This window comes from Achromobacter sp. HNDS-1 (assembly GCF_040084795.1).
GTDB classification, from domain to species: domain Bacteria; phylum Pseudomonadota; class Gammaproteobacteria; order Burkholderiales; family Burkholderiaceae_B; genus Achromobacter; species Achromobacter ruhlandii.
Map to the genome: position 1 here is coordinate 6,201,890 of NZ_CP157584.1, position 55,294 is coordinate 6,257,183.

Sequence of the window (55,294 nt, forward strand, 5' to 3'; positions counted from 1 at the left end):
CGACCAGGGCAATGCCTCGGCGCAGGATCGGCTGGGCGGGGCCTATCTCGCCGGACGAGGCGTGCCGGAAGACGCGGCCGAGGCCGCGCGATGGCTGCGCAAGGCCGCCGATCAGGGGTACCCGCCGGCGCAGGACTCATTGGGCCTGCTCTATTTCCAGGGGCGCGGCGTGGCGCGCGATCAGGCGCAGGCCCTGCATTGGTTCCGCCAGGCCGCCGAGCAAGGCCTGGCCTCCGCGCAGCTGCATCTCGGACAGCAATACGACGCCGGGCGCGGCGTGCCGCAGGATCTCGCGCTGGCCCGGCAGTGGTACGCCAAGGCGGCCGACCAGGGCCACGCATCGGCGCAGTTCAACCTGGCGGTGATGTATGCCAACGGCGACGGCACGGCCCGGGACGAAGCGCAGGCGATGCGCCTGATGCGCCAGGCCGCCGCGCAGGGGCATCGCGAGGCGCTGTTCAGCCTGGGGGTGATGTACGCCGAAGGACGTGGCACCGCCCGCAAACTGCCGGTCGCTTTCGCATTGGTCGACGCCGTTCCTTCGCCGGACGCGTCAACCGCTGAATACCGCGACACGCTCCTGGCGCACATGACGCCGGTCCAGCGCGACCAGGCGCGCCGGCTCGCGGGTGAGCTGCGCGCCAGCGGCGTCAATGAAGAGACGATCCTGCGCATCGCGGAACGTTGAGCGCGGGGGCGGAAAAATCGAAGGAACGGGCGCCCCGTCCATCAGGCAACGCATCAACGCCAGCCGTCGGCGTCGCGCGACCGCGACGCCGATCATCGGCGGCCGTCCTGGGGCGGCGGTCAGAAGCGCCAGGCGACACTCAGGCTGCCTGCGTTCTGGCGGTTGCCGCCGCCAAACTGGCCGTCATAGGCCACCCCGACGGTGGTCGAGGCCGTCACCCGCATGTCGATCCCCAGGCCGATGACGGCCGCGTCGCGCGCCAGGGGCGTGCCGGCCACCGTGAAAGGCGCGCTGCCGTTGAACGTCAAGGTAGTGGTGGGATCGAGATCGCCGAAAGCGTGGCGCCAGCCCGCCATGGCGTGCACGCGCCCAGGCCTGCCGGCGGATTCGAAGCGCGCCTCGCCACGCAGGCCCAGCGTGGTCATGGTGACGGCGTTGCGCTTGCTGTCGCCGTCCAGCGCCGCCGAACCGCCGGATTCCGAGAAACCGCGCGTGCGCAGGTCGCTGAAATCGACGCCGGCGAACGGCTGCAGCGCGACGCGGTCGTTCAGGGCGAGCCGGTAGCCCAGCTCGGTGAAAACCTGCGCGGTGCCGGCGTGATAGCTGGCCTTCAAGGTCTGGTTCAGTCCGGCCGCGCCGGTGTCGCGGCGCGTATCGATGGCGTGCCAGGTATAGGCCAGGCCCGCGGTCCATTCGATCTGGCCCGCGCCCGCCTGGAAGGCCTTGCCGCCGTAGATCGTGGCGCTGTAGCTGTCGATGTCGGCGGTCGAGGCGCGGTCGCGCAGCGAGGCATGGCTGCCGGTATAGCCGAGGGCGCCGCCAAGGCGCCAGCCGCCGCGCAACGCACTGTCGCCACCAACGAACAGGCCGCCGTCGGAATTGCGTACCCGGGCGGCGTTGCCGTCGTCACGCAGGCTGCGCCAATTGCCGAATGCCTGGGCCCAGAGCGGTTGGGCCGCCGAGCGCGGCAAGGCAGCGCCGTCCCTCGTGGCGCCGGCGCTGTCGCGCTGCGCGGTGGACGCGCCGGGTGTCTGGCCGGCATACAGATTGGCGCGCAGATGATCCACGGGAAGGCTGGCCACGGTGTCGGCGACGCCCCGCAGCACGGCGGTGGCGCTGGCATGCATTTCGCCCGACAAGGCGTCGAAGGCGGCCGGCGGCGCGCCCGAGGGCAGATTGAGCACGCGGGCGTAGACCGGGTTGTCTTGCGGCAAGGTTTGCACGGCGTTGGCCGCCGCGCGCTGGTTGCGGGTGAGCGCGGCGTCGGCGAAGCGGATCGGGCGCGTGCCGCCGCCGTTGTTTCCGTTACCACCATTGCCGCCGTTCTCGCCGTTGCCCGAGCCGGGGTCGCCAGGCACCTGCTTGAGCGGCATCCGCAGCGTGACGGCATTGGCGTCGTAGCTCAATTGCGGATCCAGGAAGGCGTAGTTGCTGGCGACACTGCCGAAGCGGCCGGTCACGCCGCCGGCCGCGGTCACGATGACATAGTCGCGCGCCGTGCTGAAATTTCCATCCGGCCCGATGTGGACGACCGATCCGCCCAGCGTGGCGGTGCCGCCGACGACGATGCGGTCGCTGGCCGTCGAGCCGGGATCGACCTCGACCTGATACACCGAACTGGGCGCAAGCGTGAGATTGCCCGACACGTTGAGGGTGCCGATGGAGTTGCCCGGCGCGATGACGCCGCCGGACGCGACGATGACGCCGCCAATCGTCCCCTGTCCGCCAAGGCTGGCGCCGTTGGCCACGGTGACGGCCGCCGGCAGGACCGCCGCCGCATGGGTCGCATCGCCCACCACCAGCTTGCCTGCCCGCAGATCAAGCGCGCCAGCGTAGGTACTGACGCCATTCAATGTCAGCGTGGCCGCGCCCGTCTTGACTAGCGCGCCGTTGCCGCCCAGCGCGCCCTGCAGCGTCAATGGTTGCAGCGTTTCCAGCGTCCCGCCGCCGGCGCGCACCTGCAGCGGGCGCGTGGCAACGATCGGCGCGGTGTTGCGCAATGTGCCGCCGTCCAGGGCCAGGGAACCGGCCGGGTCGCCAAGCGCGTCATCCGACGCGATGGCCAGCGTGCCGCCAAGCAGCGTCCATGACATGAGGCCGGTGGCGGCGCCTGTCAGCGTCCAGAGGCTGGCGCCGGACTTCTCCAGGCTGGCGAAGCCTTGATACTGCGCGCCGCTGCCCACCGCGCCGAGCTGGCCGACATTGAAGGTTGTGCTGGCATCGGTCGTATCGCCGCCCAGCGCCAACACGTCGCCGTTGGCGCCGGCGCCGCTGGTCGTGACGACGTTGCCGACGATGGCGGACCCGGCCGTCAGCGTCAGGCGGTTGCCGCCGCCACTGAGCTGCACGGCATTGGCCCGCGCGCTGAAGCTGCCTGAGCCGCCGACCAGCGTGCCGCTGTTGATGATCTGGACGCCGCCTTGCGCCACGACCGCCGCGCCGCCGCTCGCGGCTAGAAAGCTGGAGGACGATCCGGCGCTCCCGCCCTGGATCATGCCGGCGTTCACCAGCGACCCGCCGGTGTTGATGAAACGCACCCCCGCCCCGCCCTCGCCGCCCGCGGCCGAGGCGCCGAACGAGTTGCCGCCCGCGCCGCCCGAGATGAGCCCGCCCGCCGCGTTGTCGATGGCGGTGCCGTTGGCGACGATGCCATCGCCGCCCATGCCGCCATTGGCGCCTGCGCCGGCCGATGCGCCCCTTATGGTCGCGGAATTCATGATCGTTCCGCGATTGGCGAGCACGCCGGCGCCGCCGTTGCCGCCGCGGTTGCCCGCGCCGTTGTTGGCGGTGCCGCCGGCGCCGCCCTGCACGGTGCCGGCATTGTTGGACAGGGTTCCGTCGTCCACCAGGAATAGTCCCGCGCCGCCCGAGCCGCCGCTCGCGCCGACCCCGACGTTAGTATTGCCGCCCGCTCCGCCCAGAATGTCGCCGCCGTTGTTTTGGATGGTGCCGCCCGAAAGCAGCACGAGGCCGGCGCCACCGCCGCCGCCGCCGCCGCCCGCGAGGGTTCCGGCGGCGCCGTTGCCCCCGCGCACCTGATTGCCCGCGGTGTCCAGCGTCGCGCCAGGCGCGGTCAGGACGAGCCCGCCCTGCCCGCCACCGCCGCCGCCGCCGCCAGCGTTGAAGCCTTGCTCCTCGCCGGCCTCGCCTGCCTCGCCAGACACACTGCTGGACAATACCGTGCTGGCACTGCCATTCAGATTGCCGCCAAGGTTCGGCGTACGGCTGTTCCCTCCCCGACCACCCGGGCCGCCCACGGACGCGGCGCCGCCGCCGCCGCTCCCGCCCGAAGTCAGGTCGTTACCGTACAAGAAGCCCCCTATTCCGCCGGCGGCGGAGCCGGAGTTGCCGCCATTGGCGCCCGCGCCGGCAGCAGTCGACGGCGTCGCACCGGCGCCGCCACCGCCGCCATCGACGGGCGTGGTCGGCAGGACGCCGCCCTGGCCGCCGCCGCCACCGCCGCCGCCGCCCGCCAGTCCTCCCGCCCCGCCGCCGCCGCCATTGCCGTAGCTGGCGTTGGCGCCGGTGCCGCCCTGGCCGCCGGCGGTGGCGATGTCGCCGGGGGCGGCGAGCGCGGGCAATGGCGCCGTGGTGGAAAGGATGGCGATCGGCAATACCAGTCGATGGATGGCGTTGTTCTTCATATTGCGCGAGCGTTGGGGGCATGCGGCGGATCGATCCGCGGCCGCCACGTTGGAGGATGTGCGCCTGACAGCGCGCCGGGGCACCGGCGCCAAGGTCATCAAATCGATGCCGATTGTAAAAGCTGGGCGGCAACCCTGGCGAAATGTTGCAGTTGTGGATTTCCCCATGGCCGGCGGCGCGCGCCTGTCCAGGCGTCGCCGCCGCATTTGCGGTCCTTGCAGGGGAACAACGCCTGGCCCGAGGCGCGCGGGTTCACGCCGACGGTGCCATAATCCTGCGCTCCGGCGGCACACTCCACCGCATCCCGCATCAGGTCGCCCATGCCCTCTCCTTGTCCGCTTCATGCCCTGCTGGACGCCGTGCCGCGGCGCTATCGCGTGGCAGGCGACGCCGCCGCCGACGTGGCGGCTGGCCACGCGGCGTCGTTGGCGCAAGTCATCGGCCGCCTGCAAGCCACGCTGGCGGCCGGCCAGGAACCGGACCCGTCGCTGCGCGATGCCTTCGTCGTCTCGCTCGACGGGCTCATCCGCGAGGCCCTGAGCCCGCGGGACGCAGACCCGGCGTTCCAGGCCGCGGTGCTGGCCTATCGCCTGCCCGTGGTGCGCGAGTACCTGGCGCTCGATGGCGGGGCGGCGGCCGACCGGCGCAGAGTCCGGGCCGTGGTTGACGCATGGGCGCATCCCGGCAAACCCGCGCGCCTGGCGCCCGGCGATGCGAACACCCAGCTCGCGCAATTGCACGCGGCGGCCAGGGCGGCGGACTGGTGGCGGGTGGCCGAACTGGCGCGGAACCTGCCGCTGCTGGCAGAGGTGGCCATCATTGACGACCTGGCTTCGGCCTTGCGCGCCCTGGACGCCGATCCGGCCTTGGCCCGATTGTGCCGGATCGAAACCCTGGCGCGCGATCCGCAGGTATGCCGCTATCGATCGCTGCGCGCCCAACTCGGCCCGCGCGCCGGCAGCGACGAGGCCAGCGCCCAGGCCCGGCTCGCCCGGCAACGCGGCGTCATGGTGGAAACGTTGGCGGCGCGCGCGCTGGAGGCCGTCGCGGCTTACCTGGACCGAGTGGAGGCAGCCGCCACGGCGGGCGATGCCCCGCGCTATCGTGTCGTGACTTCGCTACGCGTGCCAGCCGGCCTGGCGGCCGAGGCGGATCGGGCCAAGTCCGAATGGGACGCGGTGCTGCTCAGGCGCGTCGACCCGGCGCAAGTGACGGCGGTCCGCGCGCAGGCAGGCGCCACGGCGACGCCCGCCGATCCGGCGGCGCTTTGGGATATCTGCCTGGTGATCGAAGCCAAGGCCTCGGTCGAGGCGGCCACCACCGACCTGCCGCGTTTGCTGCGCGGGCTGCGCCTGCTGGCGAGCGCGCGGCCGGATCAGGCATATGCGTTCTCCACCCAGCAAGGCAGGGTCCAGGTGCGGGGGGCATCGCTGGCGGCATTGCCGGTCACGGAAGCGGCGCTGGCCGAGCGGGTGCTGTATTGCAGCGACGCGCCAGCCGATGCCCCGCATGCGGGGCTGCACGCGGCCAGCCGGACGCAGTTGCTGTCCGCGCCCTCCTGCCTGGCCTATGCCGCCGCCTTGAGCGAAGGCCGGCCGGTGGACCCGGACGATCTGGCGCCGCTCTGGCAGGCGTTGCGGCACGATGCCCGTTGGCGGCCGGCGCTGAATCTGGCCGCCACGCGTCAGTTGGCGCGATCCTTGATGGTGCATCCGGACGACCTGGTGGCGACCGTGGCGAGCCTGTCCAGGCCGGCGGGCGCGTCAGCTTGAGCGCGGCCGGGGCGAGAACCCGGCATAGCGTTGCGCGGCGGCCGGCGCGCCGCGCCACGATGGCCTGCGATGCGCCGCAACCAGGGCGCGGCATGCAGGACGCTCATCAGCGCGTACATGACGGGCATGCCGTCGAGCCAGGCGGCGCCCTCCCCGCCACACAGCCCCGGGATGGCGCCGGCGCCGCGCAGGGTGCCCCACAGTGCCATCAGCGCGAAGATTGGCGTGGCGGCCAGGCAGAGGCCGTCCGCGACGGCGGCGATGCGTGCCCGGACGTTGGTCTGGGTGACATAGTGCGGTCGCGCGGCCTGGGGCGGGGAGTAACAATGCTGGCGCGATTGCGGACGACCCCGCCTCGGCGCGCCGTGGGCGGGATCGGGCACAATGCGGTTTTTGCCCGGCCTTCGCATGCGCCCTTCCGCCCCGCCCTCCTCTGCCGCGTTGCCCGCCGTGCCAGCGCGGCCGGTCGCGCCGCTGGACCCGTCGTCGCTGGACGCGGCGACCGAGGCCGCGGTGCGCGCCCTGTTGCGCGAAGGCAGTTCGGCCAATACCGAAGCCGCCTACCGCACCGCCATGCGCTACTGGGCGGCCTGGTATGCCCTGCGTTTCGGCCAGCCGCTGACGCTGCCGGTCGCGGCGCCCGCGGTGATGCAATTCGTGGTTGACCATCTGCGGGTCCAGGGCGCCGACGGCCTGCATCACGGCCTGCCGGAGCCGATCGACCAACAACTGGTGGCGCAGGGCGTCAAGGCGCGGCCCGGGCCGCTGTCCTTGAATACCGTGCTGCACCGGGTGGCGGTGCTGTCCAAGGCGCACGCCCTGCAGGAACTGATCAACCCCTGCCGCCACGAGCAGGTGGCGACGCTGCTGTCGCGCGCCCGGCGCGCCTATGCCCGGCGCGGCGAGCTGCCCGCGAAAAAGCCGGCGCTGACCCGCGCGCCGTTGCAGGCGCTGCTGGACACCTGCGATGACTCGCTCGAAGGCTTGCGCGACCGCGCCCTGCTGCTGTTTGCCTGGGCCAGCGGCGGGCGGCGACGCTCGGAGGTGGTGCGCGCCACCACGGCCAATACGCTGCGCACGCCGCAAGGCTATCTCTATGCGCTGGCGCATTCCAAGACCAACCAGGGCGGCGCGGCGCACGCCGACAATATCAAGCCCATCGTCGGCGCCGCCGCGGCCGCGCTCGACGCGTGGCTGGCGGCGGCCGGGATCAGCGAGGGCCCGCTGTTCCGCCGGGTGCGGCGCGGCGGCGTGGTGGGCGAACCGCTGGCCGCCGCCGCGGTGCGCGACATTGTGGTCAAGCGCAGCCGGCTGGCGGGGCTGGCCGAACCGTTTTCGGCCCACAGCCTGCGGTCGGGCTTCGTCACCGAGGCCGGGCGCCAGAACGTGCCACTGGCGGAAACCATGGCCATGACGGGACATGCCAGTGTCGCCACCGTGATGGGCTATCACCGCGCCGGCGCCGCCACGCAGTCGCGCGCGGCGCGATTGCTGGAGAACGGCGAAGTGACGCCGCCGGACGCCTGAACCGCCCTGGCGCGCCGGCCAATCCGCCGGGGACCGCCGGCGGGCACGCCCCCGTTTCGGCTCTGACGCGCACTTGAATACAATGGCGGCTGCCGGCGCCAGGGCGCGCCGCGCGTGCCCCGAGGTCCAAGCCTGCTGTGTCTTCCCTGCGAATCAATCTGCGCGGCCTGGTGCTCGCGCTCACGGTGTTCAGTGCCGTTGCCGCCACCGCCAATGCCCTGTATGCCAGCTACCGGCTGCAGCGCGAACAACTCATCGCCAACACCTTGGAAGCCAATCGCGTCTACGCGGCCAAGCTTGCCGAAAGCGCCGGCGATTTTCTCAAGGCGGCGCAGCGTCAGCTGGGCTACAGCGCGCGCCACATCGCCGGCAACATGGACGCGCCGGCCGTGCTGGCGGCCGAAGTGCTGAGGGTGCAGGAGCAGAGCGACAGCTTCAATTCCGTCGGCGTGGTGGGCGCCGACGGCCTCATCCTGGCCACCACGCAGAACTTCCGCACTTTCCTGGGCACCCGGGTCGATACCCCGGGCAGTCGCGTCGCGCTGCGGTCGCGTCATCCGGAAATCAGCAAGCCCTACGTATCGATCGCGGGCAACCTGATGATCAACCTGTCCTATCCGATCATCGCCGCCGATGGCCGGTTCCTGGGCTATGTGGCCGGCAGCCTGCATCTGCGCAAGGCTAGCCCGCTGGAGGACATGCTGGGGCGTCATCCCTATACCGACGGTTCCTATCTGTACGTGGTGGATGGAGACGGACGGCTGATCTATCACGCCGACCCGGACCGGATCGGCGAGGTGGTGACGGGCAACCCGGTGATCGACGCGGTGGTCGAGGGCCAGGCCGGCGCCCGGCGCCTGGTCAATTCGCGCGGCGTGGACATGCTGGCCGGCTATGCGCCGGTGCCCAGCAGCGGCTGGGGCGTGGTGGCCCAGCGCCCCACCGCCGTGACGCTCACCCCGCTTGACGGCCTGCTGTGGGCGCTGCTCGGCTATGCCGCGCCGCTGGCCGTGGTGTTCCTGCTGGCGATCTGGTGGTGCGCGCGGCAGATTTCGCTGCCGCTGTCGCAGCTGGCCACCAACGTCGAACACCACGACGTGGCGGTGGCGATGCAGCGCGTCAAATCCGTCAGGGCCTGGTATTTCGAGGCTGAACGCCTCAAGCGCGCGGTGATCTGGAGCTTTACCAGCCTGCAGGACAAGATCGGCAAGCTCAACCTGGCCAGCATCACGGATCCGCTCACCGGACTGCGCAACCGACGCGGCACCCAGGATGCGGTGGATCATCTGCAGACCAGCGGCACGGCGTTCTCGGTGGTGGCGCTGGACATCGATCACTTCAAGCGCGTCAATGACACCTATGGCCACACCGTGGGCGACCAGGTGATCCAGGGCGTGGCCCAGCTGATGCGCGACGGCTCGCGTCCCGGCGACATCCTGTGCCGCAACGGCGGAGAGGAATTCCTGATTCTGTTGCCCGAGGTGGGGGCGAACGAGGCGGTGATCGTGGCCGAGCGGCTGCGTCAGCGCATCGCCGATCGCGACATCGACCGGGTGGGCGGCGTCACCGTGTCGGCCGGCGTGGCGCAGTGGCCGACCTGTGGACCGGACGTGACGCAAGCATTCCACGCCGCCGACGCCGCGCTCTACAGCGCCAAGCAGCAGGGCCGCAACCGGGTGGTGCTGCACGCCGCTTCGTAGCGGCGCGCCGCTACGGCGAGGTCAGCAGCGCGCGGTAGTGGCTGGCCACGGCCGCCGCCAGCAGGCCGCCGATCACGGCCACGTGCTCCAGGGCAAAGAACAGCGCCAGCCTGCCCTGGGGGCCGGGCAGTCGCCAGAAGGCGTGCACGATCACAATGGTCAGCAGCAGGAACAGGCCCAGCGCGGCCGCCGCCAGCCACATGGCGCGGTCGGCGAGGATCAGCGCCGCGCCGGCCAGCATCAACACGGCCACCGCGCTATTGAACAGCCACGCCGGGTGCAGGCCGGCGGCGCGCATTTCGGCCATGCCGCCAGAAAAATCGATCAGCTTGGCGGCGCCGGATGACAGAAAAAGCGTCGCCAGGCATAGCCGGGCGATGAACCAGAGCCAGCTGCTCTCCAATAGCGATTCGATGAACTGCGGTGTCTGCATGCGTGTGTTCCTGATAGGCGGACGCGCCCGCCGGAGCCGTTCGGGATAGTGCTCCGGGTTGCCAAATGGGGCGCGACGGACTATAAGACCTCAACCTAACTTGAGGTCAACACCATGACGGCGGACAAGCCGATCGATATCACCCGCGTCATGACCGTGGGCGAAGTGGCGCGGCGCAGCGGCGTGCCGGTTTCCACGATCCACTTCTATGAGTCCAAGGGGCTGATCCACAGCTCGCGCAGTGACGGCAACCAGCGGCGCTTTCCCGGCATCGTGCTGCGCTACATCGCCATCATCAAGGTGGCGCAACGCACCGGCATTCCGCTGGAAGAGATCCGCGAGGCCATGGCCCGCTTTCCGCAGGACAGCCACAAGCTCACGCCGGCGCAATGGAAAGCGCTGTCATCGCAGTGGCGCGCCAACCTGGACGAACGCATCCGCAAGCTGACCCGGCTGCGCGATGAGCTGGACAGCTGCATCGGTTGCGGCTGCCTGTCGCTGCGGGACTGTCCGTTGCGCAATCCCGACGACGTGCTGGGCCGCGATGGGCCGGGTCCACGCATCCTGGAACGTCCCTAGCGCGCCGGCCGGCGGTGACGCCCGGCGCGGCCTCGCCCGCGCGGCCTGGCGCGACCGGATCGGAGATAAAGCGCATTAATTTCGGTTAGTTGCGCAACCGCTTGTGTTCGATTGCAATAGTGTTGCGGACGCCGCGAAGATAAGCACACGCAGGCGTCCCGGCCGGGTTTCAGGCCCTGTAATTACAGTATCCTGCGCGCACAGACACATCGCATCAGGCCGGTTCACCCGTATGCTGTGCAGTAGATTTTCGATTAAGTCGCTCGAGCGCTATTTCCTGATACTGGCGGCCGGCGTATTGCTGCCGATGTCGGTCCTGACCGCGATCCTGCTTATCCAGAGCCGCGCCGCCTACGTCGCCACCTCCGACGCCCTGCAGGCGTTCAAGGTGGTGCGGGCCACGGTCATCGCCATGGAAATGGTCTCGGCCGAACGCGGTCCGATGAACGCCGCGCTGGGCGCCGACCATCCCGTCAGCCAACGCCTGCGCGATGCGCTGCAGGCGGCGCGCGAGCGCAGCGACACCCGCATCGCCGACCTGCTGGCCCTCTATCGCGCCCCGCTGCGGCCGGACAGCGCCCGGGAATTCACCAACATCCAGCGCATCCGCTACGCCCTGCTCAAGGCGCGCGAAGATGCCGATGCCCTGATCGCGTCGCCGCGCGCCGAGATGTCTGGCCAGCACGTGCTCGACGTGGTCGACGGCATGGTGGCGCTGGTGCCCGAACTGCAGATGGCCATGGCCGACAGTGTCGGCGTGGTGATGCAATACGAGCTTGACGCGCCGCAGCTGCTGACGCCGGCGCTGCTGGCCAGCGACCTGCGCGAACAGGCAGGACTGCTGGGTTCGACCTTCACGCCCGCGCTGGCCAAGCAGCGGCGCCTGACCGAAGCGGATCAGTTCCGCATGGAGCGCGTGCTGGGCCGCATCGACCAGTTGCGCGACCTGCTGGACGCGCGGCTGGCCCCAAGGCCGGATCTGCGCGCCTCGCAGCTCTATTCTGAGATGCGAACCCTGTATTTCGGCGAAGCGCTGCGCTATCTGGAGCGGGTGCGCGACACTGCCGCGCTGCGACCGGAAGGGGCCGATGTCACGGCGGCCGAGCTGGCGGCGACCTATGTGCCGCTGATGCAGGCCATCACCCAGTTCCGCGATCTGATGCTGGACGAAATGGAACAGCGCATTCACGCGCACCGTGCCGAGGCGATCCGCCTGCTGCTCACCACCCTGTTCGCGGCCGCCGCGCTGGCGGCCGCGCTGATGCTGGCGCTGCGACAATTCCGGCGGCGCGTGATCCGGCCGTTCGTGCAGGCCACCCGCATCATCGGCGCCATCGCCGACGGCGCGCAAGTCGCATCCATTCCGGTGGGCAAGTACCGCGGCGAAGTCGACGGCATGTTCACGGCATTGAGCGTGCTCAAGGACAATGCCGCGGCGCGCCGTCAGGTCGAACGGGAACGCGACCGCCTGATCGTCGACCTGGCGGTCATGGCCGAGACCGACTTCCTGACCGGCCTGCTCAACCGCCGCGCCTTCGAGAACCGCTTCGAGCAGACGCTGGCACAGTGGCGCGGCGAGCACGCCGTGCTGGCGTTCATCCTGTTCGATATCGATGATTTCAAGGGCATCAATGACACCTACGGCCATGCCAGCGGCGATGCGGCGCTGAAGATCGTGGCGGATCTGTGCCGCCAGACCTGGCGCCGCGGCGATGTGGCGGCCCGTGTCGGCGGCGAGGAATTCGCGGTGCTCTGCCACGCGCCGACATCCGGCCACGCGATCGAGATGGCCGAGCGCATGCGTGTGCGCATCGCCCAGGCCAGGGTGGCGGCCGAAGACGGCACGGTCTTCACGTTGACGGCCAGCTTCGGCGTCGCCTGTGTGGCATGGCGCCACGCCGCGGCGGCCGACACCCTGTTCCGGCGTGCGGACGAGCTGCTGTACCGCGCCAAGACCGAAGGCAAGAACCGCGTGGTGCTTGGCGATATCACTTGAAACTGGCCGAGGCCCATAAAAAAACGCCGCATCGTTGATCGATGCGGCGCTCGTGCTTCGGGTTGGCGCGGGTCAGGCGGGAACACTGGCTGCGCTGCGTTCCTGCGCCGGTTCGGCAGGCGCCGGATGCGATGTGGTTTCAGGATCCGGACGGGTGTCGGGTGCCTTCCAGTTCAGCGGCGGAATCTCGAAGCGCGTCTTCTTGCTGATCGGTTGGGACATGTGCGTACTCCTGTGTGCGGTGTGGGCCTGCCCCGCGCAGGCGCACGACTCGGGTAACCAGCGCGCCCGGGATGCTGGCGGAAATGCGGGAAAAGCATCAGGAACGGGCGCCAGGGGCGTGGCCCTGGGACGTCGGGCATGGGGTGCGGCGGCGTGCCGCCAATCGGCGGTGCAGCGCGGGGCTGCATGCGGGGCGCGGTAAAAAATGCCAGATTGTTGCGCGACGAAGAAATCATTTTAGTCCTAATTGGACGATATTGCAAGCAATTTGAAGGCTGGCTATGTATCCGGATGGAGCAGGCAAAGGGGGGCGGCGGCCGCGTTCCTTGCCGGATTGCGCGCCGGTCGATCCTGCGCGCAACGGATTGACACCCGAGAACGATCGTTCTAGCATGCCTCCATTCATATAGAACGATCATTCTCCATGCCCTCCCCGACGCTCCCTTCCGCCGACGACGTGCGCCAGCGCCTGCTGCGGACCACCGAAAACCTGATCTACGCTGGCGGCATCCACGCCACCGGCATGGATCTCATCGTCAAGACCTCGGGCGTGGCGCGCAAGCGCGTGTATCAGTTCTACCCGAACAAAGACGCGCTGGTGGCCGCCGCCCTGCGGGCGCGCGACGAACGCTGGATGCAATGGTTCGTCGCGGCGACTTCGCGCGCGGCCGAACCCCGCGCGCGCCTGCTGTCCATGTTCGACGCCCTGCGCGAGTGGTTCGCGTCCGACGATTTCCGCGGCTGCGCTTTTCTCAACGCCGCCGGCGAGATCGGCGACGAGGCCAGCCCGGTGCTGGCTGTCGCGCGCGAACACAAGGCGCGCCTGCTGGACTACGTGCGCACGCTGACGCGCGCCGCCGCGCTGCCGGACCCTGACGATGCCGCTGACCAGTGGCTGGTGCTGATCGACGGCGCCATCGCCGTGGCGCTGGTGGCGCGCGATCCCGCCATCGCTGACAGCGCGCGGCGGGCCGCCGCGATCTTGCTGAGGTAAGGCGCGCGTCCCTTTTCTTCCCCCACCAACGAGGCATCCACGATGACATCGACCCCCGCCACCCGCCCTCCTCTTCCTCCGTTCACGCACGCCAGCGCGGTGCAGAAGGTCCGCCTGGCCGAGGACGGCTGGAACAGCCGCGACCCCGACAAGGTCGCGCTGGCCTACAGCCTGGACACGCGCTGGCGCAATCGCGCCGAGTTCGTCCGCAACCGCGACGAGGCGCGCGACTTCCTGGCCCGCAAGTGGGCCAGGGAACTGGAGTACCGGCTGATCAAGGAACTATGGGCTTTTGGCGGCAACCGCATCGCGGTGCGCTATGCCTACGAATGGCACGATGATTCCGGCAACTGGTTCCGCTCGTATGGCAACGAGAACTGGGAATTCGGCGAGGACGGCCTGATGACCCAGCGGCATGCCAGCATCAATGACCTGCCGATCCTGGAAGCCGAACGCAAGTTCCGCTGGCCGCTGGGGCGCCGGCCGGACGACCATCCCGGCCTGTCGGATCTGGGCCTGTAGGCTCCGCCGGCCCGCGCGGCGTCAGGGCAGCGTCACGCGCTTGATGCCGTCGTCCCCGTCGCCGATGGCGTAGCCGTGCGCCGCGCAATGTGGCCACAAGGAGGATGGCGGGACGTGGCCCATGGTGTGGCGCAATGAAAGCCTAGCAAGCTGCATATCGGTCTTTCGCGGGAGGTTTTCATGCGCGATTCTGCTTAGGGATTTCCCGCCCTCTTCCCCGGGCGCTCCGCCTCGCGACGGGATTTTTTCCCTTTCATGAAAGGTGATCGGAAGTTTGGATTCTTAGACTCCCGCATTCATTGGAATGTCAGCTTTTATTCAGACAGAAGTCAGTTCGAATGAAAGCCACAACAAAGGGAGGAATGAATCCAATGCAATCCAAACGCAGCGTCATCAAGCGCGAGGCGTGGGCCGCGGGCACGATGATCGTGCTCGGCCTGGGCGCCATCGCGCAGGCATCCACTTACAACATCGGCAGCCTGGCCCGCATGGGGCCGGGCATGTTCCCCGCCATTCTCGGCGTGCTGCTGGTCCTGCTGGGCCTGATCATCGCGCGCACGGCTTTTTCCGCGCCGGACGTGGACGAGGAAGCCGAAGACATCCCCCCGCCCGAATGGCGCGGCTGGGGCTGCATCATCGGCGGCCTGATGGCCTTCATCCTGCTGGGCAAGTACGGCGGCCTGGTGCCCGCCACGTTCGCGCTGGTCTTCATCGCGGCCATGGGCGACCGCCAGCACACCGTGCGCAGCGCCGCGCTGTTGGCCGTGGGCGTGACCATTCTCGGCATTGCCGTCTTCTCGTGGGCGCTGCAGCTGCAGTTTCCGCTGTTCCGCTGGGGTTGATCGATGGAAATTCTCAATAACCTGATGCATGGCTTCTCGGTCGCCTTCGCGCTCGACAACCTGCTATGGGCCGTGTTCGGCGTGTTCATGGGCAACCTGATCGGCGTGCTGCCGGGCATGGGCGTGCTGGCCGCCATCTCGATCCTGCTGCCGCTGACCTACACCATGACCCCGACCGCCGCGCTGGTGATGCTGTCGGGCATCTACTACGGCTCGCAATACGGTGGCGGCATCACCTCGATCATGCTGAACCTGCCGGGCACCGCCTCGCACGCCGTGGCCTGCCTGGACGGTAATCCGCTGGCGCGCAACGGCAAGGCCGGCTCGGCGCTGTTCATGCTGATGTTCTCGTCGTTCTGCGGCGCGTCCGTCGGCATCCTGGCGATGATCCTGTTCTCGCCGCTGCTGGTCGACGTGGCCTTCAAGTTCGGCCCGGCCGAGTATTTCTCGATGATGATGCTGGGCCTGCTGGCCGGCGCCACGCTGGCCAAGGGCTCGGCGATCAAGGGTGTGGCGATGGTGGTGGTCGGCCTGCTGCTGGGCGTGATCGGCACCGACGTCAACACCGGCACCATGCGCTTTCACTTCGGCATCCTCGAACTGAGCGACGGCCTGCAGATCGTGGCGCTGGCGATGGGCCTGTTTGGCGTGGCCGACTTCCTCAAGAACATCAACCAGATCGGTGGCGACGCCAAGGTCACCAGCACCAAGGTCAGCATGAAGTCGATGCGGCCCGAGGCCGGCGACATCAAGCAGTCGCGCGGCGCCCTGGTGCGCGGCACCGCCATCGGCGCGGCCTTCGGCATCCTGCCGGGCACCGGCCCGACCATCGCCTCGTTCATTTCGTACGCGGTGGAAAAGAAAGTGGCGCGCGAGCCGCGCCGCTTCGGCCGCGGCGCCATCGAAGGCATCGCCGGCCCCGAGGCCGCCACCAGCGCCTCGACCCAGACCAGCTTCATCCCCACCATGAGCCTGGGCATCCCGGGCGACCCGGTGATGGCGCTGATGCTGGGCGCGCTGATCATCCACGGCATCCAGCCCGGTCCGCAGATGATGGTCGAGCACGCCGACATGTTCTGGGGGCTGATCGCCAGCTTCTGGGTCGGCAACGTGCTGCTGTTGCTGCTGAACCTGCCGCTGATCGGCATGTGGGTGCGGCTGTTGACGGTGCCGTTCCGCTACCTGTTCCCGGCGGCGCTGTTCTTCGTCTGCGTCGGCGTCTACAGCACCAACAACAACCTGTTCGACGTGGGCATGGTGACCTTGTTCGGGGCGGCGGGCTATGCGTTGATCCGGTTGCGCTTCGAACCGGCGCCGCTGCTGCTGGGCTTCGTGCTCGGGCCGATGGTGGAAGAGAACTTCCGCCGCGCCCTGCTGCTGTCGCGCGGCGACCTGTCGATCTTCGTGACGCGCCCGATCAGCCTGGGCTTCGTGCTGGCCTGCGTGATGCTGATCGCGTTGCTGCTGGTGTCGGCCGTGCGCCACAAGCACAAGGCGCGGGCGGCCTTGCAGCAATCCCGTTCGGCGGCCTGATCCGCGCCGGGCGCCATGGACAGCCGCCCGCGGGCGGCTGTTTTTCGTGGCGCGCCCGATGCCCGCCTACGCGTCGGAGGGGGTGCCCGGCGCCGCGCGATGGCCGTCGATATGGCCCAGCGGCCGGCCCGGATCAAGCCGGTCGCGCACCCGCTGCTTGAGCACCTTGGCTTCCGGAAAGCCGCCGTCGCGCTTGCGGTCCCATATCAGCTCGCCGTCATAGGTGATCTGGAAGATGCCGCCGGTGCCGGGCTGCAGCACCACCTCGCCCAGGTCGGTGGAGAACGTGGACAGCAGCTCCTGCGCCATCCAGCCGGCGCGCAGCAGCCATTGGCACTGCGTGCAATATAGGATGACGATGCGGGGACGATGGGCGGCGGGCGGGGTGGCGGTCTGCATGGCGCGGATCATTCTACGCCAGCCGGGTACGCGCGGCGCGTGTCGCCAGTCGTGGATAATGTCAGGTTTTCCCGGGCGCGCGGTGCGCCCTGAGTCCGCCAATGAAGTCTGCATTACCCGCGCGAAGCCAACGGTGGCTGATCGGCCTCCTGATGGGCCTGGTCACCCTGACACCGATGGGCATCGACATCTACCTGCCTTCGCTGCCCGCCATGGCGGCCGGTTTCGGCCAGCCGATCAGCGCGCTGCAGGCCAGCATCACCCTCTTCATCTTCTCGGTCGGCGTCGGCCAGATCCTGATCGGCCCGCTGGCCGACCGCTACGGCCGCCGGCCGGTGGCGCTGGGCGGCGCGCTGGCCTACCTGGCCGGGTCGGCGCTGGGCGCCGCGGCCAATACGCTGGAGCTGTTCTACGCGGCCCGCGTGATCCAGGGGCTGGGCGCGTGCTCGGCGTCGCTGGTGGCCTTCGCGGCGGTGCGCGACCGTTTCAGCCCGGCGGTCGGGGCGCGTGTCTACAGCTATCTGAACGGCGCGCTGTGCACGGTGCCGGCCCTGGCGCCGATGCTGGGCGGCGCGCTGGCGCTGCATGCGGGCTGGCGCAGCACGTTCGTCTTCATGGTGCTGTTCGCGCTGGCGCTGGCCGCCCTGCTCGCCTGGCGTTTCAGCGAAACCCGCGCCGTGGCGCCGGCGGCGGGCTCGCCGCTGTACAGCCTGCGCCGCTACACGCCCATCGTCGCGAGCGGCCGCTTCCTGTACTTTGCCGTGTTCGGCATGGCCGGCATGGCCATGATCCTGGTGTTCGTCTCGGCCGCGCCGGTGGTGCTGGTGCAGCAGCTCGGCTACACCGAACTGGGCTTTTCCGCCTGGTTCGGCGGCAACGCCGCCATCAATATCGCGGCGTTCTTCCTGGCGCCCGTGTTCATCGCGCGCTTCGGCCGCCACGTCATGCTGCGGGTCGGCATGATCGCGCTGCTGCTGGCCGCGCTGCTGCACCTGGCGGCCTGGCGCTGGGGGCCGTCGGCGGCGTGGATCTTCATGCTGCCGGTGGCGGTTCTGACGGTCGGCTTTTCGCTGGCGTTGGGCTCGGCGTTGAGCCTGGCGCTGGAACCGTTCGCCGAGCGCGCCGGCACCGCCGCCGCGGTCTACGGGCTGTTCCAGATGAGCGGTTCGGCCGTCATTGCCACCGCGCTGCTGGACCAGGGCGTGGCGCCGCAGGTGGCAATGGGACTGATCGGCGTGGTGATCGTCGCGCCGCTGCTGTGCCTGTCGGGCGTCATGGCCCGGCGCGGCGCCGCGTCCGGCCACTGAACCGGCGCCTCGCGCCGCCAGCGCGCCTCAGGCCGCCGCCCGCGGCGCGCTCGACAGGTGCATCAACAGCGCGCCGCCGGCAATCAGCGCCGCGCCCGCCAGGCGGCCGGGATTGAGCGCGCTGGCGCTGAAGCCCACCAGCGCATAGCGGTCCAGCAGCAACGCCGCCAGCATCTGGCCGGCGATCACCGCCGCCAGGAAGGCGCCCGCGCCCAAGCGCGGCGCCAGCATCAGCGCTGCCGTGATGTAGAACACGCCCGCCAGCCCGCCGGTCCAGCCCCACCACGGCAGCCGCCCGATCTCGGCGAAGCTGGGCGCCGGCACGCGCAGCACGGCCATCACTGCCATGGCCGCGATGGCGCTGATCGCCAGCGAGGCCATGGTGGCCCACAGCGGATGGCCCAGGTTCCGCCCCAGGGCGGCATTCGCGCCGGCCTGGATCGGCACCAGCGCGCCAGCCAGGATGGCGGCGGGAACAGCGTAGAAAGTCGAGGAATTCATGGTGCGGCTCCGATTCAAGAAGGATTGGCGTTATTCTCTTATTCATGATCCATTGATTCCAATTCGATTTTTGTCTATTGAACATGCAGCCAACGAATAACCTACGGGCCATCGACCTGAATCTGCTCGTGGTGCTGGATGCCTTGCTGCATGAGCGCCACCTGACTCGCGCGGCCGCCCGACTGCCCATGAGCCAGCCGGCCATGAGTCACGCGCTGGCGCGCCTGCGGCTGTTGCTGGGGGATCCGCTGTTCCATCGCACCCGCAGCGGCCTGCGGCCCACGCCGCATGCGCTGGCGCTGGAGGCGCCGCTGCGCGAGGTGTTGGCGCAGGTGCGCCGCCTGCTGGCGGGCGCGGTGTTCGAGCCGGGGGCCAGCCGGCGCGTCTTCCGGCTGGCGATGTCCGATTACGGCGCCAGCGTGGCGCTGCCGCCGTTGATGCGATGCCTGCGGCGCGACGCGCCCGGCATCGACCTGGAGATCAGCTATGCCAGCCGCAGCGGCATGATCGCCGGCGTGGCCGACGGCCAGCTCGATCTGGCGCTGGCGGTGTTCGGCGAAACCCCGGCCGATATCCGCCGCGCCGTGCTGTTCCATGAGGGATTCGTCTGCGCCGCCGACGCGGGCCAGGGCGTGCCCGCCACGCTCGACGGCTATCTGGCGCGGCCGCACGTGCTGGTGGCCGCCAGCCAGGACCAGCGCGCGGCGGAAGTGGATGCCGCGCTGGCGCGGCTGGGCCATGCGCGTCGCGTCGCGCTGCGCCTGCCGCATTGGACGGCGGCGCCGGCGGCGCTGGCGGGCACCGACCTGGTGTTGACGGTGGCGCGCCGCACGCTCGACCCCGCGCCGCCGGGCGTGGCCGTGGCGCCGGTGCCCTTCCCCATCGCGCCGCTGGCGTTCGAAATGATCTGGCACGAACGCGCCGATGGCGACGCGGGCCTGGGGTGGTTGCGCGGCCTGTTGAGCCAGGTGCTGGCCTGATCGGCGCTTGCGGCGTCGGCGCCGCGCCTGCGCGCCGACGCGGCATTGGCCTACTATCGAGGCATGCCCCCCTTTGACGGAGATGTCATGGCCCTCGATTCCACAACGCGCGAACCCGTACTGGAGCGCAGCCTGAGCGACGGCGTCGCGACGCTGCGGCTGAACCGTCCGGCGCAATTCAATGCCCTGTCCGAAGGCCTGCTGGACGCGCTGCGCGCCGAGATCGACATCCTGGCGCGCGAGCCATCCCTGCGCTGCGTGGTGCTGGAAGCCGCCGGCCGCGCCTTCTGCGCGGGCCACGACCTGCGCGAGATGCGCAGCCAGCCGTCGTTCGACTATTACCTGGCGCTGTTCCGCAAGTGCGGCGGCGTGATGCAGGGCCTGCAGGCCTTGCCGGTGCCGGTCATCGCCAAGGTGCGCGGCATCGCCACCGCGGCGGGCTGCCAACTGGTGGCCAGTTGCGACCTGGCGGTGGCCGCCGACGATGCGCGTTTCGCCGTGTCCGGCATCAACGCCGGCCTGTTCTGCTCGACCCCGGCCGTGGCGCTCAGCCGCAATATATCGGCCAAGCGCGCTTTCGAGATGCTGGTCACCGCCCGCTTCATCGACGCGCCGCAGGCGCGCGACTGGGGCCTGCTGAACGACGTCGCGCCCGCCGGCGAACTGGACGCGCGCGTGCGGGCGCTGGTCGAGGTCATCGTGGCCAAGAGTCCCGCCGCGATCCGCTACGGCAAGCGCATGTTCTACGCCCAGCGCCAGATGCCGCAGGCGTTGGCCTATGACTATGCGGCTGAAGTGATGGCGCGCAACATGATGGAAGAAGACGCCGCCGAGGGCATCGATGCCTTCCTGCAAAAGCGCGCGCCGCGCTGGCGCCAGTGACATGGGCCGATGGCCGCGCCCGCGGCGTCGCCGCGCGGCGGCGGGCTCAAGCCAGCCAGCTCAGCCCCCAGCCGGCCGCCGCGGCGGCCAGCACCACCCAGAGCGGCGACCAGCGCGCGTAGACCAGCAGGCCGAACAGCGCCAGCGCCAGGGCGAAATCCGCCTTGCTCGATATCGCCTGGGTCCAGACCGGGTCGTACAGCGCCGCCAGCAGGATGCCGACCACCGCCGCGTTCACGCCCGCCACCATGTTGCGCACGCCGGGGCGTCGCCGCAGGCTTTCCCAGAATGGCAGGGCCGCCGCCACCAGCAGCGCGCCCGGCAGGAAGACCGCCGCCAGCATGAGCAGGCCGCCGGCCCAGCCCGACAGCGGGCCGGACGAGGCCGCCCCAAGGAAGGCGGCAAAAGTGAACAAAGGCCCCGGCAGCGCCTGCGCGACGCCATAGCCCGCGAGAAAATCCGCGCTGGGCACCATGCCCCCGCCCACCGCGGCCGTTTCCAGCAACGGCAGCACCACGTGGCCGCCGCCGAACACCAGCGCGCCCGCGCGATAGAAGCCCGCCAGTTGCGCCGCCAGCGGCGTGCCCGACAACTGGGCCCACAGCGGCAGCGCCGCCAGCAGCAATCCGAACAGCGCCAGGCAGGCATAGCCGGCGGCGCGCGACGCGCCCTGCGTCCGATTGGCCAGCAGGGGCCGCGGCGGCACTTGCAGCAGCGCGGCGCCGGCCACCGCGCCCAGCAGGATCGCGCCGACCTGCCCCAAGGAGGTCGGCAGCGCCACCGTCACCAGCGCGGCGACGATGGCGAGCCCGGCGCGCGGCCGGTCCGGGCAGAGCGAGCGCCCCATGCCCCACACCGCCTGGGCGATGACCGCCACCGCGGCCACCTTCAAGCCATGCACCGCCGGCATCGCCGCCAGCCCGCCGAACCGCGCCAATCCCAATCCCAGCAGGATCATCGCCACCGCCGACGGCAGCGTGAACGCCAGCCAGGCGGCCAGCATGCCGGCCCACCCCGCCCGCCTCAGCCCCAGCGCCATGCCGACCTGACTGCTGGCCGGGCCGGGCAGGAACTGACATAGCGCCACTAGGTCGGAAAAGGCGTAGTCGTCGAGCCAGCGGCGGCGATCAACGAATTCCTCGCGAAAGTAAGCCAGGTGCGCCACCGGACCGCCGAACGCGGTCAGCCCCAGCCGCAGGAAGGCCAGGAACACCTCCATACAGGAACCGCGCGTGGCCGGCGCGGCCTCGCTGGCGGCCGGTTTGCTGGCCACATGTTCATCGTGGAAAGGCGGTTGCTGCGGCATGGGACGGGACACTCGAAAACGGGCGGCGCCCCTGGATCCCGGAGCGCCATCAGTCAAGCTTATAGCCGGGCGGCGTCGGCGTTTCAATCGCCCCGCCGGACGGGCCCGGCTGAAATGCTGCATGAATCTTCACAATTTCCATACAAATACCGTCGGATCGCCACGGTCCTGCCCGGTAGCATACGGCAGCCCACACGGTGGATCGGCGCGCCCGGACGGCAGATGTGCGGCCCACGCGCCCACAGGAATTCCAGCATGCTCAAGTTCACGATCCGAATCTTCGTGGTCGCCGCCATTGCCTACATCGCCGCCTCCCAGCTGGTCAACCGCAGCCTGGGTTATCTGCTCGAATCGGTCAGCGCCGATCTGTCCTACCAGGCCGTGCGTGGCCAGATGTACGCACTGCACAAGGAACTGGATCCGATCGAACCCGAGTCCCGCGCGGCCTTCATCCGCGACTCGCTGCGGCCCCACTACGGCCTGGAACTGAAACTGGTTACGCCGGAGCGGATCGAAGCCACCGCGCAGGAAAAGCAGGACCTGGCCACGCGCGGCTTCATCATGCGCGATGAATACAACACCTATCTGGCCCCCTTGCCCGGCGAGCCGCGGCAGTGGCTGGAGATGCGCCTGCCCGGCGAACCGACGCTGGAAAAGTGGATCACCTGGGGCGCCTGGCTGGCGCTCAGCATGGTGCTGGCGGTGGTGCTGCTGGTGCTGTGGGCGCTGCCCGTGTGGCGCGACCTGGACGCCTTGCGCAATGCCACGCTGCGCATGGGCCAGGGCGATCTCGGCGTGCGGGCGCGACTGTCGCATTTCTCCGGCATCCGCCACGTCGGCGAAAGCTTCAACCAGATGGCCGAGCGCATTTCCGCCCTGGTGGAAAACCAGCGCAGCATGACCAACGCCGTCTCGCACGAACTACGCACGCCGCTGGCGCGGCTGTCGTTCGAGGTCGACATGCTGGGCCAGGAAAAATTCCAGGCGCGGCGCGAGCAGATCCTGCACGACATGCGCACCGATATCCACGAGCTTGAAACCATGGTCGACGAACTGCTGGTGTACGCGCGGCTGGAACGCCCCGCCGACGACGTCGTCAAGCAGGAAACCGTGGACGTGCGCGACTGGCTCGGCGAAGCGCTGGCGCAGGTGGCCCACCAGGCGGACGCGCGCGGCGTGCATTGCCATGTGCGCGACGGCCTGCCGGCGCATGTGCAGCTGCATCCGCGCTACATGAGCCGGGCCCTGCTCAATCTGGTGCAGAACGCCGTGCGCTATGCCAGCGCGCGCATCGAGATTTCGCTGACGAGCTGCCCCGCCGGCGGCTACGAGCTGATCGTCGACGACGATGGCCCCGGCGTCGCGCCCGCTGACCGCGAGCGCATTTTCGAACCCTTCATCCGCCTCGACGAAAGCCGCGACCGCGGCACCGGCGGCGCCGGCCTGGGCCTGGCCATCGTCAAGCGCGTCGCCGCCAGCCACAAGGGCACCATCGAGGTTCAGGACAGCCCGATGGGCGGCGCGCGCTTCGTGTTGCGCTGGCTGTCGGCGCCGGTCGCGGAGTAAGCGGCGCCGACAGCATTCAGGTGCCGACGGGTTCGGGACCCGCCGCCTTGCGCGCGTGGATCTGGTCGATGCGCAGGCCGTCGCGGCGCGTGATCTCGAAGCGCCAGTCGCGCCACACGATCACATCGCCAGTGTCGGGAATGCGGCCTTCGGCGCGCAGCAGCCGGCCCGCCAGCGTCGCGTCGCCGGCGTCATCGGCCAGGTCCGCCACCTCCAGCACCCGCGCCGCCTCGGCCAGCGCCAGGCGGCCGTCGAGCAGCCAGGAACCATCCGACAGTTGCAGCGCCTCGGGCGCCGCCTCGCTGTCCTCCGGCAGCTCGCCGGCCACCGCCGTCAGCACGTCCATCGGCGTCACCAGCCCTTCGCACACGCCGTGTTCGTCGACCACGATCAGCATGTGGTCGCGCGAGGCGCGCAATTCGTCCAGCACCTTCAGCACCGGCGTGGTTTCCATCACGTAGCGCGGCTCGCGCGCCAGTTCGACCAGGTCGATCGGGCCCGGGTTCTGCAACAGCGGCAGCAGGTCCTTGAAGTGCAGCACGCCCAGCACGTTGGCCGGATCGCCAGCGCACAGCGGCAGGCGCGAGTGGCCCGAGGCGAACTTGCGCACGATCGCGTCGGGCGTATCGGCCACGTCCAGCCAGACCATGTCGCCGCGCGCCACCATGATGGCGCGCACGTCGTGGCCGCCGATCGCCAGCACCCGTTCGATCATCGAGCTTTCCTCGGGCGCGAAGGCCGGCTCCTCGCCGGCGCTGTCCACCAGCGCCACCACATCGTCGGCCTGCTGCGACGCCTGGGCGCCGCGGTCGGCGCGCAACAGCCGCAGCACGGCCTGCGCGGTGCGCTGGCGGCGGCCCAGGGCATGCGTGCCCTTGGCCCGGTTGCGGCGCGCCAGCTGGTTGCACAGCTCGATCAAGATCGAGAAGCCGATCGCGGCGTACAGGTAGCCCTTGGGCACGTGGAAGCCCAGGCCTTCGGCCACCAGGCTGAAGCCGATCATCAGCAGCAGGCCCAGGCACAGGATCACCACGGTCGGGTGGCGCGCCACGAAGCCCATCAGCGGGCGGCTGGCCAGCATCATCACGGCCATCGCCACCACCACCGCGATCATCATGATGCTCAGGTCCTGCACCATGCCGACCGCCGTGATCACCGAGTCCAGCGAGAACACCGCGTCCAGCACCACGATCTGCAGGATCACCTGCCAGAACACCGCGTGCTGGACCTTCTGGCCCGTGTCGTGGCCACGGCTGCCCTCGACCCGCTCGTGCAGTTCCATGGTGCCCTTGAACAACAGGAACAGGCCGCCCAGGATCAGGATCAGGTCGCGCCCCGAGATCTCGGCGCCCAGCACCGTGAACAGCGGCGCGGTCAGCGTCACCACCCAGGCGATGCTGGCCAGCAGGCCCAGCCGCATCAGCATGGCCAGCGTCAGGCCGATCATGCGGGCGCGGTTGCGCTGCGCCGGCGGCAGTTTGTCGGCCAGGATGGCAATGAATACCAGGTTGTCGATACCCAGCACGATTTCAAGAATGACCAGCGTCGCCAGGCCAAGCCAGGCGGTCGGGTCGGACATCCAGTCGAAGATCATCAACGTTCCACAAGAAGGATCGGACGCGGACGCGCGCACGCGTCCGGCAGCCCGGAGGCTGTCGCAAGGGACAGGCAGGAAAAGGATAGTTCAGCGGCGCCGGTCCGGCGCGGCCGGGCGCGGGTGATCCGGCGGGCCGGCGGCGCCCGTCCGCCTATGCGGGGCGTGGGCGCGGCGGCGCGATCATGGGTAGCCGGCCAGGAGCGGCCAGACGCCGGAAGCCGGCTGGGAGGGGGGATCGGGCGCCGCTGCGCGAGCGGCGCCCTACTAGGAGGCGGGTCGTCGGTCATAGATGGCGAAACCGTCCGCGCTTGCCGGGCAAGCGCAGGCCGCGTGTTCCGCCCTGCTCTCATTCTTTCAGGAATCTGAATATTAGCTGAAAGGTAAAAAAGAGAAAAATCGGGGGGCGACCCGCATTGGAAGGTTGTCGTGGTCATGGAATCAGTGACAAACTCAGCGCACGTGCACTACACATAAGCTGTCGCGGGATCCCATTCACTCGGGAGCCGAACGCTCCGGAGGTCGTCGCCTCGCGGGCCGCAGCGCCGCCAGGCCCGCCCTGTCCGGACGCCGGCGCCAATGCTGGAGCGATGAATGAAAGACCAACCTGTATCCGGACGGCGCGGCCTGCTCAAGGCCCTGGCCGTGGGTGTTCCCGGCGCCGCCTGGGCGCCCGCCACCCTGGCCGCGCCCGAAGCCGCCACCCCGCCGGCAGCCTCATCGGCAACCTCCCCGCCCGCCGCGCCCGCCCAGGCCCCCAACCGCGCGCTCCGATTCTTCAACGCCCAGGAGGCGCGCGCCATGGACGCCATCGCCGCACGCCTGATTCCGGCCGACGAGCTCGGCCCGGGCGCCAAGGAGGCCGGCGTGACCCAGTTCATCGATGGCCAACTGGCCGGCGCCTGGGGCGCGGGTGAACAGTTCTATCGCCAGGGCCCCTTCGAAAAAGGCACGCCGGAACAGGGCTACCAGCTGTCGTTCACACCCGCCGAGATGTTCCGCCGCGGCCTGGCGGCGCTGGATGCCGCCACCCGCAAGCAGGACGGCAAGCCCTATGCCGAGCTGGACAGCGCGCGCCAGGACGCCTGGCTGCACGACATGCAGGCAGGCAAGCCGGATTTCTCGCCGCTGCCGTCGGAGGTGTTCTTCCAGGCCCTGCTGGACGCCACCATCGAAGGCTTTTTCTCCGACCCGCTCTATGGCGGCAATGTCGACATGGTGGGCTGGAAGCTGGTGGGGTTTCCCGGCGCCTACGCCTCGTTCTCGAACGACATCGAGCGTCATGGCGTGATCTGGGCCGGCCAGCCGGTGTCCATCGCCAATGCGCGCGGCCACATGATGAAACCGGGAGACGGCCATGGCTAAGACCCTGCCCGCGGTGGATGTGGCAATCGTTGGCGGCGGCTGGACCGGCGCCATCATCGGCAAGGAGCTGGCCGCGGCCGGCCAGCGCGTGGTGGTGCTGGAACGCGGCGAAGCGCGCTGGCCCTCGCCCGATTTCCAGGGCCCCTACGTCCACGACGAACTCAAGTACACGCGGCGCCACGAACTGCACCAGAACGCGGCCACCGAAACCTTCACCTTCCGCAACAACACCGACCAGAAGGCGCTGCCGATGCGGCGCTGGCAGTTCGCCTACCCCGGCACGCACCTGGGCGGCGCGGGCAACCACTGGTCCGGCGCGTACTACCGTTTCGACCCGACGGACTTCCGCATCCGCAGCCACTACACGGAACGCTACGGCGCCAAGATTTTCGACCCCGAGCTGACCTGCCAGGACTGGCCGCTGACCTACGATGAGCTGGAACCGTACTTCGACCGCTACGACTACCTGATCGGCGCTTCCGGCCAGGCCGGCAATCTCAAGGGCCAGAAGCAGGAAGGCGGCAATCCCTTCGAACCGTGGCGCTCGCGGCCCTACCCCAACCCGCCCATGAAGGTGCCCTACGCGCCGGCGCTGTTCGGCGAGGCCGCCAGGAAACTGGGTTACCACCCCTACGTGCAGCCGTCCGCGCTCTGTACCCGGCCCTACGTCAACAGCGAAGGCCTGCACATGAGCGCCTGTGTGTACTGCGGTTTCTGTTCCAACTTCGGCTGCGAACACTTCGCCAAGGCATCGCCGCAGGTCTGTATCCTGCCGGTGGCGCTGAAGCTGCCGACCTTCGAGATCCGCACCGGCGCGCACGTGCTGCGCGTCGAACTGACCCCGGACAAGAAGCGCGCCCGCGGCGTGACCTATGTGGACGCGGCCGGCGAAGAGGTCTTCCAGCCGGCCGAGATCGTGGTGCTGTGCGCCTTCGGCATCAACAACGTGCGCCTGCTGCTGCTGTCCGGCATCGGCCAGCCTTACGATCCGGTCACGGACAAAGGCGTGGTGGGCCGCAACTATACCCACCAGACCACCTCGGGGGTGAATCTGTTCTTCGATGAATCGGTGAACATCAATCCGTTCATGGGCGCCGGCGCGGTGGCCGTCACCATGGACGACTTCAGCGCCGACAACTTCGACCACGGTCCGCATGGCTTCGTTGGCGGCGGCTATCTGCAGATCCAGGTGGTCAGCGGCGCGCCGATCGGCTTTCATCCCACGCCCAAGGGCACGCCGGCCTGGGGCGCCGAGTGGAAAAAGGCGGTCAAGCGCTACTACAACCACGCCGCCAACATCACCATCACCGGCTCGGCCCAGCCGTGGCGCGGGGGCTACCTGAGCCTGGACCCGACCTACAAGGACGCCTGGGGCCTGCCGCTGCTGCGCGTGACCTACGACTTCCCCGACAACGACATCCGCATGTCGGCGTTCCTGACCGAACGCGGCGACGAGATCGGTCGCGCCATGAAGGGCGTGACGCGCACCGAGCCCGGCCCGCGCAAGCGGCCGTTCTCGGCCACGGTCTACCAGTCGACCCACCTGACGGGCGGCGCGGCCATGGGCGCCGATCCCGCCACCAGCGTGGTGAACCGCTACGGGCAATCGTGGGACGTGCCCAATGTGTTCGTCACCGGGGCGGCGCTGTTCCCGCAGAACTCGGGCTACAACCCCACGGGCACGGTAGGCGCCACGGCCTACTGGATTGTCGAGAAAATCAAGGCGGACTACCTGCGTTCGCCGGGACGGCTGGTGTGATCATGATCGAACATCGCAATGGCATCCTCATCGCCGTGGCGTTGATGGTGGGCGTGCCCGCCATCACGCTGCTGGCCACGCTGCACCAGATGTTCGGCACCGGCGGCGACGGCCCGATCCGTGCCTCGGCGGTCCAGGCGCCGCCCGCGCCGGCGCCCGCCGCCAAGCCGGCCCCGCAGGCCCCCGCCGCCGCGTCACCGGCGTCACCGGCGTCGCCGGCTGCGGCGGCCCCGGCGGCTGCCACGCCAGCGGGCGCGGCAACGCCGGCCGCCGCCGCGCCCGTGCCCGGCCGCAGCGCCCAGGACTTCAGCGCCTCGCGGCCGGCCTGGGAAGGCTATCTGCAAGGCGCCGACCCCGCGCTGGGCAAGCAGCTCGCGGCCAGCGGCAAGCCGGCCGCCGGCGTGCAGGCGTGCGTCGCCTGTCACGGGCAGGCGGGCATCACGCCCACCGGCGGCATCTTCCCCAACCTGGCGGGGCTGACGCCGGAGTACATCGCCAAGCAACTGGCCGATTTCCGCCAGGGCACGCGCAAGCAGGCACTGATGAACACCGTCGCCCAAGGCCTGAGCGAGCAGGAAATCGGCCAATTGGCCGCCTACTACGGCTCCCTGGCCGGCCCGCCGCTGCACGTGGGCGAGACCGGCGGCGAGGCCGCCCGCAAGCTTGACCAGATCGGCGACGGCGCCCGCGCCCTGCCCGCCTGCGCCAACTGCCACGGCCTGCGCGGCCTGGGCGAAGGGCCGCTGCTGCCGCGCCTGGCGGGCCAGTCCAAGGAGTACTTCGCCGACCAGATCAACGCCTTCCGCAATGGTTCGCGCCAGAACGACGACGTGGGCGTGATGCGCGCCTTCGCGCAGCGCCTGACCGACAGCGAGGTCGAGGCCCTGGGCCAGTACTACGCCGGCCCGCGCTGAACGCCGCCCGCCCGGCCAACGTATTGGCCGGGCGGTTTTTTTGCCGCCGGGCCGCCCCAAGGCAAAAACGCCCCCTTGGGGGGCAGCGACCCGCGTAGCGGCTGAGCGTGGGGGCCTCCCTTGCCGCCGGGCCGCCCCAAGGCAAAAACGCCCCCTTGGGGGGCAGCGACCCGCGTAGCGGCTGAGCGTGGGGGCCTCCCTTTCCGCCGGACCGCCCCAAGGCAAAAACGCTCCCCCTTGGGGGGCCAGCGACCCGCGCAGCGGCGGAGCGTGGGGGCCTTTCCTTGCGTCCTGTAATTTGTTCTTGGTGTTTTCCCTGATGCCTTTCTATAATTGCGGCACCTTCAACCACCCCGAGATCATTGTGGACAACGACGGATGTAGTCGATACACGACTGCTTGCGCCGCTTGACGCAGGATCCGCAGAGTTTTCTGCCGAGTCCTGCGTAAAGCCAGGACACGGCCATCCGGCTCCGGCAGCCCCGCTGCCCCGCCCCGGGCCTTACCCGATACCCGCTTTGCCGACGCGAACCGCGCGCCTTGTTGCGCCCGAGCCGTGCCGGATCGGCGGCGCATGCATGTGGACTTTTCCACCGTACTCCCCCTGGAGACGATCATGCGCATCAAGAAATTCCTCCCCTTCCTGGATGGCGCCGCCACCGTGCGCGGCGCCGGCGCGGCCCCGGTTGCCACCGCCCGCCCCGCCATCCCCACCTATCAGTTCACCATCGTCAGCGTCGCCGACACGCTCAACGCGCTGCGCAAACAGCTCTACCACGAGCTGCAGGCCCTGGACCTGCGCGTGCTGAACGTGCGCGTCTCGCGCCCGGATGCCGACGCGCTCGCCAGCACCACGGTCACGCTGCAGTGCCCGCCGCAAGTGCGCGGCCTGCTCAGCGCCATCGCCCTGCGGCTGGGCCAGAGCCCCGACGTGCGCCGCGTGCACTGGGAAAACGAAGACGGCGCCCGCATCGCGGTACTGCCGGCCTGAGCGACGGAAAGGAGGCTGTCATGAAAGACCCGTACAAATGCCTGCTCGTCGCCCGGGTGGCGGCCTTGCTGCTGCTGTGGGTGCTGGCGTTCATCCTGACGGCGGCCTCGGTCTGGCAATTGCCCTGACGGCCGCTCCGCCCCTGGCGGCGCCGCGTCCGGGCCAAGACCCGGCCGCCGGCGCGCCCCGCACAACACGCTGAACCCGAGAACAACAAGATGAAGAACTTCGAAAACATCCAGCTGCTGACGCTGGCCAATACCCTGATCAGCCTGGCCACGGCCTTCGTGCTCGGGTCCATCGTCGGCTTCGAGCGCCAGTACCGCCAACGCACCGCCGGACTGCGCACCAATGCACTGGTGGCGGTGGGCGCGGCCATCTTCGTCGACATGGCATTCCGCGTCGGCGGCCCCGACGGCGGCGCGCGCGTGATTTCCTATGTGGTGTCCGGCGTCGGCTTCCTGGGGGCCGGCGCCATCATGCGCGAGGGCGGCAGCATCCGCGGCCTGAACACCGCCGCCACGTTGTGGGGCTCGGCCGCCATCGGCGCCTGCGCCGGCGCCTCGCTGATCCTGGAGGCCCTGGCGGCGACGGCCTTCGTGCTCGCGGCCAATACGCTGCTGCGGCCGGTGGTCAGCTACATCAACCGCCAGCCGGTCGACGCGCAGACCACGGAAGTCACCACCGTGATCCACGTCATCGCCCACGTCGACCAGCGCCAGGCCGCCATGACCGTTCTCGAGGACGTGCTGGAGACCGAACAGTTGCCCCTGTCTGAATTGAAGATCGACCAGTTCGGCGAGCACGAGGTCGAGATCGAGGCGGCGCTGAGCGAGGCCTCGGTGGACGAGCTCGACCTGGACCGCGTGACCGCGCGCATCGCCGCCGCGCCGGGCGTGCGCACCGCCTTCTGGGCCGCGCGCACGGTGTAGGCGGGCGCGTCGCCGACCCCTGGCCACCTCGGCGACGGGTTCCGTCCGGCGCCGATACGCCCTAGAATGGGCGCCGATCATGCGCCGTCCCTTCCCCTTGCCCGCCCGCGACGCCGCCCGCCTCTGGCTGGTGCTGGCCTTGTTCGCGCTCAAGGCGCTGGTGCCGCCGGGCTTCATGCCCGCGACCCAGCAAAGCGGCACGCTGATCCAGTTGTGCTCGGCCGCCGGCCCCGTCTGGGTGGCCGGTCCCGCCAGGCACAGCGACGCCCCGGACGAACGCCATGCGGCGCAGGCAGCGGCCTGCCCCATGGGCGCGATGCTGGCGGCGGTGGCCCTGCCGCCGTCGCTCGCGCCCCTGCTCGCCCTGGGCGCGGTCATGGCCCATCCGCTGGCCGCGCGCGCCCCGCCGGCCGTCGCCGACGGTTTCCCGCCCGGCCCGCCGCTGGGGGCCCGCGCCCCGCCCGCCTTCCCGGTATCCCGCTGATCGCTGTGCCGCGCCCGCGCGCGGCTCCCTTGGCTTACCGAGAATATCCATGTTTCCTTCTTACGCCAGGACGCGCCGCGTCCTGCCGCGGCGCGCGGCCGTCTGGACCGCGCTCGCCTTCGCTCCCGCCTTGCACGCCCAGTCCGTTCCCGCCTCCGCCGCGCCCGCCGGCGTCGCCACCTTGCCCGCCATCGCCGTCTCCGGCGCCACCCCGCCGGCCACGCTGCTGGACCAGGCCAGCACCGGCACGCTGCTGGGCCTGGCGCCGCTGGACACCCCGGCCAGCATCGACATCCTGAGCAACGAACAACTGCGCGAGCGCGGCGCCGTCACCGTCACCGACGCCATCACGCAGGCGGCCGGCATCAGCACCCTGCGCCATCCCGGCAATGGCGGCTCGTCGCTGTCCTCGCGCGGCTTCACCGATTCCAATTCGGTGGCGATGCTGTACGACGGCGTGCGCCAGTTCGGCGGCGTCGGCCAGACCTTCATCTACGATCCCTGGGCCGTGGACCGCATTGAAGTCCTGCGCGGACCGGCCTCGGTGCTGTATGGCGAAGGCGCCATCGGCGGCGTGGTCAACGTGATTCCCAAGAAGCCCACCCGCGGCCCGATCGAGAACGAGATCCAGGCCACCGTCGGCAGCCACGACACGCAGCGGCTGGGCTTCGGCAGCGGCGGCGCGCTGGATGACAAATGGTCGTACCGGCTCGACCTGAGCGGCAACCACGGCGACTCGGGCATCAGCCTGGGCGACGCACGCGACCTGGCCGTCACGGCGGCGCTGCGCCTGGACGTGTCGCCCGAACTGAACTTCACGCTGACCCAGGCCTACGCCTGGCAAGAGCCGACGCGCTACTTCGGCACGCCGCTGGTCGATGGCGATATCGACTACCGCCTGCGCGGCAAGAACTACAACGTGGCCGACAGCAAGATCATCTACCGCGACAGCCGCACCGAACTGAAAGCGGAATGGACGCCCAACCCCGCCACCCGCGTGCGCAGCCGCCTTTACTACATCGGCAGCGACCGCGACTACCGTGACGCCGAAAACTATACCTGGCAGCCCGCCAGCGGCCTGATCCAGCGCAGCGCCTACACCGACATCCGCCATGACCAGGAACAGGTCGGCAACGTCACCGACGCCAGCTTCGATGGCCGCCTGTTCGGCCTGGCCAACAAGGTGGCCGTGGGCGTCGAGCTGAACCGCGCCTCCCTCAAGCACACCAACAACTCGCCCTACTCGGGCACTTCGCTGGTCGATCCCCAAGACGTCGATCATGGCCGTTTCATCAACGTGGCCGGCACCACGCCGCGCTACCGCAACACCGCCGAGCAGTACGCGCTGTTCGCCGAGAACCGCCTGATGCTGACCAGCCGCTGGTCGGTGCTGGGCGGCGTGCGTTACGACCACATCGACCTGAAGCGGCGCGACCTGGTGGCGGACCGGACCGCGTTCGACACCACCTTCAACAACGTCGGCTGGCGCATCGGCACGGTCTACGAACTATTGCCGACGCTGTCCGTCTACGGCCAGTACGCCGAAGCCGCCGACCCCATCGGCAGCCTGTTGTTGCTGTCGCCCGCCAACAAGGACTTCGAGCTGTCCAAGGGCCGCCAGGTCGAGGTGGGCGTCAAGCAGACCTTCTGGGACAACAAGGGCCAGTGGACCCTGGCGGCGTATCACATCCGCAAAAACAACCTGGTGACGCGCGACCCGAACGACCCGTCGCTGCGCATCCAGGTGGGCGAGCAATCCTCGCGCGGCCTGGAGGCGACGTTGGCGGTCGAGCTGACGCCGGCGTGGCGTATCGACCTGAACGCCGCCGTGCTGCGGGCCCGCTATGACGACTTCAGCGAATCGGTCAACGGCGCGGCCGTGTCGCGCGCCGGCAATGTGCCCACCGACGTGCCGCAACGGCTGGCCAATGCCTGGGTCAGCTGGAAATTCGCGCCGCAATGGACGGCCAGCGCCGGGCTGCGTTATGTCGGCAAGCGCTACGCGGATGCCGCCAACCGGCTGGAAATGGCGGGCTACACCACCACCAACCTGGCCCTGCAATGGGAGCCGCGCCGCGACCTGACCCTGGCCTTGCGGGCATTCAACCTGTTCGACCGCAAATACGCCGAAACCGCCTACTACAACCAGACCCAATGGTTGCTGGGCGAAGGCCGGCGCGTCGAACTGAGCGCCAACTACCGCTTCTGATTCATTGGGTGAACAGATCGGAGATCGCGTCGCCCAGGTCTTTCACCGCGCCGGCCACGCCGCTGGCCGCGCCTTCGGCCCCCACGCCGATGGCGTGGCCGAAGCCGCGCGCGATCTGGGCGGCGAATCCGCGCGAGGCCGAGAACTTGGGATTGTCGAGGCCGCCGGCAAGCTTGAATTCCATGCGCAGCGTGCCATGGCGGTCTTCCAGCGCCGCCAGCACTGCCTTGCGCGGCAGGGAGAACAGCGAGCCGTCGCCGCTGAACTTCAGGTCGCGCAGGGCCACCGTTCCCGAGGCGTTCAATTGCCGCTTGGCGATGGTGGTGCGCATGTCCAGGTCCATGGCGCCGCCCGCGAGCGAACCCGCGCCGTTCTCGGCCAGGTATGGGGCGGCATAGCGGATATCCATGTTGCGCACCGCCACGGTCATATCGGCATCGCTGCCGCCGACTTCGAGCGAGCCGGTGGCCAACACCGTGCCCGTGCCGACGCGGTTCTCACGCACCGTGCCCTTGAACGTCATGTCGCTGCGCTGGCCATCGGCCGGCAATGCCAGGGGCCGCAGGCTGGCGGAGACGTTGTCGAACGGAATGCGATGGGGCGGCCGGGCGATGGCGGCATCGACGAATTCGAGACGGCCGCCGTCCAGAATGAGTTCATCGGCGCGAAACGGCGAGCGCGCGCCGGCTTCACCGCCATCGGCCTGGCGCAGTGCCGCTTGCAACGCGGGGGCAATCTGCATGTCGCCATCAGCGCCGCGCAGGACCGTGAAATCGAAATCCTCGACGGTGATGCGGCGGAACACGGCTTCGCGGCCCAACAGCGAGCGCCATTCCGGTTCGGCCACCACGCGCCGCGCGCTGGCCGGCTCCATGCCCTCGGCGCCGGTGATTTTCACGTCGCTCAACACCACTTCCTTGAATCCCAGGCTCACCTGTCCCACTTGCGCGCGCGGACCCAACAGGGCGGCGATACGCCGTTCCGCGACGTACTTGCCAGCGAATGCCAGCGCCGCCAGCAAGACAACGACCAGCACCAGGATCGCCGGCAACTTGCGTGCGAACGGACGCCGGCGAGACGCGGCGGGAGGGTTGACCATGGTGAGTCCCGAGAGAGAGAGTGGCCGGCGCGCGGTCACGCGCCAGGGGCCGCGCGTCCGAGCGGTAGCGCAGCGGGCCCTGCCTCGCACCATAGCGAGCGCAAAGCCCGCGCGCAAGCCATATGGCCTGACCGGTGCGCAGCCACCAGGACCGGCGCGCGCCAGGAACGTCGCGGGCGCGCATGCGGCGATGCCCGCGCAGGGGGATCCGCGCGGGCATCGCCGCCACTCACCCCGCCCCTGCCGGCGCCGAGGCCGGAAAGGGGGCTGGGCGCGAGGCCGTCAACGCATCAGCGCTGCGTCTGCGGACGCTGGGCCTGCCCCGGCTGCTGGCCGGGATTGCGGTCCTTGTCCATCTGTTGGCCGCCGTGGCCGGGTTGTTGCTGTCCCGGCTGGTTGCGATCCTTCGGGCTTTCCTGGGATTGCTGTTTTTGCGGCTGCTTTTGCTGATCGGGCTGATTCGGGTTTGCCATGGCAAGTCTCCTGATAAGCGGAACCATTCCGCAAGGAATGCCTTAGCAACCGCCGTGCCCGGGCCTGCGCTCGCCCGGGCGGCCGCGCGTGGCCGGCGGGCGGACCGTCCCGTCACCGGTAAATTCAGGACATGAAGGGTAGAAAGCGCCGCCCGCCGCGGGTGGCGGAGAGCCGGCCCTTACTGCGTAGTGACGTGGGCCGGCAGGCCGGTCTCCGCGTCCTGCGGATCGAAGGCATCCAGCCAGGCCGAGGCGTAACTGGCCGGCGCCGCCAGCGGTTCGCCGCGGTCGCGCTGGACCCGCAGGCGCATCAGCAGATCGTCCAGCGGCATGGGCCGACCCAGCGCGTAGCCCTGGCCGTAGCGGCAGCCCGCCGCGCGCAAGGCGGGGATATCCGCGACGTTCTCGACGCCTTCGGCCACCACGCGCCAGCCCATCCGGGTAGCCAGTTCGGCCGCGGTGCGCAAGACCTCGAACGCCACCGCGCTGCGGCGCATGCGGGTGACGAAATACTGGTCGATCTTGACTTCCGAGAGGGGAATGGCCGACAGCAATTTCAGGGACGCGTGACCGGTGCCGAAGTCGTCCAGGCTGACCTCGCACCCGGCCTCTTCCAGTTTCGCCAGCGTGGCGCGCAGGACATCGAGCTCCTTGATCGGCTGATCCTCGGTCAGTTCGACGCGCAGCAGCGAGGCCGGCAGTTCGGCCGCATGGATGCGCGCCAGCAGGAAATCGACCGCGCGCTCATCCGACAGCGTCGAGGCCGGCGCATTGATGGCCACGGGAATCGCCATGCCGGCACGGCGCATGGTCTGCAGCATGTCGATGACGCGCTGCGCGACCCGCTCGAACAGGGTGCGATCCAACCCGAGCCGGTTGACGGTGGGAATGAACTCGGCGGGCATCACGATGCCCAGCCTGGGGTGTTGCCAGCGCGCAAGCGCCTCGGCCGATACGATGCGGCCGGTCATCAGGTCCACCTGCGGTTGCAGCAGCACGCGCAGGCCGTCTTTGCCGGTAATCATGGCGGCGACTTCATCGTCGCTCACCACCGAGCTTGTGGAAGCCTCGTGGGTTGGCGTCATGTCTTCGCTCCTGGCGTGCCCCGATTTACGGCCTGCGCTGTCCGGGCGCAGAGCGAGGCACAATGGACATGAGTATTCACATGCGGCCGCAAGAAAAAATGCATACTGCCTTGTGCACTACCCAGCTATTTGATCGCCAATGTTTTTTTATGCGATTTTGCGCATTTACTCCAGGCATTTATTCACCCTTGCGGCGCCAAAGTCACATATATGTAACCAGTAGTATTTATCGACGCGATTCCGCGAAAACCGCAATATTCGGACGCTAAAAAAAATCGCCCGGTTTTCGCCTTGTCGACATGGTAGCGTTGCGACTTTTCCGCCCGTAGCCCCTTTTTCGCGTGACTACCCTGCTCTCCCGCTGGCGCCTTTCGCTGCGCCACGTCCTCTGGCTGGACGCCCTGCAAGCCGCCGCCATCAGCGCCGCGCCCGTCATTCTTGCCGTGCTGGCGCACGAGCCCCGCCTGGGCTGGACCGCCATCGCCGCCTTCTGGGCCTGCTTCGGCGACCCCGGCGGGCCGTTGCGCCAGCGCGCCGGCGCGATGCTGGCGCTGGGCCTGATCGGCGCCCTGTTCTGCTTGCTGGCCAGCGCCAGCGCCAATCACCTGTGGCTGCTGCTGCCGCTGACCTTCGCCTGCTGCACCTTCGGCGGCCTGTTGCGCGTGCTGGGGCCGGCCGCCGCCATCGTCGGCACCCTGCTGTCGGCCGGCTTCGTGGTGGCGGCGGAATTGCCGGCCCCGACCCTGGCGGCCAGCCTGTCGTATACGCTGTTTTTCGTGGCCGGCGCGCTCTGGGCGATCCTGATGACCGCGCTGGTGTGGCGCCGCCGCCCCTGGAAAGACGCGACCCACGCGGTGGCGCACTGTTACCGCGGGCTGGCCGATTTCGCCGACGCCCTGGCGCGCATGTACTCAGGCCTGGCGCCTGCCGCCGGCCCCCAGGCCTGGAGCGCCGTCACCCGGCCGCAGCGCAGCGGCGTGCGCGCCGCCCTGGAGGCCGCCCGCGTGCGTATCCGCGAGGTCCAGGACGCGCGGCCGTCGCGACGCGCGCGCGCGCAGCAATTGTTCTACCTGCTCGATAGCGCCGAAGACAGCTTCATCGCGCTGGTCGCGGCGGCCGACCTGCTCGAATCGAACGCGCCGCGCTGGCTCGGCCGCGCGGCCGGCGCCAACCTGTCGCACGCCTTGCACCGTTACGCCAGCGTGGCCAACGCCATCGCCAGCACCTCGGACGTCAGCGATGCGCGGCAGGCCGACTGCCTGCGCGAACGCCTGGCGCACTTCGCCGCGGGCCTGCACGAATTGCGCGGCGCCGCCCTGGCCCATGCGCCCGACCTGGCCACCATGGTGCCGGTGCTGGACCGGCTGCAGCAGACCGCCCAGGCCGTCGGGCACGCGCTGTTCGACGAGGGCGCCGCCCCGGCCGCGCCGGCCCAGGCCACGCGCGTCGATTCTCCCATCCGGGCCGCCTGGCGCAGCCTGCGGCAGAACCTGCGATTCGAATCCGACGCCTTCCGCCACGCCCTGCGCGTCGGCATCGGCGCCACCATCGCGGTCGCGCTGTCGAAGACCTTTGCGGTCAACCACGGCTACTGGATGTCGCTGACGCTGGTGTTCATCCTGCAGCCCTACTTCGCCACCACCTGGCAGCGCACCATCGAGCGCGTGCTCGGCAGCGTCGCCGGCGCCATCGGCGCCTCGCTGCTGGGGCTGCTGCTGAGCACGCCGCTGTCGGTGGCGCTGGCGGTGCTGCCGATCGCGCTGGGCACCTTTGCCGCCCGCACCATCCACTACGCGCTGTTCACCTTTTTCCTGACCTCGCAATTCGTGCTGGTCAGCCATATCCAGCAACCGGATATCTATGAACCCATGCTGGCGGCGCTGCGCGCGTTCAACAGCGTGCTGGGCGGCGTGCTGGCGCTGCTGGTGGGATTCCTGGTGTGGCCGGAAAAGGAACCGCGCCAACTGGCGGGCGCGCTCAGCCGCGCACTGGAGCGGCATGCCGCCTACGCGCTGGCGCTGGCACGCGCCAAGAGCGGCGCCGGGGAAGACCTGGACATCGTCGGCTTGCGCCGCCAGGCCTGCCTGTCGGCCGACAACGCGGAGGCCTCGCTGCAGCGCCTGCAGCAGAATCCGGTGCACCGCGACCGCAACGTGGACACCGCCGTGAACCTGCTGAACGCCATGCGCCGGGTCACCGCGGCCGGCACGGTGCTGGAGATCCAGCCCGCCCTGTCGCCGGACAGCGCGGCGGCGCCGGCCCTGCGCGACTATGGCCTGGCCCTGGCGCACGCGCTGCATCCGCAGGAGCCCGCGCCGGCGGCCGACATCCGTCAGTGGGCGGTGCCGCCGGCGCTTGCCGCCGCCGCGCCCGAGCTGGCCGGGCCATTGGCGCGCATCGCGCAACAGGCGCGCCAGGTGCGCCAGTTACGCGACCGGGTGCAACAGGCCTGAAATGGCCGCGGGCTTGCGGCGACCCCGCCAAACTGCGGGGCGCTTGACGCGCATCAAGGGCGCCAGGCCTGGAACGCGCAACGATGGAGGCCTACCGCGCACAAAAGGAGGCCGCCATGTATCGCCGCATTTCCGTCCACCTGGACCACGGATTCGATTGCCCCCGCCGTACCCGCGTGGCGCTGGCCCTGGCCAGACGCCACCAGGCCGAACTGGTCGGCATCTACGCCAGCTCGGCGCCGCCACAGTACTACTACGGCGAATCGGTGATGCTGTCGCGCACGCTCAACGTCATCCGCGACCTGCAGGCGCAGAATCGCACCGCCGTGCAGAACGCCTTCCTGGAGGCGGCCGCCGCCCTCGACGTGCCGGCCTCGGTGCGCGCGGGCGAGGGTTCTCCCAGCGCCTGCGTGGCGCGGTTCGGCCGCACCAGCGACGTGCTGGTCGTGAGCCAGGAAAACCCCGAGGACGTGGAAGCCGCGCACGAGGTCGAGTTCGTCGAACAGACGCTGCTGACCGCCGGCCGGCCCGTGCTGGTGGTGCCTTCCAGCGGCGATTTCCCGACGCTCGGGGAGCGCGTGCTGTACTGCTGGGACGGCAGCCGCGAAGCCGCCCGCGCGCTGGCCGACGCGGCCCCGCTGCTGCGCACGGCCTCGCACCTGGTGGTGCTGACCATGGACGAAGGCGCCGCCTCGCGCAAGGAGGCCTCGGTGCCATTCGAAGACCTGGCCACCTATTGCATCGCCCAGGGCATGCCGGCGCCCGACCACGTGCGCCGCGACATCAAGGGGGTGGGCGTGGGCAGCACCATCCTGAACGCCGCGGCCGACCACAGCGCCGACCTGATCGTCATGGGCGCCTACGGCCACAGCAAACTGCGCGAATGGGCGATGGGCGGCGCCACCGCCTCGATCCTCAAGAGCATGACCGTGCCGATCATGTTCTCGCACTGAGGCCGGTTTTTCAGCCCTGCGGCACCGGCGTCAGCACCGGCCTGCCGGAAAAATGCGCGGTGGCGTTGTCCAGGAACAGCGCCACCGTGGCCGCCACCGCCTCGGGCGAGCGGCCCGCGCTGTGCGGGGTCAACACCACGTTGTCCAGGCCGAGCAGCGCCGGCGGCACCACCGGCTCGCCCTCCACCACATCCAGACCGGCCCCGGCGATGCGGCGCTCCGCCAGCGCCGCGATCAGCGCGTTGGTATCGACCACGCTGCCGCGCGCGATGTTCACCAGATAGCCCTGCGGTCCGAGCGCTTCCAGCACCGGCGCGTCCACCAGGTGGCGCGTGCCGGCGCCGCCGGGCGTGGCCACCACCAGGAAATCGCTGGCGTCGGCCAGGGCGCGCGGGCTGTCGTAATACGCGTAGCCGCAATCGGCGCGCGGACGACGGTTGTAATAGCCCACCGTCATGCCAAAGCCGTTGGCGCCGCGCCGGGCGATCTCCAGGCCGATGGTGCCCAGCCCCAGGATGCCCAGGCGCTTGCCCGAAATCTGCGGCCCCATGAAACCGCTCCAGTGCCCCTGGCGCACCCAGGCATCGGCCTGCGGCAGATGGCGGGCCGCGCCCAGCAGCAGCGCCATGGCGTGATCGGCCACCGATGTGGCGTTGGCGCCCGGACCGTGCGTCACATGCAGGCCGCGCGCGCGGGCGGCGGCCACGTCGATGTTCTCGAAGCCGACGCCCAGCGAACAGATCAGCTCCAGCTTCGGCAGGGCCGCCATCTCGTCGGCATGAAAGCCGGTGGCGCCGCGCGTCAGCACCACGCGGATCTCGTTGGCATGGTCGCGGATCGCCTGGGCGCGGGCGGCGGGAGTGGTGGCAAGGATGCAGCGAAAGCCGCGGTCTTCGATCGCGGGCAGGAAATCGTGCACGCTGTCTATCAGTATCAGGAGGGGGATCGTCATGTTGCTGCGGACCGGAAGCGGGAAAATGCGAGGCGCCAAAAAAGACGCCGGCCGATCTTACGCCTCGGTACAATTGCGCGCCACCCGCCTCGCCCGCCGTCGACCATTCCATGAAAGCCAAGTTCCGCAAGTCCCTGCGCACCGCCGTGTCATTCCTGCACCGGTGGACGGGCCTGGTCCTGGGCCTGGTGCTGGTGCTGGCGGGATTGAGCGGCAGCCTGCTGGCCTTCGACCACGAACTTGACGGCTGGCTGAACGCCCCGATGCTGCGCAACACGGCCGGACACTGCGCCGCGCCGTTGCCGCCCTCTGCCGCGGCCCGCGCCGTGCAACAGGCCTGGCCGGGCGCCACGGTCGGCGCCATCACGCTGCCGCAGGCGCCACGCGACAGCTACCGGGTGCAGTTCAAGCACGCGGAGACCACGGCCAATGAAGCGGGCGTGGACGCCTGCACCGGCCTGCTGCTGGCCAGCCGCGACCGCGACGCCGTCACGCTCGACCGCGCCCATCTCATGCCCTTGTTGTTGCGCTGGCACATGACCCTGCTGCAGGGCAAGACCGGTCGCGAAGTGCTGGGCTGGCTGGCGCTGGCCTGGGTGGCCCTGCTGCTCGGCGGCATCTACCTGGCCTGGCCGCGGCCGGGGCATTGGCGCCGTTCGCTGTCGGTGACGCGCGGCGTCAGCGCCTTCCGCACCAGCTACGAACTGCACCGCGCCGCCGGCCTGATCACCGCGCTGTTGCTGCTGGTGGTGGCCGGCACCGGCTTTTTCATGGGCCTGCCGCAACTGGGCCGGCAACTGGTCGCCAGCGTCGCGACCGTGCCGCCCGACGCGCGCGCCGCGGCCCTGGCGCCGCTGGCGCCCGGCGAAGCGGAAATCGGTTGGGATGGCGCCGCCGCGAAGGCGCGCGAACTGTCGCCGGCCGATGCCACCCTGGTGATGCTGCGACGCGATCCGGCGCGCGGCGTCTATCAGGCACGCATGCGCCGCGCCGACGACTGGCAGCCCGTCGGCACGCTGCGCTGGTTCATCGATATGCGCAACGGCGCGCGCCTGTCTGGCGCCGATCCCTTGTCCGGCACGCCCGCCCAGCGTTTCCTTGCGCTGATGTTCCCGCTGCATTCCGGCAGCCTGTACGGCTTGCCGACCCGCATCCTGACGGCCGTCCTGGGGCTGCTGCCGCTGCTGTTCTTCGTGACCGGGGTGATCTTCTGGATCAACCGGCGGCGCCTGCAGCATCGCGGGCGCGAAGCGGCACAGGCCCGCGCGCGAAGCGCGCGCCAGGCCTGAGCGTCGCCGCCTGCCCGGGATAAAGCGCCGCTACAGCCGTCCTGTCAGTAGCAGCACGATCAACACGATCAGCACGATCCCCAGCAGGCCGCTGGGGTAATAGCCCCAGCCGCGACTGTATGGCCACGCGGGCACGGCGCCGACGAGCAGCAGGATGAGGATGATCAGCAAAATGGTCGACATGATGACTCCTATTGTTCTTGATCGCGGGACGGTGTCGCCCCTTTTCAATGGACCTTTGTCACTTTTTCCTTGAAGGGCGGATCCAGCGGCGGCAGGTCCACCTCCGGTTCATCGGTGTCCGGATCGACCGGCAGGTCGCCGGGCGGCGAGCCCGGCGGAATCGGTTCCGGTTTGGGCGGGACATGCAGGTACAGATGCGCTGACATGGCGTTCTCCTGTAATGGCACTGCCTTTCGCGCGGCCGGGAGATTCCGGCTTCGCGCCCCTGCGCGCCATGGCGCCGAGGGGAATTTCGTGCGGGCGCGGCTGCGTCGCGACCCGCTACACATTAGGGGCGCGCCAGCGCAAACACGCGCAACAGCTCGCGGTTGAAGGCGGGAATGTCATCCGGCTTGCGGCTGCTGATCCAGCGGCCATCAACCACCACTTCCTCGTCCACCCATTCGGCGCCGGCATTGCGCAGATCGTCCTGCAGCGAAGGCCAGCTGGTCATCTTGCGTCCCCTGACCAGGTCCGCCGAGATCAACAGCCAGGCGCCGTGACAGATCACCGCCAGGGGCTTGCCGGCCTCGTGCATGGCCCGCACGAAGGCGCGGGCTTCGGGGTGCAGGCGGATCTCGTCGGCATTGATCACGCCGCCGGGCAGCAGGACGGCGTCGAACAGTTCCTCGCGGGCCTCGGCGAAGATCAGGTCGGCCTCGACCCGCTCGCCCTTGTCGTGATGGCGCATGCCCTGCACCGGCCCGCGCCTTGCGGACACGATCGCCACGCGCGCGCCTTGCGCTCGCAGGGCGTCGCGCGGCTCGGTCAGCTCCACTTGCTCGAAGCCATCCACCACCAGGATGGCGACATTGAAGTCCTGCAGTGTCTTGGTCATGCAAAGCTCCCTGGTTACGTCAACAAGCCCCTCAGCAAGCGGCGTTCCCGCCGCAAGCCCGGCGAACGCCGCCAGGACGGGCCGACGGGCACGGCGCTTGCTCCGGGCCCGGCGACTGTCAGGAGAGGCAATGGCGAACCACGGTCAGGAGGCGGCGGCGCGCGACGTCGACGGGAATCTGGTCTACCTGGACGACACCCGGCCCGGCTACACCCGGGCGCGGGTAAACGGCACGACGTTTCACTATTTCGATACCGACGGCAAGCGCATCACGCACCCCGCCACGCTGGCGCGCATCCGCGCCCTGGCGATTCCGCCCGCTTACCAGGAGGTCTGGATCAGCCCGCTGGCGCACAGCCACCTGCAGGCCACCGGCCGAGATGCGCGCGGCCGCAAGCAGTATCGCTACCACGCCGACTGGGCGCGCCAGCGCGATGCCACCAAATACCAGAGCCTCGCCGAATTCGGCGCCCGGCTGCCGCGCATCCGCCGCCAGGCGGAACGCGACCTGCGTGCCTCCGGCCTGCCCCAGGCCAAGGTCATCGCCGTGGTGGTGCGCCTGCTCGAAGACACGCTGATCCGCATCGGCGCGCGTGAATATGCCCGCGCCAACCGTTCCTACGGCCTGACCACGCTGACGCGGCGCCACGCCACGCTGCGCGGCGACCAGTTGCGCCTGCGCTTCCGCGGCAAGAGTGGCGTGGCGCACGACGTGACGGTGCGGGACCGGCGCATCGCCCGTGTGGCCAAGCGCTGCCTGGACATCCCCGGGCAGCAATTGTTCCAGTACCTGGACGAGCGCGGCGAGCCCCACGGGGTCGATTCGGAAACGGTCAACGCCTATCTGCGCGCGGCCGGCGCCGGCGATTTCACCGCCAAGCACTACCGCACCTGGGCCGGCTCGGTCCTGGCCTACGCGGCCTTGCAGGGACGGCCTTACCAGGACGAACGGCAGGCGCGCCAGGAGGTGGTGGACGTGATCCGGCAGGTCGCGCGGCGCCTGGCCAACACGCCGGCCGTGTGCCGCGCCTGCTACGTGCACCCTGCGATCATCGAGACCTATCTGGCGGGCCGGCTGCCGCCACGGGCGGCCGCGCCGGCGGGGCCGCGCGGCCTGAGCGCCGACGAACGCCGGTTGCTGGCCTTCCTGCGCGACGCATGACGGCCAGGGACGCCGCGGCTACAGGATGGAAGAGCGGGCGTTCTTGGCGCGCGGCTGCGGCTTGGCGTTGTCGGCCCAGTTCGACTCGGTGCCATCGTCCGCCACCCGGCGGCCATCGCGCGCGGCCTCGTCGGGCGTGGCGGCGGTGGGCTTGGGCGGCTGACGGGGCACGTCGACGGGCGCGCGCGGCGGCAGGAGCTTGCCGCCCTCGGGCCTTTCGCTGGCCGTCGCGGATGGATGGGCAGGCTTGGGGTCGGGCCGTTTGCTGGCGGTCATGGCGTTTTCCGTTTGGTTGGGATGACACCATCCATGCTACGGCGCCGCCGCCCGCGCGAAAATCGATCCACCGCCCAAATTGCAAGCGGATGTGGCATTGCGCGCAGGGGCGGCCGTTCCTGGGTAAAACGAACATTCACAACGAGATGCAATGCAAGACCCCGCGACGGGCCGATGCATGCCAGCCTTTTCCCATGCGCCGCGCCCGCAGCGGATCGCGGCCATGTTTTCGCCAACGCAGACTCCAGGAGGTACCCACATGGCCAATAACCATACTCCCCTGCCCTCGGACTTCCCCGAGAACGGTCCCGATGAACGCGGCCTGCGCCGCCGTCGTCGCCATCCGGAAAGCTGGATCGACGACCTGGAGGCCACGCTGAGCGATGCTTCCGCCACCGACCTGGAAGCGCTCAAGGCGCGCCTGGCCGAGCAGTTGCGCGACACGCGCCACAGCCTGCGTGAAGCGTCCGACAGCGCCCAGGACATGGTGCGCGAGACCATCGACTGCACCGAGCAGTACATCCATGCGCGTCCCTGGCAGGCCATCGGCCTGGTGGCTGGCGCCGCGTTCCTGTTCGGCGTGGTGGTGGGCCGGCAGTAATCCCCTGTCGGCCGCGCGCGATGCGGCGGGCGCCGCTTCGCGCGCGGGCATAGCAGTTGCTCGCGTCTGCCTGCGACGCATCCGCGTCGGTGATACAGGGAGATACGCATGTCCAAACCCCACCCGCCCACCGGAGCACGCCCCCATCCGGCGCCGCCCATGCCCGGCCAGCATCTGCAAAAACCTGGCGATGAGGGCGCGATGGCGCTGCCGCCGCAGTACCAGGCGCCCGATTACCGGGGCAGCGACAAGCTGGCCGGCATGGCCGCCATCGTCACGGGCGGAGATTCCGGCATCGGCCGCGCGGTCAGCGTGTTGTTCGCGCGCGAAGGCGCCGATGTCGCCATCGTCTATCTGAACGAACATGAAGATGCCCGCGAAACCGAGCGCGCGGTCCGCGCCGAGGGCCGCCGCTGCCTGCTCATTGCTGGCGACGTGCGCGACTCTGCCTTCTGCGACCAGGCGGTGGCCCAGGCGGCGCAGGCGTTTGGCCGACTCGACGTGCTGGTGAACAATGCCGCGTTCCAGGATCACGACGATGGCCTGCAGGCCATCAGCGATGAAAAATGGGACAAGACGCTGCGCACCAACATCTATGGTTATTTCTACATGGCGCGCGCGGTATTGCCACACCTGCGCGCCGGCGCCAGCATCATCAACACCGGCTCGGTCACCGGCCTGCGCGGCAGCGCCGGCCTGCTCGACTACTCCACCAGCAAGGGCGCCATCCATGCCTTCACCCGCTCGCTGGCGTCGAATCTGGCGGGCCAGGGCATCCGCGTCAACGCGGTGGCGCCCGGCCCGGTGTGGACGCCCTTGAATCCGGCCGATCGCGACGCCGAGGAAATCAAGTCGTTTGGCCAGGATACCGAACTGGGCCGGCCGGCCCAGCCGGAGGAAATCTCGCCGGCCTATGTGTTCCTGGCCGCGCCCGCCTGCTCCAGCTACATCACCGGCATCGTGCTGCCCATCACCGGCAGCGCCGGCGACTGAGGCGGCCGCCGCCGCTTCCCTACTTCTACTTCTGCGGAGCCACCGAAGCGGGCGCGTTGCGCTCGGCCGGAGACACCGCCGGCGGCTCGCCGCGCGTGGCCGGCGGAACCTGGGTCGGATTGGCCGCGGGGTCGCGCTTGAGCGCGCGCGCCAGCGCCAGGTGGTCGGCCAGCGCGGGCTGGTGGCGGGCGGCAAATGCCCGGATCTGGGCATCGGCGGCCTGGGTGGCCGCCGTGCGGTACAGCATTTCCGCCTGGACGTGCGCGGCCAATGCGACCTGGTCGATGTAAAGCGCATCGAAGGCCGTGCCGGTCTTGCCCGCCAGGGCTTCCAGCGTGCGCTGGTCCGACGGCTCGGGCTTGGAAGGCAGCGGCACCCGCTTGTCCCCCGCCAGGCGCCTGAGATCGGCATCCAGTTCCTGGTGGCGCGCCTGCATCTTGCCCGCGAAGGTGCGCACCTCGGTGCTGCCTGCGCGTTTCTCGGCGGCTTGCGCGGCCAGCACCTGAAACGCATTGGCGGCGGCGGCGGCCTGCAGGAAATGGCTGTCCGCCGCGCTTGGCTGCGCGGCGCGGGCCGCCAGCGGCGCGGCCAGCAAAGCGAGCAGGCAGGCCGCCAACAGACCGCGCCACAGCGTTTTCTTGTTCATGTCTGTCTCCCATCCCGCCCTGTCGGCGGGTCATTGCGCGCCGGAAGGCGCCTCGACGTGGCGCGGCGGCTTCAGGGGATCGAAGTCCTCCCACTTGCCATCCAGCCAACGGCCCTGGGCCCGCTCGATGTCGTGCCCGCCGGCATCGCGCAGGACCTGCCTGGCCGCGGCTTCACGGTCGGGCGGCACGGGCAGCGCCAGCATCACCCCGGCCTGCCGCAGCGGCGGGTGCGCGTCAGGGGCGGCGGGGACCCTCGACCGCGGCCTGCCCCGGCCCCGGCCCGCCACCCGCAAGGCGCCCGCCAGCGCGCCGATGTAGGCGCCGGCGCCGGCGGCCACCACGATCACCAGCGTGGCCGCGCCAGCCCACAACGCCACCAGCCCGCCGACCAGGGCGAACAGCAGGCCCAGCAGCGACGCGCCCGCCAGGGCACCCAGGTGCGCGCCGCGCGCATCCGGGTCGGCGGCGCGGTCCCCGCCGAGCGGGAATCGGGCATGCTCGCCAGCGGTGTTGATGTAGAACGTATGGATGTCGTCTTCGGAGAAGCCTTCGAGGCGCAGGCGCTGGGTGGCCTGCGTGGCTTCGTCGAACGTCTGGAAGCGCGCTGCGACAATCAGGGACATGACAATCTCCTATCGGCTTGGCCCGCCATCGGCCCTGCTCAACGGGCAGCAACTGCCATGCCCGCACGTGCCTCAAGGCACGGGGCTTGCTGAGGATTCAATGAGAACCGGGTCCCCGGGAGGGAACATGCTGACCTATGACGAAGAAACCGAGATTGCCGTGCCGGCCAGCCCGCCCTCCCTCGCGCCCCTGGGGCCGGAGGACCGGGTTGGCCTGCGCCCGCTCGATTGGGCGGCGCTGGTCGTGCTGGTTGCCGGCGGCCTGAACAGCGGCCTGATCGCCGCCGTCAACCTCGACGTGTTCGCGCTGATGCTGCCCGGCTTCGCGGGCGGCCGCATGGTCTATGGATTGGTCGGACTGGCGGCGCTGCATTGCGTCGTGCTGTTGTTCCGCCTCGCGGGCGACGAGACCTGAACCGGGCCGGCGAGCTTTAGCAAAAACACCCCGGCTCCGGACGGGTCCGCGCCAACGTGCGCTAGCGTCCCGCCGCGGGTTTGCGCGTGCCCGGATACTGGCCACCCTCTTCATACTCGGGGCCTTTCGGGTGCGGTTGATCGTCGGCGCCACGCCGAGGCTTGGCGGCGCGCTCGCGCTGCGGCTCATCCGCCCCGAACTTGCCGCTCTGGTGCGCCGCGGCGGTGTCGCTGCGCGGCGCGTTGGCCTGGCCGCCCGGTTCCGCGGTCGACTTCGCGGTTTCGTCGTCCGGCCGCCTGACGTTCGCGCGGGATTCGTGGGTGTCGGTCTTGTTGGTCATGTCGTCTCTCCCTGGGCATGGGCGCCGGCGGCGGCCCGTCTTCACGATGCGGCGCGGTCCGCCGCAATTGGCGTGCCCGATCGCCGGGCACGCCAATTGCTCCGGGCAAGCGAGTGACCATTCTCCGGTCACGCCAATCCAAAGGAGTCAGCCATGAATCTGTCCAAGATCCGCCTGTCCATGACGCTCGTTCCCGCTGCCGCCGTCTGCCTGGCGGCGCTCGCCCTGCCCGTTTCCGCGCAGACGTCCTCCGGCGCCGCGCCGGTGCGCAGCAATGAGCAGATCAACGATCAGTACAAAATGGACAAGAAGCAATGCGACGCCATGAAGGGCAACCAGAAGGATGTTTGCCAGAAACAGGCGGAGGCCAATCGCGACAAGGCCAAGGCGGACGCCAAGGCGGGCAAGGAAAAGGCCGAGGCCAACCATGACGCGGCCAAGGCCCGCAACGACGCCGATTACAAGGTGGGCAAGGAAAAGTGCGACGCCATGTCGGGCAATGCCAAGGACGCCTGCATGGCCGACCTGAAGACGCGCTACGGCAAGTAACCGGCCGGCGGCGGGTTTCCGGTCAGGGCGCGGCGTCCTGCCGCGCCTCGCCGGGCAGCACGTAGCCTGCCGCCGCGTACTCCTCGAGCCGGTTGTAGAGCGTCTTGGGGCTGATGCCGAGCACCGCCGCGGCCTGCTTCTTGACGCCCTTGCAGCGCTGCAGCGTCGCCAGGATCAAACGCCGGTCCGCTTCCGCCAGGGTTTCGCCGACAGGCAGGCTGACCTGTCCGCCGGCAATGTCGCCACTCGGCGACACCTGCGGCGCCAGCAGTTCGGCGTCCAGCTCATCGCCCTCGGCCATGATGAAGGCGCGGCGCACGAAATTCTTCAGTTCGCGGACATTGCCCGGCCACTCATACTGCGACAACGTCTGCGCCGCCCCGGGGGCGAAAGCCTTTGACCGTCCCGTCTCTTCGTTCTGCGCCTGCAGGAAGCGTTCGGCCAGGAACAGAACATCCTCGCCACGCTCGCGCAGCGGCGGCAATTGCAGCGGAAATACATTGAGCCGGTAATAAAGATCCTCGCGCAGCTTGCCTTCCTGTACCGCCTGTTCAGGGTTGCGGTTGGTGGCGGCGACGATGCGGATGTCGCAGGCGATCTCTCGATTGGTGCCGACCCGCATGAACCGGCCGGTCTCCAGCACCCGCAGCAGCTTGACCTGCAGGTCAAGCGGCATCTCGGTGACTTCATCCAGGAACAGCGTGCCGCCGTCGGCGCGCTCGAAGTAGCCCTTGTGCTGGCGGTCGGCGCCCGTGAAGCTGCCCCGTTCGTGGCCGAACATCTCGCTTTCGATCAGGTGTGGCGAGATCGCGCCGCAGTTCACGGCGATGAACGGCCGCTGGCGGCGCGCGCTCAATTCATGGATGGCGTGCGCGGCCAGTTCCTTGCCGGTGCCGCTTTCGCCGATCAGCAACACGGTGACGTCGGTGGGCGCCACGCGCCCGATCTGGCGATACAGCTCGCGCATGGGCGCCGAGGTGCCGTACATCTTGCCAAACCGCCCCGGTTCCTCGAACGGCAGGCCGGCGGGCTCGCCGCCGGAGTTGGACACGATGCGCGCCATGATCTCGTTCAGGCGCTCCATGCAGATCGGCTTGACCAGATAGTCGGTCGCGCCCAGGCGCAGGGCCTGCACCGCATTGTCCAGCGTACCGTGGCCGGTCATCACCACGACCTCGGCGCTGGCGGCCGCCACGTTCTTGAAAATGTCCATGCCGCTGCCTTCGGGCAGGCGCACGTCCGTCAGCACCAGGTCGGGCGCCTGGCGCTCGAGCTGGATCATGGCATCCTTGACGCTGGCGGCCAGCGCCACCGAGAAGCCGCTATCGCGGCCAATCTCGGCCAGGGTCTCACGGATCGCATCGTCGTCGTCGACGATCAGCAAGTGGGGCATGACATCTCCAGAACCGAGGGAACGAGCAGGGGCGCCCGTGCCTCTACGGCCACGCTTGAGCATAGCGAAGCTGGCGCGTTTTGACGTAAACATTCGATACGATGCACTAAAGATTGCGATTACTTGCAACTCGTCGCATCCGTGTCGCGCCACTCCCCCTACGATGGCAACACTATGAATGTCTCAGGCTTGTCTTCCGTAATGCAAAAGCTGGCCACCCAGGTGCGCCTGGCCGCCGAGACCGACGCCAGCGTCTTCATCGTGGGAGAAAGCGGCGCGGGCAAGGAGGTGGTGGCGCGCGCCATCCACGAGGCCAGCGACCGCGCCAACCAGCCCTTTATCGCCGTCAACTGCGGCGCCATCAGCGGTTCGCTGGCCCACGCCGAACTGTTCGGCCACGAAAAAGGCAGCTTCACTGGCGCGGTGGCGCAGAACGCGGGCTACTTCGAGTCCGCCAGCGGCGGCACGCTGTTCCTGGACGAAGTCACCGAAATGCCGCCCGACATGCAGGTGCACTTCCTGCGAGTGCTGGAAACCGGCACTTACCAGCGGGTGGGCGGCACCGACCTGTTGCGGGCCAATGTGCGCGTCCTGTGCGCCAGCAATCGCGACCCGGCCGCCTCGGTGGCCGACGGCCGCCTGCGCCAGGACTTCCTGCACCGCCTGCTGGTGATCCCGCTGCGCGTGCCGCCCTTGCGCGAGCGCGACGGCGACGCGACGGTGCTGGCGCGGCATTTCCTGGATGAATTGAACGGCCGCCACGCGACGCGCAAGACCATTTCGACCCGCATGCTGCAGGCCATCGCCCGCCATGACTGGCCGGGCAACGTGCGCGAACTGCGCAACGCGGTGCAACGCGCCTACATCCTGTGCGACGACGAGCTGGATGCCGAGCTGCCCCGCGCCCGCGCCGCGCCACGCGCCGAGTTCAAGGACGGCGCCCTGATCTTTCCCGTCGGCACGGCGCTGGGCAATGCGCAGCGCGACTTCATCCTGGCGACGTTGGCCCATCACGGCGGTGACAAGCGCCTGACGGCCGAGACCCTTGGAGTCAGCCTGAAAACCCTCTACAACCGGCTGGACGTCTACGAGAAAGACGCTGGCGGCCCGGCCGTCGCCTGACGGCCCGTGGCGGCCCGGCCGGGGGCAAGACCGCGCGCCAACGGCCCCGCCTGCCTGGGATCACTCGCCTGGGATCACTCGCCTGGGATCACTCGCCTGGCATCACTCGCCTGGCATCACTCGCCCGGCATCACTAGCCCGGCATCACTAGCCCGGCATCACTAGCCCGGCATCACTCGCCTGCCAATACTCTCCCGGCAATATTTACCGCCGCCTTGTAATCCCGTCCGCCGCGCCGGGGCGACCGCCGCCTTCGCCGCCCCGCAATGCGTGGCGGGCATGGATTTTGCATGAGTACAAGGATGTGCCGCCTTTCCGGCGGCCGCCCCTGCGGGAGAATTTCTTGGGACACCCGATGCAAGAATTGCGCCTGCGGCAGCAGATGACGCTGGCGCCGAGGCTGCAGCAATCGGTCAAGCTGCTGCAGATGTCGGCGCTGGAGTTCACCACCGCGGTGGAACTGGCGCTGGCCAGCAATCCCTTCCTGGAGGAAGCGGAAGAGCAAGCCGCGGGCCCGGCCGATATCGCCGAAGGCCGCCCCGACATGGACAGCGCCAACCCCGCCGCCGAGGCGGCGCCCGCCCCGTCTTCGTCCACCCCGACCGAAGAGGCGCCGGCCGCCGCGTCCGAATACGGCGGTGACTACCCGTCTCCCGCCCGCGCCGACGGCGAAGACCGCGACCTGGGTCAATGGGCCAGCGCACCGGTCTCGATGCGGGAAAAGCTGTCGCTGGAGTTGGGCAGCTACCGGCTGGGCGCGCGTGACCGCCTGCTGGCGGAATTCATTATCGATTCGCTGGACGAGGATGGCTACCTACGCACCCCGACCGCCAGCCTGTGCGACGATCTGAGCCCGGACTTCTCGCCGCCGCCCGACGACGCCGAATGGCTGACGGCGCTGCGGCTGGTACAGCAGCTGGACGCGCCCGGCCTGGGCGCGCGAGACCTGCAGGAATGCCTGGCATTGCAGCTGGAAGCCGCGCCGGGACTGAGCGCTTCGCTGCGTGCGCTGGCGCTGCGCATCGTGCGCGAACAGATCGACCGGCTCGCCAAGAATGACAGCGCCGGCCTGCGACGCGCCCTCAATTGCTCGGATGACGAACTGCGCGACGCCTGCGCGTTGATCCGTGGCCTCGATCCCAAGCCCGGCCGCCGCTACGACGCCCAGGCGCCGGTCTACGTGGTGCCAGACGTGTTCGTCGACAAATGGCGTTCGCGCTGGCGCGTGGTGCCCAACCGGGGCGCCATGCCCCAGGCCCGCCTGCACCAGGTATACGCCGACCTGTTCCGGCGCGCGCGGCTGGACGACCGTAGCCCGATGGCGCAGGAACTGCAGGAGGCGCGTTGGCTGGTGCGCAACGTCGAACAGCGCTACACCACCATCCAGCGCGTGGCCGAGGCCATCGTCAAGCGCCAGCAGACGTTCTTCGAATATGGCGAAGTGGCGCTGCGGCCCCTGATGCTCAAGGAAGTCGCCGACGACCTGGACATGCACGAATCCACCGTCTCGCGCGCCACCGTCAGCAAGTACATGGTCACGCCGCGGGGCGTCTTCGAATTCCGCCACTTCTTCTCGCGCGAACTGCCCACCGATTCCGGCGGCACCTGCTCGGCCGCCGCGGTGCGGGCGCTGATCAAGGAACTGATCGAGGCCGAGGATCCCGCGATGCCCCTGTCCGACGTGGCGCTGGCCCAGCAATTGGCCAACAACGGCATCGTGCTGGCGCGTCGCACTGTCTCGAAGTACCGGGGCCAGCTGCGCCTGCCGCCGGCGGAATTGCGACGCGAACACTGAGCCCAAAAAACAACTCCCTCCGGCGGCACAGGGAACGTCCGCCGGAGGGAGCGCAGGAGCGGGCGTCAGCCCGCGCCGATCACTTGCTGCCGCCCGTGTTGGGATAGCCCGGAGGCGGCGTGGCGCCGGCCGCCGGCGTGCGCGGCACATTGTCGTTGGCTTCTTTGTGACGGTTGGACATCTCGCCACTGCGCTTGTCGGACGACGGCGCATTGTGCTTGTCCAGATTGGGCGGCGTGCTCGGCGTATTCGGCGCCGCATTGGGCGCCGGCGCGGCCTGGCCCGGCGGCACCGGACGGTTGGGTTGCACCGCCGTGCCATCATTGGGCGTCGTCGACGGAGCGGTGGGACTGGCGGATTGGGCCCAGGCGGCGCCGCTTCCGCCCAGGCTGGCGGCGACTACGATGGCATAGGTCAAGGCACGGATTTTCATGGGTACACTCCTTGTTGAGGTTGCCCTGCCATGACAGCAATCGCCGTGCCCGCGTCGCCTCGCCCCGCGCGCCCCGCCGCGCATCGGCAATATTTACCGCCCTTTGCAACCGGGGGCCAATCGGATCAGGACCGCGGCGCCGCGACCCGCGCGTCGTCGATGCCGATGCCGGCGGGCTCCAGCATCCGCAGCACGCGCTCGGCCAATGTGTCGAGCGCGAATGGCTTGACGATCAATTCCATGCCGCTGTCCAGGAAGCCCGAGCCGCGCGCCGCGCTTTCCGCATAGCCGGTCATCAACAGCACTTTCAGGCCAGGATGAATGGCGCGCGCGGCGTCCGCCAACTGGCGGCCGTTCAGGCCCGGCAGGCCGACGTCGGTCACCAGCAGATCGAGAGCGCCGACCGTGCGCAAGCGTTCCAGCCCGGCGTCGCCGTCGCTGGCCGTGAGCACCCGCATGCCCTGTTCGGCCAGGAACTCGCAGACCATCTCGCGCACATTGGCGTCGTCCTCCACGACCAGCACCACCGCCTCGCGCGCCGGCTCCGCGCGCGCGCCGGACGGCGGCGTGAGCACGGCGGCGCTGGCGGGCACCCCTTCATAGCGCGGCAGGAAGATCCTGACCGAGGTTCCTTGGCCAACCCGGCTGTCCAGCGTCACAACGCCGCCCGCCTGCTTGGCAAAGCCATAGATCATCGACAGGCCCAGGCCGGTGCCCTCGCCCAGCGGCTTGGTGGTGAAGAAGGGATCGAAGGCATGCGCCAGCACGTCGGGCGTCATGCCGCAGCCCGCGTCGGTCACGCGCACTTCCACGAAGGCGCCCGCCTGCACGCCCGGATACGGCCGCAGGAAGGCCGGATCCAGGCGCGCGTTCAGGGCCGCGATGGTCAACAGGCCGCCGTCGGGCATGGCATCGCAGGCGTTGATCACCAGGTTCAGCAAGGCATTCTCGAACTGGTTGCGGTCGCAGCGCACCGGCCACAATTCCGCCTCCAGGTCGAAGGCCAGCGACACGCCCTCGCCGGTGTAGCGATGGAACAGATCGATCATGGACTGCAGCGTGCTGGCGACTGAGAAAGGCTGCGGGTCGATCGGCTGGCGCCGCGAAAACGTCAAGAGACGCTGCGTCAGGTGCGCCGCGCGATTGGCCGAATCCATTGCCACGCCGACGAAGCGCACGGCCTGTTCCGGCACGCCCGCGGCCAGCTTGCGTTGGATCAGGTATAGCGCCCCGGTGATCCCTTGCAGCATGTTGTTGAAGTCATGCGCAATGCCTCCCGTCAGGCGCCCGACCGCCTCCATCTTCTGCGCCTGCCGCAAGGCGTTCTCGGTTTCCAGCAGTGTCTCGGCCTGCGACTTCAGGTCGGTGTCGTCGCGCCCGGCCATGTACAGGCTGTCCTGCGCCCACGACATGCTCCAGGTGATCCAGGCATAGCTGCCATCGCGCTTGAGGATGCGGTTCTCCAGGTGCCGCACGCCCTGCGGGCCTTCGGCGCGGCGGGCCTGCGCCAGGGCCTCGCGGGTGGCTTCGTAGTCGTCCGGATGGATCTGCTGACGCAGTCCCATGGCCAGGAACTGCTCCTGCGTCCAACCCAGGATCGCGCGCACGGCGGGATTGACGCTGGCATAGCGTCCCTTCGCGTCGACCACCGCCAGCAATTCGGGCGACAGGCGCCAGATGCGGTCGCGCTCGGCGATCGCGTGCTCGACCCGCTGTTCCAGCATGCGAGCGTACTGCGAACGCTCGACCGCGCCGCACAGGCGCTCGGCCACTTCTTCGATGCAGGCCACGTCACCGCGCTTGAGCCGGGAGCCGGCCGCCGGCCGCACCACCAGCGCCCCGTCCGGGCGGCCCCAGCGGGCCGTCGGCACCACGATCGCCGAAGGCAGGATGTCGCCATTGGCCCGTCCCAGCAACGGCTCCAGAAAGATCGTGCGGG

The 55,294-nt window shown here is 69.6% G+C and carries 53 protein-coding genes (2 of these 53 cut by a window edge); 31 read left to right on the forward strand and 22 right to left on the reverse strand.

All coding sequences use genetic code 11. The annotated features are described in order from the left end of the window. Positions 1–688, forward strand: the 3' end of a protein-coding gene (locus ABFG95_RS28585; protein ID WP_348995231.1) for a tetratricopeptide repeat protein. It extends 911 nt beyond the left edge of the window; only the last 688 of its 1,599 coding nucleotides appear in the window; the start codon falls outside the window, past its left edge; its stop codon occupies positions 686–688. A 119-nt stretch (positions 689–807) separates the two neighbouring features. Here the strand turns inward: ABFG95_RS28585 and ABFG95_RS28590 are convergent, their stop codons facing one another. Beyond that, positions 808–4,332, reverse strand: coding sequence for an autotransporter domain-containing protein (locus ABFG95_RS28590; protein WP_348995232.1), 3,525 nt, complete (start codon positions 4,330–4,332; stop codon positions 808–810). A 98-nt stretch (positions 4,333–4,430) separates the two neighbouring features. Next, positions 4,431–4,655: a hypothetical protein gene (locus ABFG95_RS28595; protein WP_139122082.1), complete on the reverse strand. Its 225-nt coding sequence runs from the start codon at positions 4,653–4,655 to the stop codon at positions 4,431–4,433. Between ABFG95_RS28595 and ABFG95_RS28600 the strand changes: the two genes are divergently transcribed. The 3 genes from ABFG95_RS28600 (at position 4,654) to ABFG95_RS28610 (ending at position 9,332) form a co-directional block, all read left to right on the forward strand. Beyond that, positions 4,654–6,105: a 3-deoxy-D-arabino-heptulosonate 7-phosphate synthase gene (locus tag ABFG95_RS28600; RefSeq protein WP_348995233.1), complete on the forward strand. Its 1,452-nt coding sequence runs from the start codon at positions 4,654–4,656 to the stop codon at positions 6,103–6,105. The genes ABFG95_RS28595 and ABFG95_RS28600 overlap by 2 nt on opposite strands. A 408-nt stretch (positions 6,106–6,513) precedes the next feature. Further along, positions 6,514–7,632 (forward strand): tyrosine-type recombinase/integrase, encoded by a 1,119-nt coding sequence (locus ABFG95_RS28605; RefSeq protein WP_278990672.1) that lies wholly within the window; start codon positions 6,514–6,516, stop codon positions 7,630–7,632. Between the two features lie 137 nt (positions 7,633–7,769). Beyond that, complete coding sequence (locus ABFG95_RS28610) at positions 7,770–9,332, forward strand: diguanylate cyclase (RefSeq protein ID WP_341461490.1); 1,563 nt, start codon at positions 7,770–7,772, stop codon at positions 9,330–9,332. A gap of 10 nt (positions 9,333–9,342) precedes the next feature. On the opposite strand, the gene ABFG95_RS28615 is transcribed toward ABFG95_RS28610, so the two are convergent. Continuing rightward, positions 9,343–9,765, reverse strand: a complete 423-nt coding sequence (locus ABFG95_RS28615) for a DoxX family protein (protein WP_059270580.1) — start codon at positions 9,763–9,765, stop codon at positions 9,343–9,345. Between the two features lie 114 nt (positions 9,766–9,879). On the opposite strand from ABFG95_RS28615, the gene soxR reads away from it, so the two are divergent. Then, positions 9,880–10,344 carry a redox-sensitive transcriptional activator SoxR gene (gene soxR / locus ABFG95_RS28620; RefSeq protein WP_049073633.1) on the forward strand — a complete coding sequence of 155 codons (465 nt, stop codon included), beginning with the start codon at positions 9,880–9,882 and terminating at the stop codon, positions 10,342–10,344. 232 nt (positions 10,345–10,576) lie between these two features. After that, on the forward strand, positions 10,577–12,340 hold the full coding sequence (locus tag ABFG95_RS28625) for a GGDEF domain-containing protein (RefSeq protein WP_348995234.1): 1,764 nt from the start codon (positions 10,577–10,579) through the stop codon (positions 12,338–12,340). Between the two features lie 72 nt (positions 12,341–12,412). Here ABFG95_RS28625 and ABFG95_RS28630 read toward each other — a convergent pair whose 3' ends face one another. Beyond that, a complete protein-coding gene (locus tag ABFG95_RS28630) occupies positions 12,413–12,562 on the reverse strand; it encodes a hypothetical protein (protein WP_156326874.1) in 150 nt (49 codons plus the stop codon). 424 nt (positions 12,563–12,986) lie between these two features. On the opposite strand from ABFG95_RS28630, the gene ABFG95_RS28635 reads away from it, so the two are divergent. The 4 genes from ABFG95_RS28635 to ABFG95_RS28650 all read left to right on the forward strand — a co-directional run bounded on the left by ABFG95_RS28635 (position 12,987) and on the right by ABFG95_RS28650 (position 16,453). Continuing rightward, positions 12,987–13,556 (forward strand): TetR family transcriptional regulator, encoded by a 570-nt coding sequence (locus tag ABFG95_RS28635; protein WP_054418065.1) that lies wholly within the window; start codon positions 12,987–12,989, stop codon positions 13,554–13,556. Positions 13,557–13,598: 42 nt separating this feature from the next. Next, positions 13,599–14,078 (forward strand): DUF1348 family protein, encoded by a 480-nt coding sequence (locus ABFG95_RS28640; RefSeq protein ID WP_054418063.1) that lies wholly within the window; start codon positions 13,599–13,601, stop codon positions 14,076–14,078. Positions 14,079–14,449: 371 nt separating this feature from the next. Further along, a complete protein-coding gene (locus ABFG95_RS28645; RefSeq protein WP_054418060.1) occupies positions 14,450–14,920 on the forward strand; it encodes a tripartite tricarboxylate transporter TctB family protein in 471 nt (156 codons plus the stop codon). A gap of 3 nt (positions 14,921–14,923) precedes the next feature. Beyond that, positions 14,924–16,453 carry a tripartite tricarboxylate transporter permease gene (locus tag ABFG95_RS28650; RefSeq protein WP_049073624.1) on the forward strand — a complete coding sequence of 510 codons (1,530 nt, stop codon included), beginning with the start codon at positions 14,924–14,926 and terminating at the stop codon, positions 16,451–16,453. Positions 16,454–16,519: 66 nt separating this feature from the next. Here ABFG95_RS28650 and ABFG95_RS28655 read toward each other — a convergent pair whose 3' ends face one another. Continuing rightward, positions 16,520–16,852 (reverse strand): SelT/SelW/SelH family protein, encoded by a 333-nt coding sequence (locus ABFG95_RS28655; RefSeq protein ID WP_348995235.1) that lies wholly within the window; start codon positions 16,850–16,852, stop codon positions 16,520–16,522. Positions 16,853–16,953: 101 nt separating this feature from the next. On the opposite strand from ABFG95_RS28655, the gene ABFG95_RS28660 reads away from it, so the two are divergent. Continuing rightward, positions 16,954–18,159, forward strand: coding sequence for a multidrug effflux MFS transporter (locus tag ABFG95_RS28660; protein ID WP_348995236.1), 1,206 nt, complete (start codon positions 16,954–16,956; stop codon positions 18,157–18,159). A 27-nt stretch (positions 18,160–18,186) separates the two neighbouring features. Here the strand turns inward: ABFG95_RS28660 and ABFG95_RS28665 are convergent, their stop codons facing one another. Further along, positions 18,187–18,660 (reverse strand): DMT family transporter, encoded by a 474-nt coding sequence (locus ABFG95_RS28665; RefSeq protein ID WP_049073621.1) that lies wholly within the window; start codon positions 18,658–18,660, stop codon positions 18,187–18,189. A gap of 83 nt (positions 18,661–18,743) precedes the next feature. On the opposite strand from ABFG95_RS28665, the gene ABFG95_RS28670 reads away from it, so the two are divergent. Next, positions 18,744–19,640 carry a LysR family transcriptional regulator gene (locus ABFG95_RS28670; RefSeq protein ID WP_348995237.1) on the forward strand — a complete coding sequence of 299 codons (897 nt, stop codon included), beginning with the start codon at positions 18,744–18,746 and terminating at the stop codon, positions 19,638–19,640. An 87-nt stretch (positions 19,641–19,727) separates the two neighbouring features. Next, positions 19,728–20,522, forward strand: coding sequence for an enoyl-CoA hydratase (locus tag ABFG95_RS28675; RefSeq protein ID WP_054418051.1), 795 nt, complete (start codon positions 19,728–19,730; stop codon positions 20,520–20,522). A 46-nt stretch (positions 20,523–20,568) separates the two neighbouring features. On the opposite strand, the gene chrA is transcribed toward ABFG95_RS28675, so the two are convergent. Then, entirely contained in the window at positions 20,569–21,828 is a 1,260-nt protein-coding gene (gene chrA, locus ABFG95_RS28680; protein ID WP_348995238.1) for a chromate efflux transporter, read from the reverse strand. A gap of 255 nt (positions 21,829–22,083) precedes the next feature. Here chrA and ABFG95_RS28685 point away from each other — a divergent pair, with 255 nt between their 5' ends. Next, on the forward strand, positions 22,084–23,394 hold the full coding sequence (locus ABFG95_RS28685; protein ID WP_063583493.1) for an ATP-binding protein: 1,311 nt from the start codon (positions 22,084–22,086) through the stop codon (positions 23,392–23,394). 16 nt (positions 23,395–23,410) lie between these two features. On the opposite strand, the gene ABFG95_RS28690 is transcribed toward ABFG95_RS28685, so the two are convergent. Then, positions 23,411–24,988: a TerC family protein gene (locus ABFG95_RS28690; protein ID WP_175146975.1), complete on the reverse strand. Its 1,578-nt coding sequence runs from the start codon at positions 24,986–24,988 to the stop codon at positions 23,411–23,413. 594 nt (positions 24,989–25,582) lie between these two features. Here ABFG95_RS28690 and ABFG95_RS28695 point away from each other — a divergent pair. The 7 genes from ABFG95_RS28695 (at position 25,583) to ABFG95_RS28725 (ending at position 33,642) form a co-directional block, all read left to right on the forward strand. Then, positions 25,583–26,353: a gluconate 2-dehydrogenase subunit 3 family protein gene (locus tag ABFG95_RS28695; RefSeq protein ID WP_049073612.1), complete on the forward strand. Its 771-nt coding sequence runs from the start codon at positions 25,583–25,585 to the stop codon at positions 26,351–26,353. After that, entirely contained in the window at positions 26,346–28,112 is a 1,767-nt protein-coding gene (locus tag ABFG95_RS28700) for a GMC family oxidoreductase (protein ID WP_049073611.1), read from the forward strand. The genes ABFG95_RS28695 and ABFG95_RS28700 overlap by 8 nt, the downstream gene beginning before the upstream one ends. A 2-nt stretch (positions 28,113–28,114) precedes the next feature. After that, complete coding sequence (locus tag ABFG95_RS28705; RefSeq protein WP_068950148.1) at positions 28,115–29,026, forward strand: c-type cytochrome; 912 nt, start codon at positions 28,115–28,117, stop codon at positions 29,024–29,026. Between the two features lie 616 nt (positions 29,027–29,642). Beyond that, positions 29,643–30,017, forward strand: a complete 375-nt coding sequence (locus ABFG95_RS28710) for a hypothetical protein (RefSeq protein WP_336729598.1) — start codon at positions 29,643–29,645, stop codon at positions 30,015–30,017. A gap of 218 nt (positions 30,018–30,235) precedes the next feature. After that, the gene (locus ABFG95_RS28715) at positions 30,236–30,949 is read left to right on the forward strand and encodes an MgtC/SapB family protein (RefSeq protein ID WP_049073608.1); all 714 of its coding nucleotides are present in this window, start codon (positions 30,236–30,238) and stop codon (positions 30,947–30,949) included. A 79-nt stretch (positions 30,950–31,028) separates the two neighbouring features. Continuing rightward, on the forward strand, positions 31,029–31,433 hold the full coding sequence (locus tag ABFG95_RS28720; protein WP_049073607.1) for a DUF2946 family protein: 405 nt from the start codon (positions 31,029–31,031) through the stop codon (positions 31,431–31,433). 49 nt (positions 31,434–31,482) lie between these two features. Beyond that, on the forward strand, positions 31,483–33,642 hold the full coding sequence (locus tag ABFG95_RS28725; protein WP_278990688.1) for a TonB-dependent receptor: 2,160 nt from the start codon (positions 31,483–31,485) through the stop codon (positions 33,640–33,642). 1 nt (position 33,643) lies between these two features. On the opposite strand, the gene ABFG95_RS28730 is transcribed toward ABFG95_RS28725, so the two are convergent. From ABFG95_RS28730 to ABFG95_RS28740, 3 genes are all read right to left on the reverse strand, one after another. Continuing rightward, positions 33,644–34,741, reverse strand: a complete 1,098-nt coding sequence (locus tag ABFG95_RS28730; protein ID WP_238909019.1) for a DUF748 domain-containing protein — start codon at positions 34,739–34,741, stop codon at positions 33,644–33,646. Between the two features lie 290 nt (positions 34,742–35,031). Then, complete coding sequence (locus ABFG95_RS28735) at positions 35,032–35,214, reverse strand: hypothetical protein (RefSeq protein WP_054419605.1); 183 nt, start codon at positions 35,212–35,214, stop codon at positions 35,032–35,034. 179 nt (positions 35,215–35,393) lie between these two features. Beyond that, the gene (locus tag ABFG95_RS28740; RefSeq protein ID WP_054419603.1) at positions 35,394–36,299 is read right to left on the reverse strand and encodes an EAL domain-containing protein; all 906 of its coding nucleotides are present in this window, start codon (positions 36,297–36,299) and stop codon (positions 35,394–35,396) included. Between the two features lie 341 nt (positions 36,300–36,640). On the opposite strand from ABFG95_RS28740, the gene ABFG95_RS28745 reads away from it, so the two are divergent. Both ABFG95_RS28745 and ABFG95_RS28750 read left to right on the forward strand, forming a co-directional pair. Then, complete coding sequence (locus ABFG95_RS28745; RefSeq protein WP_054419601.1) at positions 36,641–38,752, forward strand: FUSC family protein; 2,112 nt, start codon at positions 36,641–36,643, stop codon at positions 38,750–38,752. Positions 38,753–38,868: 116 nt separating this feature from the next. Further along, entirely contained in the window at positions 38,869–39,705 is an 837-nt protein-coding gene (locus tag ABFG95_RS28750; RefSeq protein ID WP_238909021.1) for a universal stress protein, read from the forward strand. 10 nt (positions 39,706–39,715) lie between these two features. On the opposite strand, the gene ABFG95_RS28755 is transcribed toward ABFG95_RS28750, so the two are convergent. Further along, on the reverse strand, positions 39,716–40,657 hold the full coding sequence (locus tag ABFG95_RS28755; protein WP_278990695.1) for a 2-hydroxyacid dehydrogenase: 942 nt from the start codon (positions 40,655–40,657) through the stop codon (positions 39,716–39,718). Between the two features lie 110 nt (positions 40,658–40,767). Between ABFG95_RS28755 and ABFG95_RS28760 the strand changes: the two genes are divergently transcribed. Next, entirely contained in the window at positions 40,768–41,946 is a 1,179-nt protein-coding gene (locus tag ABFG95_RS28760; protein ID WP_049073602.1) for a PepSY-associated TM helix domain-containing protein, read from the forward strand. A 30-nt stretch (positions 41,947–41,976) separates the two neighbouring features. Here the strand turns inward: ABFG95_RS28760 and ABFG95_RS28765 are convergent, their stop codons facing one another. The 3 genes from ABFG95_RS28765 to ABFG95_RS28775 form a co-directional block, all read right to left on the reverse strand. After that, entirely contained in the window at positions 41,977–42,129 is a 153-nt protein-coding gene (locus ABFG95_RS28765) for a DUF3309 family protein (RefSeq protein WP_049073601.1), read from the reverse strand. Positions 42,130–42,173: 44 nt separating this feature from the next. Beyond that, a complete protein-coding gene (locus ABFG95_RS28770; protein WP_167352789.1) occupies positions 42,174–42,335 on the reverse strand; it encodes a hypothetical protein in 162 nt (53 codons plus the stop codon). A gap of 122 nt (positions 42,336–42,457) precedes the next feature. Then, on the reverse strand, positions 42,458–43,006 hold the full coding sequence (locus ABFG95_RS28775; RefSeq protein WP_049073600.1) for a type 1 glutamine amidotransferase domain-containing protein: 549 nt from the start codon (positions 43,004–43,006) through the stop codon (positions 42,458–42,460). A gap of 130 nt (positions 43,007–43,136) precedes the next feature. On the opposite strand from ABFG95_RS28775, the gene ABFG95_RS28780 reads away from it, so the two are divergent. Then, entirely contained in the window at positions 43,137–44,168 is a 1,032-nt protein-coding gene (locus ABFG95_RS28780) for a DNA topoisomerase IB (RefSeq protein WP_348995239.1), read from the forward strand. Between the two features lie 18 nt (positions 44,169–44,186). Here ABFG95_RS28780 and ABFG95_RS28785 read toward each other — a convergent pair whose 3' ends face one another. Beyond that, complete coding sequence (locus ABFG95_RS28785) at positions 44,187–44,444, reverse strand: hypothetical protein (protein ID WP_063568946.1); 258 nt, start codon at positions 44,442–44,444, stop codon at positions 44,187–44,189. Positions 44,445–44,703: 259 nt separating this feature from the next. Here ABFG95_RS28785 and ABFG95_RS28790 point away from each other — a divergent pair, with 259 nt between their 5' ends. Together ABFG95_RS28790 and ABFG95_RS28795 are read left to right on the forward strand one after the other, a co-directional pair. Further along, on the forward strand, positions 44,704–45,045 hold the full coding sequence (locus tag ABFG95_RS28790; protein ID WP_049073597.1) for a DUF883 family protein: 342 nt from the start codon (positions 44,704–44,706) through the stop codon (positions 45,043–45,045). A 108-nt stretch (positions 45,046–45,153) separates the two neighbouring features. After that, positions 45,154–46,038: an SDR family oxidoreductase gene (locus ABFG95_RS28795; protein ID WP_348995240.1), complete on the forward strand. Its 885-nt coding sequence runs from the start codon at positions 45,154–45,156 to the stop codon at positions 46,036–46,038. Between the two features lie 25 nt (positions 46,039–46,063). On the opposite strand, the gene ABFG95_RS28800 is transcribed toward ABFG95_RS28795, so the two are convergent. Together ABFG95_RS28800 and ABFG95_RS28805 are read right to left on the reverse strand one after the other, a co-directional pair. After that, positions 46,064–46,684: a DUF4142 domain-containing protein gene (locus tag ABFG95_RS28800; RefSeq protein ID WP_336729615.1), complete on the reverse strand. Its 621-nt coding sequence runs from the start codon at positions 46,682–46,684 to the stop codon at positions 46,064–46,066. 30 nt (positions 46,685–46,714) lie between these two features. Next, positions 46,715–47,308, reverse strand: coding sequence for a hypothetical protein (locus tag ABFG95_RS28805; protein WP_175147046.1), 594 nt, complete (start codon positions 47,306–47,308; stop codon positions 46,715–46,717). A gap of 127 nt (positions 47,309–47,435) precedes the next feature. Here ABFG95_RS28805 and ABFG95_RS28810 point away from each other — a divergent pair, with 127 nt between their 5' ends. Then, complete coding sequence (locus ABFG95_RS28810) at positions 47,436–47,723, forward strand: DUF378 domain-containing protein (RefSeq protein WP_049073593.1); 288 nt, start codon at positions 47,436–47,438, stop codon at positions 47,721–47,723. Positions 47,724–47,784: 61 nt separating this feature from the next. Here ABFG95_RS28810 and ABFG95_RS28815 read toward each other — a convergent pair whose 3' ends face one another. Next, positions 47,785–48,063 carry a hypothetical protein gene (locus ABFG95_RS28815; RefSeq protein WP_348995241.1) on the reverse strand — a complete coding sequence of 93 codons (279 nt, stop codon included), beginning with the start codon at positions 48,061–48,063 and terminating at the stop codon, positions 47,785–47,787. A 153-nt stretch (positions 48,064–48,216) separates the two neighbouring features. Here ABFG95_RS28815 and ABFG95_RS28820 point away from each other — a divergent pair, with 153 nt between their 5' ends. Next, positions 48,217–48,612, forward strand: a complete 396-nt coding sequence (locus tag ABFG95_RS28820; protein ID WP_082878715.1) for a hypothetical protein — start codon at positions 48,217–48,219, stop codon at positions 48,610–48,612. A 22-nt stretch (positions 48,613–48,634) separates the two neighbouring features. Here ABFG95_RS28820 and ABFG95_RS28825 read toward each other — a convergent pair whose 3' ends face one another. Next, entirely contained in the window at positions 48,635–50,005 is a 1,371-nt protein-coding gene (locus ABFG95_RS28825) for a sigma-54 dependent transcriptional regulator (RefSeq protein WP_068950142.1), read from the reverse strand. 174 nt (positions 50,006–50,179) lie between these two features. Here ABFG95_RS28825 and ABFG95_RS28830 point away from each other — a divergent pair, with 174 nt between their 5' ends. Both ABFG95_RS28830 and ABFG95_RS28835 read left to right on the forward strand, forming a co-directional pair. Further along, complete coding sequence (locus ABFG95_RS28830; protein ID WP_348995242.1) at positions 50,180–51,127, forward strand: sigma-54 dependent transcriptional regulator; 948 nt, start codon at positions 50,180–50,182, stop codon at positions 51,125–51,127. 355 nt (positions 51,128–51,482) lie between these two features. After that, the gene (locus tag ABFG95_RS28835; protein ID WP_175147044.1) at positions 51,483–52,922 is read left to right on the forward strand and encodes an RNA polymerase factor sigma-54; all 1,440 of its coding nucleotides are present in this window, start codon (positions 51,483–51,485) and stop codon (positions 52,920–52,922) included. 79 nt (positions 52,923–53,001) lie between these two features. On the opposite strand, the gene ABFG95_RS28840 is transcribed toward ABFG95_RS28835, so the two are convergent. Next, positions 53,002–53,355: a hypothetical protein gene (locus ABFG95_RS28840; protein ID WP_049073588.1), complete on the reverse strand. Its 354-nt coding sequence runs from the start codon at positions 53,353–53,355 to the stop codon at positions 53,002–53,004. A 125-nt stretch (positions 53,356–53,480) separates the two neighbouring features. Continuing rightward, positions 53,481–55,294 carry the 3' portion of a PAS domain S-box protein gene (locus ABFG95_RS28845; RefSeq protein ID WP_336729621.1) on the reverse strand. Its footprint extends 1,198 nt past the window's final position, so only the last 1,814 of its 3,012 coding nucleotides appear in the window; the start codon falls outside the window, past its right edge; its stop codon occupies positions 53,481–53,483.

Excerpts from the sequence above, each read along its gene's own strand:
- ABFG95_RS28590 (WP_348995232.1), bottom strand. The coding sequence starts at position 4,332 with ATGAAGAACAACGCCATCCATCGACTGGTATTGCCGATCGCCATCCTT.
- ABFG95_RS28600 (WP_348995233.1), top strand. The coding sequence starts at position 4,654 with ATGCCCTCTCCTTGTCCGCTTCATGCCCTGCTGGACGCCGTGCCGCGG.
- ABFG95_RS28595 (WP_139122082.1), bottom strand. The coding sequence starts at position 4,655 with ATGGGCGACCTGATGCGGGATGCGGTGGAGTGTGCCGCCGGAGCGCAG.
- ABFG95_RS28605 (WP_278990672.1), top strand. The coding sequence starts at position 6,514 with ATGCGCCCTTCCGCCCCGCCCTCCTCTGCCGCGTTGCCCGCCGTGCCA.
- ABFG95_RS28615 (WP_059270580.1), bottom strand. The coding sequence starts at position 9,765 with ATGCAGACACCGCAGTTCATCGAATCGCTATTGGAGAGCAGCTGGCTC.
- soxR (WP_049073633.1), top strand. The coding sequence starts at position 9,880 with ATGACGGCGGACAAGCCGATCGATATCACCCGCGTCATGACCGTGGGC.
- ABFG95_RS28625 (WP_348995234.1), top strand. The coding sequence starts at position 10,577 with ATGCTGTGCAGTAGATTTTCGATTAAGTCGCTCGAGCGCTATTTCCTG.
- ABFG95_RS28630 (WP_156326874.1), bottom strand. The coding sequence starts at position 12,562 with ATGTCCCAACCGATCAGCAAGAAGACGCGCTTCGAGATTCCGCCGCTG.
- ABFG95_RS28635 (WP_054418065.1), top strand. The coding sequence starts at position 12,987 with ATGCCCTCCCCGACGCTCCCTTCCGCCGACGACGTGCGCCAGCGCCTG.
- ABFG95_RS28640 (WP_054418063.1), top strand. The coding sequence starts at position 13,599 with ATGACATCGACCCCCGCCACCCGCCCTCCTCTTCCTCCGTTCACGCAC.
- ABFG95_RS28645 (WP_054418060.1), top strand. The coding sequence starts at position 14,450 with ATGCAATCCAAACGCAGCGTCATCAAGCGCGAGGCGTGGGCCGCGGGC.
- ABFG95_RS28650 (WP_049073624.1), top strand. The coding sequence starts at position 14,924 with ATGGAAATTCTCAATAACCTGATGCATGGCTTCTCGGTCGCCTTCGCG.
- ABFG95_RS28655 (WP_348995235.1), bottom strand. The coding sequence starts at position 16,852 with ATGCAGACCGCCACCCCGCCCGCCGCCCATCGTCCCCGCATCGTCATC.
- ABFG95_RS28660 (WP_348995236.1), top strand. The coding sequence starts at position 16,954 with ATGAAGTCTGCATTACCCGCGCGAAGCCAACGGTGGCTGATCGGCCTC.
- ABFG95_RS28665 (WP_049073621.1), bottom strand. The coding sequence starts at position 18,660 with ATGAATTCCTCGACTTTCTACGCTGTTCCCGCCGCCATCCTGGCTGGC.
- ABFG95_RS28670 (WP_348995237.1), top strand. The coding sequence starts at position 18,744 with ATGCAGCCAACGAATAACCTACGGGCCATCGACCTGAATCTGCTCGTG.
- ABFG95_RS28675 (WP_054418051.1), top strand. The coding sequence starts at position 19,728 with ATGGCCCTCGATTCCACAACGCGCGAACCCGTACTGGAGCGCAGCCTG.
- chrA (WP_348995238.1), bottom strand. The coding sequence starts at position 21,828 with ATGCCGCAGCAACCGCCTTTCCACGATGAACATGTGGCCAGCAAACCG.
- ABFG95_RS28685 (WP_063583493.1), top strand. The coding sequence starts at position 22,084 with ATGCTCAAGTTCACGATCCGAATCTTCGTGGTCGCCGCCATTGCCTAC.
- ABFG95_RS28690 (WP_175146975.1), bottom strand. The coding sequence starts at position 24,988 with ATGATCTTCGACTGGATGTCCGACCCGACCGCCTGGCTTGGCCTGGCG.
- ABFG95_RS28695 (WP_049073612.1), top strand. The coding sequence starts at position 25,583 with ATGAAAGACCAACCTGTATCCGGACGGCGCGGCCTGCTCAAGGCCCTG.
- ABFG95_RS28700 (WP_049073611.1), top strand. The coding sequence starts at position 26,346 with ATGGCTAAGACCCTGCCCGCGGTGGATGTGGCAATCGTTGGCGGCGGC.
- ABFG95_RS28705 (WP_068950148.1), top strand. The coding sequence starts at position 28,115 with ATGATCGAACATCGCAATGGCATCCTCATCGCCGTGGCGTTGATGGTG.
- ABFG95_RS28710 (WP_336729598.1), top strand. The coding sequence starts at position 29,643 with ATGCGCATCAAGAAATTCCTCCCCTTCCTGGATGGCGCCGCCACCGTG.
- ABFG95_RS28715 (WP_049073608.1), top strand. The coding sequence starts at position 30,236 with ATGAAGAACTTCGAAAACATCCAGCTGCTGACGCTGGCCAATACCCTG.
- ABFG95_RS28720 (WP_049073607.1), top strand. The coding sequence starts at position 31,029 with ATGCGCCGTCCCTTCCCCTTGCCCGCCCGCGACGCCGCCCGCCTCTGG.
- ABFG95_RS28725 (WP_278990688.1), top strand. The coding sequence starts at position 31,483 with ATGTTTCCTTCTTACGCCAGGACGCGCCGCGTCCTGCCGCGGCGCGCG.
- ABFG95_RS28730 (WP_238909019.1), bottom strand. The coding sequence starts at position 34,741 with ATGGTCAACCCTCCCGCCGCGTCTCGCCGGCGTCCGTTCGCACGCAAG.
- ABFG95_RS28735 (WP_054419605.1), bottom strand. The coding sequence starts at position 35,214 with ATGGCAAACCCGAATCAGCCCGATCAGCAAAAGCAGCCGCAAAAACAG.
- ABFG95_RS28740 (WP_054419603.1), bottom strand. The coding sequence starts at position 36,299 with ATGACGCCAACCCACGAGGCTTCCACAAGCTCGGTGGTGAGCGACGAT.
- ABFG95_RS28750 (WP_238909021.1), top strand. The coding sequence starts at position 38,869 with ATGTATCGCCGCATTTCCGTCCACCTGGACCACGGATTCGATTGCCCC.
- ABFG95_RS28755 (WP_278990695.1), bottom strand. The coding sequence starts at position 40,657 with ATGACGATCCCCCTCCTGATACTGATAGACAGCGTGCACGATTTCCTG.
- ABFG95_RS28760 (WP_049073602.1), top strand. The coding sequence starts at position 40,768 with ATGAAAGCCAAGTTCCGCAAGTCCCTGCGCACCGCCGTGTCATTCCTG.
- ABFG95_RS28765 (WP_049073601.1), bottom strand. The coding sequence starts at position 42,129 with ATGTCGACCATTTTGCTGATCATCCTCATCCTGCTGCTCGTCGGCGCC.
- ABFG95_RS28770 (WP_167352789.1), bottom strand. The coding sequence starts at position 42,335 with ATGTCAGCGCATCTGTACCTGCATGTCCCGCCCAAACCGGAACCGATT.
- ABFG95_RS28775 (WP_049073600.1), bottom strand. The coding sequence starts at position 43,006 with ATGACCAAGACACTGCAGGACTTCAATGTCGCCATCCTGGTGGTGGAT.
- ABFG95_RS28780 (WP_348995239.1), top strand. The coding sequence starts at position 43,137 with ATGGCGAACCACGGTCAGGAGGCGGCGGCGCGCGACGTCGACGGGAAT.
- ABFG95_RS28785 (WP_063568946.1), bottom strand. The coding sequence starts at position 44,444 with ATGACCGCCAGCAAACGGCCCGACCCCAAGCCTGCCCATCCATCCGCG.
- ABFG95_RS28790 (WP_049073597.1), top strand. The coding sequence starts at position 44,704 with ATGGCCAATAACCATACTCCCCTGCCCTCGGACTTCCCCGAGAACGGT.
- ABFG95_RS28795 (WP_348995240.1), top strand. The coding sequence starts at position 45,154 with ATGTCCAAACCCCACCCGCCCACCGGAGCACGCCCCCATCCGGCGCCG.
- ABFG95_RS28800 (WP_336729615.1), bottom strand. The coding sequence starts at position 46,684 with ATGAACAAGAAAACGCTGTGGCGCGGTCTGTTGGCGGCCTGCCTGCTC.
- ABFG95_RS28805 (WP_175147046.1), bottom strand. The coding sequence starts at position 47,308 with ATGTCCCTGATTGTCGCAGCGCGCTTCCAGACGTTCGACGAAGCCACG.
- ABFG95_RS28810 (WP_049073593.1), top strand. The coding sequence starts at position 47,436 with ATGCTGACCTATGACGAAGAAACCGAGATTGCCGTGCCGGCCAGCCCG.
- ABFG95_RS28815 (WP_348995241.1), bottom strand. The coding sequence starts at position 48,063 with ATGACCAACAAGACCGACACCCACGAATCCCGCGCGAACGTCAGGCGG.
- ABFG95_RS28820 (WP_082878715.1), top strand. The coding sequence starts at position 48,217 with ATGAATCTGTCCAAGATCCGCCTGTCCATGACGCTCGTTCCCGCTGCC.
- ABFG95_RS28825 (WP_068950142.1), bottom strand. The coding sequence starts at position 50,005 with ATGCCCCACTTGCTGATCGTCGACGACGACGATGCGATCCGTGAGACC.
- ABFG95_RS28830 (WP_348995242.1), top strand. The coding sequence starts at position 50,180 with ATGAATGTCTCAGGCTTGTCTTCCGTAATGCAAAAGCTGGCCACCCAG.
- ABFG95_RS28835 (WP_175147044.1), top strand. The coding sequence starts at position 51,483 with ATGCAAGAATTGCGCCTGCGGCAGCAGATGACGCTGGCGCCGAGGCTG.
- ABFG95_RS28840 (WP_049073588.1), bottom strand. The coding sequence starts at position 53,355 with ATGAAAATCCGTGCCTTGACCTATGCCATCGTAGTCGCCGCCAGCCTG.